At 45.7% G+C, this 57,671-nt stretch carries 48 protein-coding genes (1 of these 48 cut by a window edge); 43 read left to right on the top strand and 5 right to left on the bottom strand.

The features are described from left to right. Positions 1-218: 218 nt before the first annotated feature. The 9 genes from ACTNEN_RS08900 to ACTNEN_RS08860 all read left to right on the top strand — a co-directional run bounded on the left by ACTNEN_RS08900 (position 219) and on the right by ACTNEN_RS08860 (position 11,825). Complete coding sequence (locus ACTNEN_RS08900; RefSeq protein WP_441205943.1) at positions 219-1,370, top strand: hypothetical protein; 1,152 nt, start codon at positions 219-221, stop codon at positions 1,368-1,370. Positions 1,371-1,458: 88 nt separating this feature from the next. Then, complete coding sequence (locus ACTNEN_RS08895; RefSeq protein ID WP_441205941.1) at positions 1,459-2,619, top strand: BMP family lipoprotein; 1,161 nt, start codon at positions 1,459-1,461, stop codon at positions 2,617-2,619. 359 nt (positions 2,620-2,978) lie between these two features. Then, a complete protein-coding gene (locus ACTNEN_RS08890; protein WP_441205940.1) occupies positions 2,979-4,526 on the top strand; it encodes a YjjI family glycine radical enzyme in 1,548 nt (515 codons plus the stop codon). A gap of 117 nt (positions 4,527-4,643) precedes the next feature. Beyond that, entirely contained in the window at positions 4,644-5,540 is an 897-nt protein-coding gene (locus ACTNEN_RS08885) for a YjjW family glycine radical enzyme activase (RefSeq protein WP_441205938.1), read from the top strand. A 111-nt stretch (positions 5,541-5,651) separates the two neighbouring features. Then, positions 5,652-7,187: an ABC transporter ATP-binding protein gene (locus ACTNEN_RS08880; RefSeq protein ID WP_441205937.1), complete on the top strand. Its 1,536-nt coding sequence runs from the start codon at positions 5,652-5,654 to the stop codon at positions 7,185-7,187. Further along, positions 7,184-8,251, top strand: a complete 1,068-nt coding sequence (locus tag ACTNEN_RS08875) for an ABC transporter permease (RefSeq protein WP_441205935.1) — start codon at positions 7,184-7,186, stop codon at positions 8,249-8,251. The genes ACTNEN_RS08880 and ACTNEN_RS08875 overlap by 4 nt, the downstream gene beginning before the upstream one ends. Next, positions 8,251-9,180 (top strand): ABC transporter permease, encoded by a 930-nt coding sequence (locus ACTNEN_RS08870; protein WP_441205934.1) that lies wholly within the window; start codon positions 8,251-8,253, stop codon positions 9,178-9,180. Before ACTNEN_RS08875 ends, ACTNEN_RS08870 begins: the two co-directional genes overlap by 1 nt. 233 nt (positions 9,181-9,413) lie before the next feature. Further along, positions 9,414-11,051 (top strand): ABC-F family ATP-binding cassette domain-containing protein, encoded by a 1,638-nt coding sequence (locus ACTNEN_RS08865; protein WP_441205932.1) that lies wholly within the window; start codon positions 9,414-9,416, stop codon positions 11,049-11,051. A gap of 153 nt (positions 11,052-11,204) precedes the next feature. Beyond that, positions 11,205-11,825 (top strand): hypothetical protein, encoded by a 621-nt coding sequence (locus tag ACTNEN_RS08860; protein ID WP_441205931.1) that lies wholly within the window; start codon positions 11,205-11,207, stop codon positions 11,823-11,825. Positions 11,826-11,941: 116 nt separating this feature from the next. On the opposite strand, the gene ACTNEN_RS08855 is transcribed toward ACTNEN_RS08860, so the two are convergent. Continuing rightward, positions 11,942-12,826 carry a LysR family transcriptional regulator gene (locus tag ACTNEN_RS08855; RefSeq protein WP_441205930.1) on the bottom strand — a complete coding sequence of 295 codons (885 nt, stop codon included), beginning with the start codon at positions 12,824-12,826 and terminating at the stop codon, positions 11,942-11,944. 195 nt (positions 12,827-13,021) lie between these two features. Between ACTNEN_RS08855 and sdaAB the strand changes: the two genes are divergently transcribed. Both sdaAB and sdaAA read left to right on the top strand, forming a co-directional pair. Then, complete coding sequence (gene sdaAB / locus ACTNEN_RS08850; RefSeq protein WP_441205929.1) at positions 13,022-13,690, top strand: L-serine ammonia-lyase, iron-sulfur-dependent subunit beta; 669 nt, start codon at positions 13,022-13,024, stop codon at positions 13,688-13,690. 12 nt (positions 13,691-13,702) lie between these two features. Then, positions 13,703-14,590 (top strand): L-serine ammonia-lyase, iron-sulfur-dependent, subunit alpha, encoded by an 888-nt coding sequence (gene sdaAA / locus ACTNEN_RS08845; protein ID WP_441205928.1) that lies wholly within the window; start codon positions 13,703-13,705, stop codon positions 14,588-14,590. Here sdaAA and ACTNEN_RS08840 read toward each other — a convergent pair. Continuing rightward, the gene (locus ACTNEN_RS08840) at positions 14,576-15,271 is read right to left on the bottom strand and encodes an NAD(P)-binding protein (RefSeq protein WP_441205927.1); all 696 of its coding nucleotides are present in this window, start codon (positions 15,269-15,271) and stop codon (positions 14,576-14,578) included. The two genes, sdaAA and ACTNEN_RS08840, sit on opposite strands and share 15 nt — an antisense overlap. A gap of 353 nt (positions 15,272-15,624) precedes the next feature. Between ACTNEN_RS08840 and ACTNEN_RS08835 the strand changes: the two genes are divergently transcribed. The 15 genes from ACTNEN_RS08835 (at position 15,625) to fsa (ending at position 31,331) form a co-directional block, all read left to right on the top strand. Beyond that, positions 15,625-16,464: a sugar phosphate isomerase/epimerase family protein gene (locus tag ACTNEN_RS08835; RefSeq protein ID WP_441205926.1), complete on the top strand. Its 840-nt coding sequence runs from the start codon at positions 15,625-15,627 to the stop codon at positions 16,462-16,464. Beyond that, positions 16,461-17,123, top strand: a complete 663-nt coding sequence (locus tag ACTNEN_RS08830; protein WP_441205925.1) for an aspartate/glutamate racemase family protein — start codon at positions 16,461-16,463, stop codon at positions 17,121-17,123. Before ACTNEN_RS08835 ends, ACTNEN_RS08830 begins: the two co-directional genes overlap by 4 nt. A gap of 97 nt (positions 17,124-17,220) precedes the next feature. After that, the gene (locus tag ACTNEN_RS08825) at positions 17,221-18,048 is read left to right on the top strand and encodes a transketolase (RefSeq protein ID WP_441205923.1); all 828 of its coding nucleotides are present in this window, start codon (positions 17,221-17,223) and stop codon (positions 18,046-18,048) included. After that, a complete protein-coding gene (locus ACTNEN_RS08820) occupies positions 18,048-18,983 on the top strand; it encodes a transketolase family protein (protein WP_441205922.1) in 936 nt (311 codons plus the stop codon). Before ACTNEN_RS08825 ends, ACTNEN_RS08820 begins: the two co-directional genes overlap by 1 nt. A gap of 76 nt (positions 18,984-19,059) precedes the next feature. Then, entirely contained in the window at positions 19,060-19,971 is a 912-nt protein-coding gene (locus tag ACTNEN_RS08815; protein WP_441205920.1) for a TIM barrel protein, read from the top strand. Positions 19,972-20,046: 75 nt separating this feature from the next. Next, a complete protein-coding gene (locus ACTNEN_RS08810; protein ID WP_441205919.1) occupies positions 20,047-20,955 on the top strand; it encodes a sugar phosphate isomerase/epimerase family protein in 909 nt (302 codons plus the stop codon). A gap of 41 nt (positions 20,956-20,996) precedes the next feature. Further along, positions 20,997-21,962 (top strand): D-2-hydroxyacid dehydrogenase, encoded by a 966-nt coding sequence (locus tag ACTNEN_RS08805; RefSeq protein ID WP_441205918.1) that lies wholly within the window; start codon positions 20,997-20,999, stop codon positions 21,960-21,962. 176 nt (positions 21,963-22,138) lie between these two features. Continuing rightward, on the top strand, positions 22,139-24,007 hold the full coding sequence (locus ACTNEN_RS08800; protein WP_441205917.1) for a sigma 54-interacting transcriptional regulator: 1,869 nt from the start codon (positions 22,139-22,141) through the stop codon (positions 24,005-24,007). Beyond that, on the top strand, positions 24,004-25,329 hold the full coding sequence (rpoN, locus tag ACTNEN_RS08795; RefSeq protein WP_441205915.1) for an RNA polymerase factor sigma-54: 1,326 nt from the start codon (positions 24,004-24,006) through the stop codon (positions 25,327-25,329). Before ACTNEN_RS08800 ends, rpoN begins: the two co-directional genes overlap by 4 nt. A 434-nt stretch (positions 25,330-25,763) precedes the next feature. Further along, positions 25,764-26,774, top strand: a complete 1,011-nt coding sequence (locus tag ACTNEN_RS08790) for a 4-hydroxythreonine-4-phosphate dehydrogenase PdxA (protein WP_441205914.1) — start codon at positions 25,764-25,766, stop codon at positions 26,772-26,774. A 28-nt stretch (positions 26,775-26,802) separates the two neighbouring features. Next, complete coding sequence (locus ACTNEN_RS08785) at positions 26,803-28,086, top strand: TRAP transporter large permease (RefSeq protein ID WP_441205913.1); 1,284 nt, start codon at positions 26,803-26,805, stop codon at positions 28,084-28,086. Between the two features lie 61 nt (positions 28,087-28,147). Next, positions 28,148-29,290: a DctP family TRAP transporter solute-binding subunit gene (locus ACTNEN_RS08780; protein WP_441205911.1), complete on the top strand. Its 1,143-nt coding sequence runs from the start codon at positions 28,148-28,150 to the stop codon at positions 29,288-29,290. A gap of 105 nt (positions 29,291-29,395) precedes the next feature. Beyond that, positions 29,396-30,076: a cyclase family protein gene (locus ACTNEN_RS08775; RefSeq protein ID WP_441205910.1), complete on the top strand. Its 681-nt coding sequence runs from the start codon at positions 29,396-29,398 to the stop codon at positions 30,074-30,076. A 29-nt stretch (positions 30,077-30,105) separates the two neighbouring features. Further along, the gene (locus ACTNEN_RS08770; protein WP_441205909.1) at positions 30,106-30,600 is read left to right on the top strand and encodes a TRAP transporter small permease; all 495 of its coding nucleotides are present in this window, start codon (positions 30,106-30,108) and stop codon (positions 30,598-30,600) included. Between the two features lie 74 nt (positions 30,601-30,674). After that, positions 30,675-31,331 (top strand): fructose-6-phosphate aldolase, encoded by a 657-nt coding sequence (gene fsa / locus ACTNEN_RS08765; protein ID WP_441205907.1) that lies wholly within the window; start codon positions 30,675-30,677, stop codon positions 31,329-31,331. A gap of 117 nt (positions 31,332-31,448) precedes the next feature. On the opposite strand, the gene ACTNEN_RS08760 is transcribed toward fsa, so the two are convergent. Together ACTNEN_RS08760 and otnK are read right to left on the bottom strand one after the other, a co-directional pair. Continuing rightward, complete coding sequence (locus ACTNEN_RS08760) at positions 31,449-32,042, bottom strand: class II aldolase/adducin family protein (protein WP_441205905.1); 594 nt, start codon at positions 32,040-32,042, stop codon at positions 31,449-31,451. Positions 32,043-32,087: 45 nt separating this feature from the next. Beyond that, positions 32,088-33,335 carry a 3-oxo-tetronate kinase gene (gene otnK / locus ACTNEN_RS08755; RefSeq protein ID WP_441205903.1) on the bottom strand — a complete coding sequence of 416 codons (1,248 nt, stop codon included), beginning with the start codon at positions 33,333-33,335 and terminating at the stop codon, positions 32,088-32,090. Between the two features lie 141 nt (positions 33,336-33,476). Here otnK and ACTNEN_RS08750 point away from each other — a divergent pair, with 141 nt between their 5' ends. From ACTNEN_RS08750 to rpiB, 12 genes are all read left to right on the top strand, one after another. Continuing rightward, positions 33,477-35,417, top strand: coding sequence for a sigma 54-interacting transcriptional regulator (locus tag ACTNEN_RS08750; protein ID WP_441205902.1), 1,941 nt, complete (start codon positions 33,477-33,479; stop codon positions 35,415-35,417). A gap of 257 nt (positions 35,418-35,674) precedes the next feature. After that, positions 35,675-37,000, top strand: a complete 1,326-nt coding sequence (locus tag ACTNEN_RS08745; RefSeq protein ID WP_441205900.1) for a GntP family permease — start codon at positions 35,675-35,677, stop codon at positions 36,998-37,000. 74 nt (positions 37,001-37,074) lie between these two features. Beyond that, complete coding sequence (locus tag ACTNEN_RS08740; RefSeq protein WP_441205899.1) at positions 37,075-38,064, top strand: zinc-dependent alcohol dehydrogenase; 990 nt, start codon at positions 37,075-37,077, stop codon at positions 38,062-38,064. A 30-nt stretch (positions 38,065-38,094) separates the two neighbouring features. Further along, complete coding sequence (locus ACTNEN_RS08735; protein ID WP_441205897.1) at positions 38,095-39,465, top strand: homoserine dehydrogenase; 1,371 nt, start codon at positions 38,095-38,097, stop codon at positions 39,463-39,465. Positions 39,466-39,884: 419 nt separating this feature from the next. After that, positions 39,885-40,349, top strand: a complete 465-nt coding sequence (locus tag ACTNEN_RS08730) for a tripartite tricarboxylate transporter TctB family protein (RefSeq protein ID WP_441205896.1) — start codon at positions 39,885-39,887, stop codon at positions 40,347-40,349. A 16-nt stretch (positions 40,350-40,365) separates the two neighbouring features. Beyond that, a complete protein-coding gene (locus ACTNEN_RS08725; RefSeq protein WP_441205894.1) occupies positions 40,366-41,937 on the top strand; it encodes a tripartite tricarboxylate transporter permease in 1,572 nt (523 codons plus the stop codon). Between the two features lie 53 nt (positions 41,938-41,990). Beyond that, positions 41,991-43,088 (top strand): tripartite tricarboxylate transporter substrate-binding protein, encoded by a 1,098-nt coding sequence (locus tag ACTNEN_RS08720; protein ID WP_441205893.1) that lies wholly within the window; start codon positions 41,991-41,993, stop codon positions 43,086-43,088. Between the two features lie 362 nt (positions 43,089-43,450). Further along, positions 43,451-44,542, top strand: coding sequence for a tripartite tricarboxylate transporter substrate binding protein (locus ACTNEN_RS08715; protein ID WP_441205892.1), 1,092 nt, complete (start codon positions 43,451-43,453; stop codon positions 44,540-44,542). Positions 44,543-44,633: 91 nt separating this feature from the next. Beyond that, the gene (locus tag ACTNEN_RS08710) at positions 44,634-45,095 is read left to right on the top strand and encodes a tripartite tricarboxylate transporter TctB family protein (RefSeq protein WP_441205891.1); all 462 of its coding nucleotides are present in this window, start codon (positions 44,634-44,636) and stop codon (positions 45,093-45,095) included. 12 nt (positions 45,096-45,107) lie between these two features. After that, on the top strand, positions 45,108-46,604 hold the full coding sequence (locus ACTNEN_RS08705; RefSeq protein ID WP_441205890.1) for a tripartite tricarboxylate transporter permease: 1,497 nt from the start codon (positions 45,108-45,110) through the stop codon (positions 46,602-46,604). Positions 46,605-46,610: 6 nt separating this feature from the next. Then, on the top strand, positions 46,611-47,789 hold the full coding sequence (locus ACTNEN_RS08700) for an amidohydrolase family protein (RefSeq protein ID WP_441205889.1): 1,179 nt from the start codon (positions 46,611-46,613) through the stop codon (positions 47,787-47,789). 111 nt (positions 47,790-47,900) lie between these two features. Further along, positions 47,901-48,368: a ribose 5-phosphate isomerase B gene (gene rpiB, locus ACTNEN_RS08695; RefSeq protein WP_441205887.1), complete on the top strand. Its 468-nt coding sequence runs from the start codon at positions 47,901-47,903 to the stop codon at positions 48,366-48,368. Between the two features lie 152 nt (positions 48,369-48,520). On the opposite strand, the gene ACTNEN_RS08690 is transcribed toward rpiB, so the two are convergent. After that, positions 48,521-49,339 (bottom strand): PHP domain-containing protein, encoded by an 819-nt coding sequence (locus ACTNEN_RS08690; protein ID WP_441205886.1) that lies wholly within the window; start codon positions 49,337-49,339, stop codon positions 48,521-48,523. 376 nt (positions 49,340-49,715) lie between these two features. Here ACTNEN_RS08690 and ACTNEN_RS08685 point away from each other — a divergent pair, with 376 nt between their 5' ends. The 5 genes from ACTNEN_RS08685 to malQ form a co-directional block, all read left to right on the top strand. Beyond that, positions 49,716-50,936, top strand: coding sequence for a class I SAM-dependent rRNA methyltransferase (locus ACTNEN_RS08685; RefSeq protein WP_441205884.1), 1,221 nt, complete (start codon positions 49,716-49,718; stop codon positions 50,934-50,936). 157 nt (positions 50,937-51,093) lie between these two features. Continuing rightward, the gene (locus ACTNEN_RS08680) at positions 51,094-51,852 is read left to right on the top strand and encodes an exodeoxyribonuclease III (protein ID WP_441205882.1); all 759 of its coding nucleotides are present in this window, start codon (positions 51,094-51,096) and stop codon (positions 51,850-51,852) included. A gap of 240 nt (positions 51,853-52,092) precedes the next feature. Further along, positions 52,093-53,991, top strand: coding sequence for an alpha-amylase family glycosyl hydrolase (locus ACTNEN_RS08675; RefSeq protein ID WP_441205881.1), 1,899 nt, complete (start codon positions 52,093-52,095; stop codon positions 53,989-53,991). Continuing rightward, positions 53,988-56,531, top strand: a complete 2,544-nt coding sequence (gene glgB, locus ACTNEN_RS08670; RefSeq protein ID WP_441205879.1) for a 1,4-alpha-glucan branching protein GlgB — start codon at positions 53,988-53,990, stop codon at positions 56,529-56,531. The genes ACTNEN_RS08675 and glgB overlap by 4 nt, the downstream gene beginning before the upstream one ends. A 9-nt stretch (positions 56,532-56,540) precedes the next feature. After that, on the top strand, positions 56,541-57,671 hold the 5' portion of the coding sequence (gene malQ, locus ACTNEN_RS08665) for a 4-alpha-glucanotransferase (protein ID WP_441205878.1). 462 nt of this gene lie beyond the right edge of the window; the window shows 1,131 of its 1,593 coding nt (coding positions 1-1,131); the start codon lies at positions 56,541-56,543; its stop codon lies off the right edge, out of view.

The raw sequence follows: 57,671 nt of genomic DNA, 5'->3' as shown, positions 1-57,671 counted from the left end.
GGGGTCCTCTTTTTTTATACTCTTTTTTACGTCATGCCGGAAAGATTGAGAAATCACAGGGGGTATGCTAAGATAAGTGCATAAACATGTGGAATAGTGCACATAATGTGGACAAGAATGTGGATAAGTTGAGAAAATCCTCTGAAAAATTCAGTTTTTCTGATAAAATCAAGGATCTGAATGTGGATAACTCATAGGAAGCAGAGTGATAAAGGAACATGGAAAAGCTCAGTAAGAGGGAAAAGAAAATACGGAAGCTTGAAAAAAAGCTTCAGAAGCTTAAGGATAAAGAATATAAAAAGAACAGCAGTGATGTCATGGAGCTTACCGTTCAGAAGGTAACAATACCCAAGCTCATAGATCTTCCATCCTACAGGAACGATGAGACAGCTCCGGAACCGATGCCAATGCCACCTGAGGAAGCAGCGGGTGCAGCAGAGCCGTCGGAATCGCTATCCATGCCATTTCAGGAGACTACGATGGATGCAGCTGCAAAACCAGAGCCGTTACCTTTGCCACTGAAAGATAAGGAGATGAATGGAGCAGCAGCGCCCAGGGGATCTGATGCTGTGAGTACGCAGGTGCTTGATCATCCTACGACAGACAAAAAGGTAGACGAAAAAGAAGACGAAAAAGAAGAAAAGTCCTCAGAAGCAGGGGCTCAAGATATCAAAACTATGGCAGAAAAGAGCGTATATGAAAAAATCCTGGAGCAGGCGCGGGAGACAGATAAGAGAAGACCTGTGTATACGACAGGGTATTTCCGTAGTATACGCATGATCTTTACAGCTTTTTTTGCGGATCCGCAGGCAACACTTTCCGCACAGCTTACAGATCCGGATCATCGTGCAGCGTGGACCTTTTTTATGACAGGAGTGGCGGCTTTTTTAGCCGGAGGACTGCTTTCCGGAGGTATTGCGTCAGGTCTGCAGGCGGCTGTGCTGTATACCATATATATGATGATCTATCCGTTTCTGGTTGCGATTGTCTCAGGAGCAGGACGAAATGTAGGCATCCGGGATATCCTTTCCGTATTTTGGGTGTCGGGGATTTTTATCGACTGCGTGCATGTTTTTTCGGTGCTCTGCATGCTGATGGGACTTTGGTTTCTTGCGATTGTTGCGGAGATCCTTGCACTTCCGCTTGGCATTGTATTTAATTATATGGCGACCACAGCAGTCTATGGGGGAGACAATAAGAGAGCGATCCGTACGACCATCATTGCCTTGGTTACGTTCATGCTTCTTATGATTGCCGCAGGATTTCTGCTGATTGCCGTCTCGATTATCAACAGCGCGCTCGGACAGATGATGGATGGCGGCTTTAATATACCGGCACTCATTGAGTTTATCCTGCAATATGTAAAGTGATGCTTGCAGACCTATTGCTAAAAACATATAATATCGTTATATGAAATATAATTTGTCATGAACTAATGACGAGGAGGAAAAATTCATTATGAAAAAGAAACTGATCGCAGTTATGGTGGCAGCATCCATGACAGCATCGCTTGCGGCATGTGGTTCCTCGGCTGGCACAACTACAACTACCGGCGCAGCGGAAACTACAGCACAGGCGGCAGAGACAGGCAGTGCGGCAGAAACGAGTGCTGCTTCTGCGGAAACAACCGAGGCAGCTAAGGATGCCAAGGAGACAAGCGGAGAGATGCCGGATGGTACAGGAAAGAAGATTGGTATTATAACCGATACCGGCGGAGTGCATGATGGATCTTTCAACCAGTCTGCCTGGGAAGGACTGCAGAGAGCACAGAAGGATATGGGCATCGAGGCTCAGTATCTTGAGTCCAAGACCGATGCAGACTATATCCCTAATATTGAAGCATTTGTAGATGAAGACTATGATATGATCATCTGCGTTGGATATGCACTTGCGGATGCACTGAAGCAGGAGGCAGAGGCTAATCCGGATGTGCAGTTCGCAATCATTGATGATGCGTCTCTTGCGGATGAGCCAAATGTAACTTCTCTTACTTTTGAGCAGTCACAGGCATCCTATCTTGTCGGCTATGTTGCAGGTAAGACCACCAAGACCAATAAGGTGGGATTTGTACTGGGTATGTCCACAGATATCATGAACCAGTTCGGATATGGCTATGTTGCCGGTGTACTGGATGCTAATCCGGATGCAACGGTGCTTCAGAACAATGCCAACAGCTTTTCAGATACGGCTGCCGGAAAGACTGCGGCAACACAGATGATTACCAATGGCGCAGACGTAATCTTCCATGCAGCCGGCGGTACAGGACTTGGTGTCATTGAAGCCTGCAATGAAGCTGGCATCTGGGCAATCGGTGTTGATTCGGATCAGTCCAGCCTGGCTCCGGAGCATGTCCTTACTTCCGCTATGAAGAGAGTGGACAATGCAGTTTATGATGTTTCCAAGGAAACCGTAGAAGGCAAACTGAGTGGCGGAGTCAAGGTTTACTCTCTTGCTGATGAAGGTGTGGATCTGGCTCCTACGACAAATAATATTGATCCGGCTGTCCTTTCCGAGGTACAGGAGATCAAGCAGCAGATCATCGATGGCAAGATTACCGTACCAAAGACCAAGGAAGAGTTTGAGGCAAAGTACGGCAATGTATATGAGCTGGATGACTAATTCAGAAATTAGAAAGAGCTGAGACTTGCCTGTACATGATGCAGTGGCAAGAGGATGCTTCGTAAAAAAGTATAGAAAGACCGGTTCCTGCGGGATCCGGTCTTTTTGTATGCAGGATGTGAGTATATCTTTTGCCGCTGCCATTTTTGCATTTTGAAAATGATGAAACAAAAGAGACCAGAACTCACCTGCAATGCTGGCTGGACCTCCATGTTTTTCCGGATTTTATTCGTATCAAAAGTACAGTAAAAAATCCTGTGATAAAAATATGATAAAGACTATTGTTTTCTATAGACTTTTATCGTAAAAAGTTGGATACTAGATATCTGAAAAGGTTATGGCTTTTATGAGGTGAAGATATGAGAAATATAAGTATGGAACGCGTGGAGAAGACACGTGAGACAATGCTGGAAACGGTGAAGAGTCCAACACTGACGCACGAGCAGAAGGTCGCGACGATGGCCAATCTTGCGGATTCTCTCCTGGAGGTTATGGATCTGCCGGATGGTCTGGATGAGCTTTTAAATCAGCCGATAGACAAGCAGTGCATCTGTGATTTAAGTGAAGGACATGCACCGCTCCGCCCGAGATATATTATCCCGGATTATGCCAAATTTATGAAGGAAGGATCTGGCTTCCTTAATCTGGAAGCGCCTAAGGATCTATTTGAAGCAATCAATGATCTTCTGATCTTTTATCGTCATGTCCCGTCCGTTACCAATTTCCCGGTATATGTCGGCGCACTGGATAAGCTTCTGGATCCCTTTGTACAGGATATGGATGAGGAGCTTGCGTATAAGCTGATCCGTCTGTTTTTCATTAATATGGACCGTACCATACTGGATTCGTTTTCTCATGGAAATATCGGACCGGAGGACACCAAGGCAGGCAGAATTATATTAAAGGTCATTGCAGACACGAAGGATGCAGTCCCTAATATGACGATGAAGTATGACGAGGATATCACGCCGGATGCATTCGCAATTGAATGCGTACGGGCGGCACTTGCTTCCGCGAAGCCAAGCTTTGGAAATCACAGGATGTTTAAGTCGGAGCTGGGAGAGGACTATGTCATTGCCTCCTGCTACAATGGACTTAAATATGGCGGCGGATCCTATACACTGGTGCGCCTGATCCTTGGAAACATTGCAAAGCGCGCGAAGGATACGGAGGATTTTCTTAAAAACCAGCTCCCATATGTGATGGATATCCAGGCAAGATACATGGACGAGCGGATCCGCTTTATCGTGGAGGAATCCGGATTTTTTGAGAACAATTTTCTTGCCAAGGAGGGATTTATCCATCGGGATAAGTTTACGGCAATGTATGGTCTGGTTGGTCTTGCGGAAGCGGTGGATATCCTGCTTGCGAAGGAAGGACATCCGGAGTGGAGATTTGGTCATAGTGATGAGGCAACCAGATTAGGTATCCGGATTATGGATGCGATCGAGGATTTTAATAATCATCACTATAACAAGTACTGCGAGGCTACGGGAGGACATTTCCTCTTGCATGCACAGGTGGGCATTGCTTCCGATATCGGCGTGACTCCGGGAACCCGGATCCCGATCGGTGAGGAACCGGAAAATCTGGTGGATCAGCTCAATATCCTGAGTCATTTCCATCATTACTTCCCGTCCGGAACCGGTGACATCTTCCCGATTGATATGACAGTGCACAGAAATCCGGAATATGTGCTGGATATTGTCAAGGGCTCCTTCCGTAAAAATCTCCGGTATCTGTCATTCTACGCGGCAGACTCTGATGTCATCCGCATTACCGGATATCTGGTCAAGAAGTCGGAGATCGAGAAGCTGGAGCATGGGCAAAATGTAAAGCATGACACCACAGCGCTTGGTATGGGTGCAAAGCATAACGGGCATATCCTGGAGCGTAAGGTGAGATAAACCAGGGAAACAATATTGGATTTAGAAACACGATTTATTTAGAAATAATATTTGCAGGGAGGCAGTATGATCCGGAAGTCATACTGCCTTTTCTGATAGCTAAAGAAAGAGGGAGTTATGAATCAGGATCCCAGATTTCAGGGGAAGCATTACCCTGTAAACAAGATTATTCCGTTCAGCTCGGTGGACGGACCAGGCAACCGCACGGCGGTATTTGTCCAGGGCTGTAACTTTAACTGCAGATATTGTCATAATCCGGAGACCCGGGAGCTATGCATCAACTGCGGCGAGTGTGTCAAAGCCTGTCCGGCAGGAGCGCTTGGTATGCAGGACGGACTGGTTTTATTTGATCCGGCAAAATGTGTCTCCTGCGATACCTGCATTCACATCTGCAAGCATAATGCAAGTCCCAGGATCCGGTGGATGACGGCAGAGGATGTGCATCGGGAGATCCTTAAAAATGTGCCATTCATCCGTGGAGTGAGTGTATCCGGAGGCGAATGTACGTTTTACCCGGAGCTGCTCCACGATCTCGCGGTGCTGTGTAAGCGCGACGGACTTGGATTTCTGCTGGACTCCAATGGGATGTATGACTTCAGTGAGGATCCGGCGGGGCTTCTGCCGGTGATTGACGGAGTTATGCTGGATGTGAAGGCGTGGAGCGCCGAGGATCATCAGAGGGTGACAGGCTGTGATAATGCACTGGTACGTAAAAATATCAGGGCGCTGGGGGAGCGTGGGAAGCTGTTTGAGGTGAGGACCGTTGTGGTTCCGGAGCTTTTTCATGTGGAGGAAACCATCGTGGAAACGGCAAGAGCCATCCGACCGTATCTTGCGATTGCACGGGCGCAGAAGCATTCGGAGGTGCAGGACATCCGGTACAAGATCATAAAGTACAGACCGATGGGAGTCCGGAAGGAGTATCAGGAAATGTGCCCGCCGGAGGATGCGTATCTTAAGCAGCTTGCGGAGCTTGCCCGGAAAGAAGGTATTAGAGATACCATTATAATTTAAAGCTGTGAGAAGGTTTCATTTTATGTTATGATGGGGATAGAATTTTACAGGAAAAGATATTACCGTGATGCTTCAATATGAATCACAGGGAATTTAAAGGGGAACAGACAAATGAAAAGCAATATGGATGCAGATACCGTTGCGATTCAGATGAAGGATATCGTCAAGAAGTTCGGTAACTTTGTCGCCAATGATCATATCAATCTGACGGTGCACAAGGGTGAGGTTCATGCGATCCTTGGTGAGAATGGCGCGGGTAAGTCAACGCTCATGAATATTTTATACGGCATGTTCCGCCCGACCTCCGGTCAGATTTTTATTAACGGGACGGAGCAGGTGATCGCCAATCCGGAGAAGGCCATAGCGCTGGGAATCGGCATGGTGCATCAGCATTTCATGCTCGTACCGCCGTTTACGGTTACGGAAAACATCATCCTGGGCGCAGAGCCGGTGAAGGGGATGACCGTGGATCTCAAGACGGCACGAAAGAAAATTGTGGAGCTGTCGGAGAAATACAGCCTGAAGGTGGACCCGGATGCCAAGGTAGAGGATATTTCAGTTGGCATGCAGCAGCGTGTCGAGATCCTGAAGGTCCTGTATCGTGGCGCAGACATCCTGATTCTGGATGAGCCGACGGCTTCGCTTACGCCACAGGAGATTGATGAGCTTATGCTGATTATCCAGCATCTTACGGCAGCGGGGAAGTCTGTCATTTTGATTACGCATAAGCTTAAGGAAATCAAGCAGTCTTCCGATTACTGCACGATTATCCGCCGTGGTAAGTACATTGATACAGTCAAGGTGTCCGATGTTTCCGAGGATGATCTTGCCGCGCTGATGGTAGGACGCCGGGTCTCCTCCAAGGTGGATAAAAAGGAGCAGGAGCCTGGCGAAGTCGTGCTGGAGGTAAAGGATCTGCATGCCAGGGATTACCGTGGTGTGGAGGTACTGAAGGGCTTGAATCTTACGGTCCGGGCGGGAGAGATCCTGGGCCTTGCCGGTATCGACGGTAACGGTCAGTCACAGCTTGTGGAAATCCTTACCGGTCTTGGTAAGGCAAGCTCCGGAGAAGTACTGATGCATGGAGAAAATATTGTAAATCATACGCCGAAATATATTTTTGAGAAGGGCGTTTCCTCCATCCCCGAGGACCGGCAGAAGCACGGTCTTGTACTGGATTTTTCTGTGAAGGAAAATCTGATTCTGCAGAATTTTTCCAAGGAGCCGTATGCAAGGCATGGAATCCTTAATCAGAAGGTGATCCGGGAGCATGCCACGGAGCTGATCCGGGATTTTGATATCCGCCCGGTGGGCTGCGAGGACCGTCTGGGTGGAGCACTGTCCGGTGGTAATCAGCAGAAGGTTATCATTGCGCGCGAGGTCACCAATGACAAGGACCTCCTGATTGCCTTTAACCCGACGCGAGGTCTGGATGTCGGCGCGATTGAGTTTGTCCATAAGTATCTTGTCCAGCAGCGGAACAAAGGGAGAGCGATCCTGCTGATCTCCTTTGAGCTCGATGAAATTATGGGACTCTCGGATCGGATTAATGTAATTTTTGACGGTAAAATAGACGGAGCGATGAGCGGCAAGGATGCGGATGAATACAAGCTCGGTCTTTTGATGGCAGGAGGTAAGACAGAATGAAAAAGAAAATATTGGACAGCGCTGCGCTCTATACCATTATATCCATTCTGATCGGATTTCTGGTGGGAGCGGTTCTGCTTCTCTGCATCGGCATCAGTCCTGCCAAGGCATATGCAAAGCTTATCTCAGGTGTTTTCAGTAAACCGAAGTTCATTGTTTACAGTATCGTTTACGCGGCGCCGCTGATTTTTACAGGTCTCTCCGTTGCGTTCTCCTTCCGTACTGGTATCTTTAACATCGGTGCCGAAGGACAGTACGTCGTCGGATCTCTGGCTGCGGTAGTTGTGGGGATCCTGGTGCCGATTCCGGGACCGTTGCATGCGATTGTCTGTATCCTGGCAGCAGCACTGGCAGGTGCCGCCTGGGGTGCTATTGTCGGTGTACTGAAGGTGAAGAAGGGCATCAATGAGGTCCTCTCCTATATCATGTTTAACTGGATTGCCTTTTATCTCTCCAACTATGTAGTAAATATCAAGGCAATTCATACGGATCAGGGTGCTGAGGCAAGCAAAAATATCCTGGACAGCGCTTCCATCAAGATGCCTAAGGCGATTGTGCAGCTGACCGGATGCGGAGATATCCACTGGGGCATCGTGATGGCTGTGGTTGCAGCGGTCCTGATCTGGTTTCTGATGAGCAAGACGACGCTTGGATATGAGCTCAGGGCGGTTGGATTTTCCAAAACCGCATCCGAATATGCCGGCATCAGCGTAAACCGCATTTTCCTTTTGTCCATGTCGATCTCCGGACTTCTGGCAGGTCTTGGCGGTGCCGTGCAGACCCTTGGCATGGCAGGACGTGTATCACAGTTTGCGTCTCAGGAGCAATACGGTTTCCAGGGCATAACGGTTGCACTGGTCGGAGCGACACATCCGATCGGATGCATTTTTTCAGGACTTTTTTACGGAGCAATGAAATACGGCGGAAACAAGCTTACCGTAGTCAATGTGCCGACAGAGGTTGTAAATATCATCATGGGTACCATCATTATCTTTATTTCGATCTCCCATGTATTTAAAGCAATCCTTCAGAAAGCACTGTTAAAGAACGGAGGGAATCAATAATGCTTCTATCTAATCTCGGACTTCTGATTAATGCCATGCTGGTTTCCACACCTCCGCTTTTACTGGCAGGTCTTGGATCCTGCTTTTCCGAGCGGTCCGGTGTCATCAATATCGGTATCGAGGGCATGATGACGATCGGAGCCTTTGTCGGAGCTGTGGTTGCCTACTATACGCATAACGGCTGGATCGGATTTTTTGCCGGCGGTCTCGCCGGGGCAGTGCTTGGTCTGTTGCATTCCGGAGTGTGCATCAGCCTTCATGCCGACCAGACGATCGCCGGAACAGCGATTAACTTTATCGGACCGGGACTTGCGGTATTTCTGTGCAGTGCGATCTTTGACGGCTCGACAGATACACCGGCACTGGATCCGAGTTGGAAGCTGCCGAAGCTTTTTGCAGGTCTGTTTCCGGCAGGCTCCTTTGGATACAATGTATTTGCATCCTATGTGGTGGCATATATTTCCTTTGTGCTTGCGATAGTCTGCTGGTTTATCTTTTTTAAAACCAGATTCGGTATGAGACTCCGGGCAGCAGGTGAGCATCCGGAAGCCTGCGAAACCCTGGGTATCAATGTATATAAGGTGCGCTATATCTGCGTCATCACCTCGGGCTTTTTATCCGGACTTGCAGGCGCCTTTGTGACACTTGCGACCGTATCCCAGTTCCGTCCGTCGGTTATTGTAGGACAGGGATTTATCGCCATTGCAGCAGTCATTTTTGGTAAGTTCACGCCGCAGGGTACGTTCCTCGGCTGTGTGATCTTCGGCTTCTGTAATGGTGTCCGGTCTCTGATCGGAAGCTCCAATATCATTTCGCCAAATCTTTTGTCCATGATCCCGTATATTGTCACGATACTGACGCTGATTCTCTTTGTCGGTGCAGGACATGTACCTGCGGCAAACGGCAAGATATTTGTCCGGAACAAATAAAGGAATGTAAAGAAAAGATGTAATTACAAGGATGTATTGGGAAACCGCTGCGGGTAAGACTCGCAGCGGTTTTTTGCAGACTTTTGCAGGCAGCGTTTACGCTTTTGGGCAGACGCACAGCGGTTTTTACATAACACTTGCCTTTTCCATGGCAATCTTATATAATGCTCAAAGTTAATTACATCAGGGGAGGCAGTCAGCTGCCTCTTTTTTTTCAGTATAAAGGAGAAAGCATGATCGCTGCGAGCAACATCACCTATCGTGTAGGCAAAAAGGCTCTGTTTGAAGATGTCAATATCAAATTTACAGAAGGAAACTGTTACGGTGTGATCGGTGCCAATGGTGCCGGTAAGTCAACGTTTTTAAAGATTCTTTCCGGTGCGCTGGAGCCGACCAGCGGTGAGATCGTGATCACACCCGGACAGCGTCTCTCCGTACTGGAGCAGGATCAGTTTAAGTATGATACTTATACTGTGCTGGATACCGTCATTATGGGTAACAAGCGTCTCTATGAGATCATGAAGGAAAAGGATGCAATCTATGCAAAGCCGGATTTCTCAGATGAGGATGGTATGCGGGCGGCAGAGCTGGAAGCGGAATTTGCTACAATGGATGGCTGGAATGCGGAAGCGGACGCGGAAACCATGCTTAACGGACTGGGCATTGCTACAGACCTCCATTATAAGCAGATGTCCGAGCTCAAGGGATCAGAAAAGGTTAAGGTGCTCCTTGCCAAGGCGCTGTTTGGCAATCCTGATATCCTGCTTCTGGACGAGCCGACCAACCATCTGGATTTAAACTCCATCGAGTGGCTGGAGGATTTCCTGATCAACTTTGAAAATACTGTGATCGTTGTATCCCATGACCGGTATTTCCTCAATAAGGTATGTACCAGCATTGCGGATATCGACTATGGCAAGATCACATTGTTTGCCGGAAACTATGACTTCTGGTTTGAGTCTTCCCAGCTGATTGTGCGTCAGCAGAAGGAAGCAAACCGTAAGAAAGAAGAAAAAATTAAGGAGCTGCAGGAATTTATCCAGAGATTCTCCGCCAATGCTTCCAAATCCAAGCAGGCGACCTCCCGTAAGAGAGCACTGGAAAAAATCGAGCTGGATGATATCAAGCCATCCTCCCGTCAGTATCCGTATATCCGTTTTACGCCGAACCGTGAGATCGGAAATGATGTGCTGGAGGTACGCAACCTCACAAAGACGATCAACGGTGTCAAGGTTCTTGACAATATCAGCTTTAACCTGAACCGCACCGATAAGGTTGCGCTGGTTGGTCCCAACGAGCTTGCCAAGACCACACTGATGCAGATCATCTCCGGTGAGATGGAGCCGGATTCCGGAGACTATAAGTGGGGACTTACGACCACCCAGTCCTATTTCCCAAAGGATAATTCCCGGGAGTTTGCCTCCGAGGATACGATTGTAGAGTGGCTGACGCAGTATTCTCCGGACAAGGATACGCAGTATGTCCGCGGATATCTCGGCAGAATGCTTTTTAAAGGTGATGACGGAGTTAAAAAGGTTAACGTACTCTCCGGTGGAGAGAAGGTCCGCTGTATGCTGTCCAAGCTGATGATCAGCGGTGCCAATGTCATCATCCTGGATGAGCCGACGGATCACCTGGATATGGAGTCCATTTCTGCATTGAATGACGGACTCAAGCAGTTCCCGGGCGTGATTATTTTCGCATCCCGTGATCATCAGGTTGTTGAGACCACGGCAAACCGCATCATGGAAATCATTGACGGACATCTTGTAGATAAGATGACAACCTATGACGAGTATCTTGCATCGGATGAGGAGATCAAAAAGAGATTTACCTTTACGGTTTCTGACGATGATGCAACGGATAACTGATGTATATACAATGATCTAAAATGAACCAATAAAGTATGAAATAGCGTAAAAAGGAAGTTGGAGAGCATTGCTTTCCGGCTTCTTTTTGCTTAAAATCAAAGGTAAACGCTGAACAGTTTTCTGTAAAAGGCGGTTAGAAGAGGGGGACTTGAAATGAAAAAAGAACTTCCTTTTTTTTACGTTGGTGATTCTTATGGGGGCAACCAGGACTGGTGCCTGGATCATATCATGCAGCTTGGGGGCTGTGGTGCGATTACCGCGCTGGACAGCTCTATTTATTTTGCGCTTCGGAGAAACCATAAAAATCTTTATGATGGAGATCTCAAAAAGCTTGATAAGGAAAGCTATATCCAGCAGGCAGAGCGGATGAAGCCGTATCTGCATCCGAGATGGACCGGGATTGACAAGCTGTATCTCTTTACGGAGGGATATGGACAATACCTTGCAGATCATCATGAACATGGCATCGCTATGGAGGAATATGACGGGGACAATGATCTGCATGACACTAAAGAGGTCGTGATGCGCCAGATTGATGCAGGGATGCCCATCCCTTGTCTTATTTTAAATCACCGGAATCCGGAGATGGAGGATTATGTCTGGCATTGGTTTCTCCTGATCGGCTATGAAGCTGATGATGCGGATCCGCTGGGACCGGATTTCAAGGTAGAGACAGTCACGTACTCCGAGGGTCGGTGGATTTCCTTTGAGGATCTCTGGAATACCGGTTATCCTGTAAAGGGTGGGCTGATTCTGTTCCACGAAACAAAGTGATTTATACAAGATGCAGCATAATGAGATGCTTCAGGATCGGAAGCATTCGACTACTATGCAAAGTATTTCGTCTACAGGAGTGGTTTACAGAGTCTGTACATGGGGCGCGTACGGTATTATAAAAGCCCCATACTGGACAGATTCATAAACTCCCTCATTTCATTGGTGACCCATTTGTCTTTATGATAAAAGACCTGCCGGTACATCGTGACGTCAAAGTCCCGGACCTTGAGCTCCCGGAGTTCTCCCCGCCGGATGGAATCCTCGACGGCAAAGTACGGTAGAAAGGACAGAGCCTTGTTTTCACGGATGAGGTGAATGATGACCTCCGTGTCGCCGGTCTCAAAAAAGGGACGGATGCTCATTCGCTCGGCTGCGAGGGTCTGCTCCAGAGCATAGCGGTAGTTGCTGTTTTTTTCCGTGAGAAAGAAGGGCTGATGGACAAGGTCGCTTAGGTGAATGTCGGTCTCGTGCACAATGTCGGCATCCGGTGCCGCAACAAAAACCACGGGTTCCGCCTCCTCCTGCACCTTGATCCAGTTATTGTCATAGATCCGGCGGTCCAGAAAATACGCGATATCCACCTGATTATGATCCATCATGTCGGTGAGCTCCTGCGGAGAACCGGTTTTTACCTCGAGAGAAACCTCGGGGTAATTTTCATAGAAGTACTTGATGATGGCAGGAAATTTATAGGAGAGCAGCGACTCCAGCGTGCCGATGGTCAGTTTATGTTCCTGAAGCTTGGGATTACCCAAGGCGGTATGTACATCGTCTACCTTACGGAGGATTTCATTGGCATAGATGAGAAACTCCTTTCCGGGAGGGGTCAGCTCGACATGCTTCCCTACACGGTCAAAAAACTTAGTGCTGAACTCCTGCTCCAGCTGTCGGATCTGGATTGTGACGGCAGCCTGGGTATAGCCCAGAGCCTCGGCAGCCTTGGAGAAGCTTTGCAGCTCTACAATTTTTACAAATGAGTTTAACTGTCTTATTTCCATAAAATTTCACCCCGGATGTAAGTTTTTAAAGCGCATGCTGATTATAGTACTTTCCCGAGGATCCCTCAAGATGATTCATAAATCCAATTTAACAAAAAAATAAAATGTATAAATTTGAGTAGCAATTTCTGCGATGCTATACTTGCGGCATAGAAAGAAGGCATAAGAAAGAAAACGGACTGCAGGAGGCATATTGTGAATGTTTTTGACATTATCGGTCCGGTGATGATCGGGCCGTCCAGCTCCCATACGGCAGGAGCAGTGCGTCTTGGAAATGTTGCGTATAAGCTGATGGATGCGGAAATCCCGGAGGATGTGGAGATTACACTGTCGGGTTCCTTTGCGCGGACAGGGCAGGGGCATGGCACGGACCGTGCGCTCATGGGCGGAATCATGGGATTTCCTCCGGATGATGCAAGGATCCGGGATGCACTTCAGCTTGCAACGGAAAGAGGTATCCATTACCGCTTCCGGATGGAGGATATCCCCGGTGCACATCCCAATACGGCGCGTATTTCCTATAAGCTTACGGATGGCAGGGAAGGCACCGTGGAAGGCGCGTCCATCGGAGGCGGAAACATTCGCATTGACAATATCAATGGCATGAGTGTGGACTTTACGGGCGAACGTGACACGATCCTGGTACTGCACCGGGACCGTCCGGGTGTGATTGCCAATGTTACAAATCTGATGAGGGAAAAATATCCGGATATCAACATCTGCTCGTTTCAGCTCTCGAGGATGGAGCGTGGCGGGGAGGCATTGATGACCATTGAGACCGACACGGTTCCGGCGGAGAGTCTTACGGTGGAGATCCGGAAGCTGCCGGATGTGCTTAATGCGCTGCTGGTGCATAGAGTTTAAGGGAGGCAGAGCATGCTGAAATATCAGTCGATTGAGGAGCTGGTTAAGGCTGCAGAAGCGGCGAATGTTACAATCAGCGCGCTGGTCCTCGCGGATCAGGCAAAGGAAATGGAGTGCACGGAGCAGGAAATCTACGAGCGGATGGAACGTTCCTTTGATGTCATGGTTAAGTCCGTGCAGACAGGAAATGATGAGAAGCTGCGATCCATGTCCGGGCTTACCGGCGGCGAAGGGTATAGGATGTTCCGCTATGCGTCGGAGGGTGGCGGATTGTCCGGAGGCTTCCTCACGAGAGCCATGGCGCGGGCGCTGGCAGTCTCCAACTGTAATGCATCGATGGGCAGAATTGTCGCAAGTCCGACAGCGGGATCCTGCGGGATTCTGCCGGGGTGTCTTGTATCTTTATATGAGGACAAGGGGATCGCCAAAAAAGATCTCGTGATGTCGATGTTTACGGCGGGTGCTTTTGGTATGGTGATCGCGCAGAGAGCTTCGATTGCCGGTGCGCAGGGCGGATGTCAGGCAGAGTGCGGCAGTGCCGCCGGGATGGCAGCGGCTGCGATGGTCGAGGTCATGGGCGGAAGTCCGGCACAGTCCGCGGATGCACTTGCGATTGCGATCGCGAGTCAGCTTGGACTTGTCTGTGATCCGGTTGCGGGGCTGGTGGAGATCCCCTGCATCAAGCGGAATGCTTCCGGCGTTATGATCGCCGTGTCTTCTGCGGATATGGTGCTTGCCGGGATCCCGGCGTATATTCCTGCGGACGAATGCATCATGGCGATGAAATCCGTGGGCGATCAGCTGCCGGCATCGCTTAAGGAAACGGCCGGCGGGGGACTTGCGGCGACGCCGACAGGGAAGAAGCTAAAGGAGAGGGTATTCGGCTCAGAAAAGCAGTAATTCTGCTGCATTTCTGCCAGCGGCAGCGCCTTCAATGCAGGCATCATCCGGGAGAATCTTATCTCCGGCGACATCGCCTGCAATAAAAAAATATTGGGATTTGGAAGCAGAAATTGAGAGAGCAAGTGAAAGAGGATCCGGGACGATGCGTCCGGGGTCCTTTTTTGCTATAAAGGAAGCCGCAACCGGGGAATCTGCGTTGGGAAGTTCTGTGTTAAGATCCGTGCTATCTGGAGCGCTGGTATGCGTATCCGTTCCGGTGGTGTCGGGAGTTCTGCCGTTTGTATTGGCGCTGCCGGTAGCGAGGATGAGAGCTCGAGTCAGGAGACAGCCGGAGTCCTGCGAGACATCAGAGAGTGTGACGGTAAAATATGCGTTGGCATCGGAGTAAGTGATGGAATTTACAGAAACTCCGAGCTTTAGCGGAACTTCGTAGGTTTTAAGCAGATCACGGAACTGTTTCAGGACGTAGGCGGACCCGGCTGCCTTATGATAGAGCCGGCTGCCCGCAGCAGACTCCATGCGGCAACGTAGCCGTCCGCCGATTTCCGATGCTTTATCCAAAAGAAGCACATCCCGGACGCCGCGATCCAGGGCAGCAGCAGCTGCAGACATGCCGGCAGGACCGGCACCGATGACAATAAGGTCGTAGATGTGGGGTGAGGTAGTTTTTATAAGCATGATGGAGATTCCTTTCTTTGGTTCTTTTTATATTATAAAGAAATTGAGCGGTAAAAGAAACAACGGATACATCGGACAACAAATTGTTGCACAACCTGAAATTTGAAACAAAATTGAAACAAATAGAAGTCATGCTATGCATGGTATTTTGAGAAACCTCAAGCAGCCTACGGAGCGATCCTTCAGAGATATCCAGGGAGGGGAGACAAACAATTCGCAATACTTCACAAATGTGCAGGATTTCCGCCATATCAAACAGCTTGGCACAAAGATTGCTTTATTCTCAAGTGGCGAGAAAAATATCTAAAACGGAAGATAAAGTTAAAGATAAAGGAAATTCACGAGGAGGTAGTATGAGACTTTGCTATCAGGTTGCAACGCCGGATGTTGCGATTGCAGATTCTGTTACAGCGTACCAGGGACCGATTGAAAAGAGTCTCCGGGAGCTTGCAGCAGACGGTTTTACCGGAGTGGAATTTATGACCTTACATCCGGATGAGCTGGATCTTCCGGCAATCAAAAAACTGACAGAGGAGCTTTCGCTTAAGGTCGTGCTGGTCTGCACAGGCGAGATTTACGGACAGCTAGGGCTTAGCTTTACCGATCCGGATCCGGCGCGACGGGCAGAGGCTATCCGCAGGAGTAAGGAAATTATCGACATGGCAGCCTTTTTTGGTGCGAATGTAAATTTCGGCAGAATCCGCGGGCAGTATATAAGCGGAGTAAGCCATGAGGAAACGGAAAAGCTCGCGGTGGAAGCATTCAGAGAGCTGTCAGACTATGCAGCCCCCAAAGGCGTGATGCTGGCACTGGAACCGATCACGATTATGCAGACCAATTTCATCAACACGACGGAGGAAGGGGCACGCATGGTGGATCGTGTGGATCGACCTAACTTTAAGCTGATGCTGGATGTATTTCATATGAACCTGGAGGAGAAAGACATCTGTGAAACCATACGGCAATACAGCAAGGACTATAACATCCATGTGCATCTTGCGGATAATAACCGCCGCTTCCCTGGTAACTGCGGACTTGATTTTAAAAAGATTATTAGAACTTTTAAAGACTGCGGCTATGATGGAGCATTCACAACAGAAATCTATCAGATCCCGGATCAGGAAGAGGCTGCTAAGGGCTCAATCAGGTATCTGAAACCTATCTTTACGGAAATCTATGGAGGTCTTAAGTGAAAAAAATTTGTCTGATTCATACGGTAAAACCGGTGGCAGTCTCTTTTGATCAGCAGCTTAGGGACTTCCTTAAGGAAGATGTGGAAATCTACAATCTTTGGGATAGTTTCCTTGCGGATAACCCCAATGAGATCGGAAGCTTTACCATTAATAACCGGAACCGACTGTACAATGACATCAAGTCTGCAGAGATGACCGACTGCGATGTTATTGTGGTTACCTGCTCTACACTGACACCCACGGTACGTCTGATCCGACCGTTTATCGAGAAGCCGCTTATTGCCATTGACGACGCTATGGGTAGAGAAGCCGTGCGGCGGGGCAGCAGAATCCTTGCATATGCATCTGCGGCATCTACGGAGGGGCCAATGCGGGAGAAGCTTCAGGAGGAGGCTGACAAACTCGGTAAGGAAATCCACATTGACTTCCGATCCAATCATGAAGCATTTCTCGCGATGAAGGCGATGGATATGGAAACGCATGATCGGCTCCTGCTGGAGGGTGCCAGGGAGATCACAGGCTATGATGTGATTGTACTTACGCAGGCCTCCATGGCGCATCTTGAGACTAAGATCCAGGAAATCACCGGCATCCCGACACTGTCGAGTCCAAAGAGATGCATGCAGGAGATTAAAGACACGCTGGACAGGATATTGTAATGAAGCTTCTGTATCGGCGGGGACGCAATCCTGCAGTGCAGAAATTTAAACATATATGACGTAAATCTATGGTCGTACCATAAGGAGGTAGCACCACATGGAAAAAGAAAAAAAGGAATATCTGGACTCTCTTTGCCTTGAGTTCAGAAAGACCCTGATCAGGACCTTACATGCCATTCAGACCGGACATCCGGGTGGATCACTCTCGGTCTGTGAGATTCTGACAGACCTGTATTTTAATGATGCTAACATCTCGCCGGAAAATATGAATGACCGTTCCCGCGATAAGATCATCCTCTGCAAGGGACATGCTGCACCAATGCTGTATATCAATCTTGCCAAAAAGGGATTTTTCCCTATGGAGGAGTTAAAAACGCTGCGGCAGATTAACAGTCGTCTGCAGGGACATCCATGTACAAAGGAAACGCCCGGCGTTGAAGCATCTACAGGACCGCTGGGAGCCGGATATCCGCTTGCGCTAGGCGTTGCGCTTGCGGACATGCATGACGGCATCGATGCCTATACCTATGCAATTCTTGGAGACGGAGAAATCAATGAGGGCGTTGTATGGGAGACTGCGATGAATGCAAGCAAGTTCCACGCAAATCGTCTTATCACAATTTTAGACTGGAATGGGGTACAGCTGGATGGCACCAATGAGGAAATCATGCCCATGGGAGACGTAGCACTCAAGTTTAAAGCATTCGGCTATAATACGATTGAGGTGGACGGACATGATGTATCCGCCATTAGTGCCGCGATTGAGGTTGCCAAGACCTGTAAGGATAGACCGACAATCATCCTTGCACATACTGTTAAGGGCAAGGGCATTTCCTTTATGGAAGGAGATCACAGCTGGCATGGCAAGGCAATCGATGATGCGCATTACGAGCAGGCAATGAAGGAATTGGGAGGTGAAGCATAATGAGCAAGCAGATCCGTGAAGTATATGGAGAGGCACTGGTAAAGCTTGGTGCAGAGCATCAGGATGTAGTAGTTCTGGATGCGGATGTTTCCGGTTCCACGAAATCCGGGATGTTTGGCAAGGCCTATCCGGATCGTTTTTATAACTGTGGTATTTCCGAATATGCTATGATGGGTATGGCTGCAGGCATGGCAAAAAGCGGCAAGATTCCGTTTGTCAATACCTTTGCGGTATTTGAGACGACGCTTGGACTGCTTGCGGCAAGAACCTTTATGTCGTATTCCGGTCTTCCGGTTAAGATGATGGGAGCGTACGGAGGACTGTCCGATGCGTATGATGGAGCAACCCATCATTCACTTGAAGACATAGCGGTTATGCGTACCTTACCCGGAGTACGGGTTATGGTTGCATCCGATGCGGCAACAGCAGAGTGGATGGTTAAGGCTGCGATTGAGACACCGGAGCCAATGTATATCCGTTTATCGAGAGATGCAGCACCGGACTGCCATCCTGCAGGTGCCAAGTTCACGCTTGGTAAAGGTATGATGGTAAAGGACGGCACGGATGTAACGATTATTGCCTGTGGACTGATGGTAAGTACAGCAATGGATGCGGCACAGGAGCTTCAATCCAAAGGCATCAGCGTAAGAGTGGTGGATATGTATAATATCAAACCAATCGATGCAGAACTTATTATAAAGTGTGCGCAGGAGACGGGTGCGATTGTAACAGCGGAGGAACACAGTGTGATCGGCGGCCTGGGCGGAGCTGTTTCCGAGGTTCTGGCTAAAGCGGGGGCGCTGGTACCGGTGGAAATGATCGGCATGCAGGATACGCATGGAGAGTCCGGACCGTATAAGGAGCTGCTCCGGAAATATGGTCTCGATGCAGCTGCCATTGGCAAGGCATGTGAAAAAGTGATTTCAAGAAAATAAGAGATTGTCGGAGAAATCACAGTATATTCTCGCAATTAAAGTATATTAAAGTACATTATTACATAGGAGAACTGATATGGAGAAATCCATGCATCGATTTATGAAGCCCGGCACCATCCTCGGAGTTTCCTATAAGGAGCTCGGGCAGGGGAGCGGTCCCATCCTTGAGACGCTGAAAAAACTCGTGACGGATCCTTACTTTGAGTGTATCGAACTCTCTCATATGCAGGATCCTGAGGTTTTCCGCCAGGCGGCAGAGATGATTCATACTGCCAACATGGTGACGGCAATCGGAGGACAGGGGAGACTTCTTGGCCCTGGGCTTAATATCAATGATCTCGATGAGGATCGCCGCAGACAGGCTGTTGAGACTCTCAAGGATGGCATTGATGAAGCGTATATTGCAGGCGCGGTGGACTTTCAGTTTCTTGCAGGACGATATGAAACGGATACAATGGAAGCATCTATGCAGGCATTGTTCCGGTCTACGGAAGAGCTTTGTGCGTATGCTGCATCCAAAGGAGATCTTAAGATCGTCTGCGAGGTGTTTGACTATGATGTCGCTAAAAAATCACTGATTGGTCCGGTTGACCGGGTAAAACGCTATGCAGAAACCATTGGCAGGAAGTATGATAACTTTGGTATCCAGGTAGATCTCTCACACATTCCGATTTTACGGGAGAGCATCGAGGAGAGCATCCTGCCGATTGCAAAGTATATAAAGCATGCACACATTGGTAATGCTGTTGTTGCGGATCCGTCCTATCCGGCTTATGGAGATGAGCATCCGAGATTCGGATTTCCTCACAGTGAGGTCGGAATACCGGAAATTGTTAAATTTTTAAGGACACTTCTCGAAATCGGATTTTTAAATGAAGATGATCCTCCAATCGTGAGCTTTGAAGTAAAGCCCTTTGGAGCCGAGGATCCGGATGTGGTACTTGCCAATGCCAAACGGACGCTGGACCGCGCCTGGGAGCTGGTTTGATTTTATAGAATAATGCATAGTGTATGAAAACGCATTTCTTAAAATGCATTTTTAACAACAGTAAAGGAGCAGAAAATGAAGGAGTCAATTCACAAGTATTTTAAAGTAGGCACAATTCACTGGATGAGCTATCCGCGCATGGACGGAATGCAGTCCCTGAGAGAAATCTGCAGTGATGATTTTTTTGATGCGATTGAGGTGAATATTAACAAGCTCGGCGATATCAATACCGATACGGCTAAGGCAGCCAAGGCTATGCTGGAGCAGTCGCACCTCAAGGTCTGCTATGGTGCGCAGCCATCACTGCTCGGACCAAAGCTTAATCCAAATGATACAGATGAGGAAGGCCGCAAAAAGGCAGAGGAAGCTCTTATCAAATCTGTTGACCGTGCGGAGTACTTCGGGGCTAAGGGAATTGCTTTTCTTGCCGGTAAATGGGCAGAGGAAACCAAGGATTTCCAGTATCAGCAGCTGTTAAAGACTACAGGTAATGTCTGTGACTATGCAGCTCAAAAGGGCATGAGTGTAGAGCTCGAGGTGTTTGACTATGATGTAGACAAGGCTTCTCTCATCGGACCTGCTCCGTTGGCGGCGCAGTTTGCAGCGGATATGCGGCTTAAGCACCATAACTTCGGACTGCTGGTGGATTTGTCTCATTTCCCAATCTGCCACGAGGACTCCAAGCAGGTAATCCGTACCTGCAGACCATACATTACACACCTGCATTTTGGTAATGCAGTTGCAGATCCTGAAGCAGAGGGCTATGGAGATCTGCATCAGAGACTCGGCTATCCTAACAGTGCCAATGATATCAAGGAGCTGACAGAGTTCCTGCAGATTGTCAAGGACGAGGGATTTTTTAATGCAGAGGATCCAATGGTTCTTTCCATGGAGGTTATGCCTACCAAGGTTGAAGACGAGGAAATTGTGCTTGCCAATACCAAGAGATGCCTTAATCGCGCATGGGCAATGGTTAAGGATTAAGCAGCGGTAACAGACCTTAAAGCAGTAAAGGAGAAATTAAAATGAAAATCATTGTACTTGATGGATACACCGAAAATCCGGGCGATCTTAGTTGGGATCCGATAAAGCAGTTTGGCGAGGTTACCGTATATGATCGAACCTCTTATGTGGAATCTCCACTGATCGCAGAGCGCATCGGAGACGCCGAGGTTGCGGTAATTAATAAAACTCCGATCAGCAAGGCAACCATTGATGCCTGCCCTAATTTAAAGTGTATTGCAGTACTTGCAACAGGCTATAATGTTGTGGATTATAACTATGCCAAGGAAAAAGGTATTGTTGTACTCAATGTACCAACCTATGGCACCCAGATTGTCGGACAGTATGCTGTCGGACTATTGCTTGAGATCTGCTCTCATTATGCGGCACATGATGCTGCAGTTAAGGCAGGCCGCTGGGAGCACAATGATGACTGGTGCTTCTGGGATTATCCGATGATCGAGCTGTATGGTAAAACCGCAGGAATCATAGGCCTTGGAAGAATCGGACAGTCTACTGCCAGGATCCTTAAGGCTATGGATATGCGGGTGCTTGCAAATGATAAGCATGAGAGTGAAGCTGGTAAGCAGCTTGCAGAATATGTTGACCGGGACACTCTTTTTGCAGAGTCAGATGTAATCTTCCTTCACTGCCCGCTGTTCCCGGATACGGAGGGACTCATCAATAAAGAAAATATTGCCAAGATGAAGGATGGTGTGATCATCATTAATAACAGCCGTGGGCAGCTCGTAGTGGAGCAGGACCTTGCAGATGCTCTTAACAGCGGCAAGGTATATGCTGCCGGTCTTGATGTAGTGTCCACGGAGCCGATCAAGGGAGACAACCCGCTGCTTAAGGCAAAGAACTGCCTGATTACACCACATATTTCCTGGGCAGCACAGGCAGCGCGTCAGAGAATCATGGACATTACGGCGGATAATATCAAGTCCTTTGTTGAGGGTCATCCGCAGAATGTCGTAAACAAGTAAGGGAAGCTTCTGACAGCAAATACACTTTTTCCTGCAATGATAGAACAAGCTTAATAACCGGAGAGGATGTGTGTCCTCTCCGGTTCGGCGTTTTATCAGGCAGTTCTTACGTTGCTAAAATATGACAGTAATGTTAAAATTTATGAAGTGCTCTGCGGGAAAGAATGGAGGATGAAATGGTTAAGATACGGATTTTTCTGCCGCATCTGGAAATTAAGGATCTTTTTGAGGAAGTTATCCGGAATTTGCCGGTGTATGAAGATATCCGGATTGAGACCTGTTATGTTTTTGGCACTCCGGATTTTCTCAGCAGAAACTGGGATGATGATATCATGATTGCCCGGGGAATGACATACTTAAAACTTAAAGACAGCTTCCCGACAAAGCATATAGTAGAGCTTAAGTTCAACAGTTTTGATATACTGGACGCCTTACTTGCATGCCGGAAACGAGGCTATCACAGAATTGCATTGTTTCTAACCAATGTAGTGCTGCATGATCTTCCGATACTGGAGAATGTGTGCAATGCCATTATAACACCGTATGACGTGACCGATGAGGAGGACTCTATGTTGAAAGTCCGGCAGGCGCTCAAGGATGGTGCGGAAATTATGGTGGGAGCAGGCACGGTCTGCGGAATATGTGATCGACTCGGAATATCCCGCATTCACATTAAAATCAAGAAAAATGCCATTGAGGAGGCGCTGAAGGAGGCTATCAGCACAGCTGTTACCATGAACCGGGAGCGCGAACGCTCCAGTATTATTCAAAGTGTATTTAATAACTCCGAGGATGGACTGATTGCCACGGATGACAGAGGCATGGTGCAGTATGTCAACAACTGGATATACCAGAGCTTCAAGCTTTCAGCCTTTGATCAGATCAGCGGGAGAGCGGCAGGTGATTTGCATGCATCCGAGCCGTGGAAAAAGCTGGTTTCGGATGTGCATCATGAGCAAGAAGCGGTTATGAAGCTGGAGGGGCAGAATGTCTATGTGCATGTGAAGCCGTACCGGGAAAATGATGTCACTTCCGGAGCTCTCATTCGCCTTAGAAACACCAATCAGATTATCCAGGAGGAGGGAAAAATCCGTCAGCAGCTGGCGAAGGAAGGGCTGATGGCCAAGTATCACTTTAAGGATATCCTCGGCAGCAGCAAGGCGATCCGTGAAAATATTGAGATGGCAGAGCGATACAGCAAAGTAAATTCCAATATTCTGATTCTTGGCGAGACAGGTACGGGCAAGGAGCTTTTTGCAGACAGTATCCACAATGCGAGTCTGAGGGCAGATAAGCCATTTGTTGCGATAAACTGTGCAGCGCTGCCAGAGAATCTTCTGGAGAGCGAGCTCTTTGGCTACGAACCGGGGGCGTTTTCCGGGGCATCTCGTCAGGGGAAAATCGGACTGTTTGAGCTTGCGGATAAGGGTACACTCTTTTTGGACGAGATTGGAGAAATGCCGATCGCGCTTCAGGCAAAGCTGCTTCGCGTACTACAGGAGAAGGAAGTGCGCAGGATTGGGTCTACGAATGTGCATTCGGTGGATGTGCGCGTCATATCCGCCACCAATATTGATATTGAGCGAGAGGTGGAGGAAGGAAAGTTCCGTCCGGATCTTTACTATCGTCTTGATCTCCTCGACATCCGTATACCGCCACTCCGGGAAAGAAAAGAAGACATCGAAGAGCTTTTCAGTTCCTTTGTGGCTAAAATTGCCTCAGAGATGGGACGCAAGGTACCGCATCTCACGGACGATGCCGCGGAAATGCTTAAGAATTACAGATGGAAAGGAAATGTCCGGGAACTTCGTAATATCTGCGAGCGTCTTGTAGTATTAAACGACAGTGATATTGTGGATGCAGATACGATGAGGCTGCTCAATATTTTCCGGGATCGGCCGAAGTCCCAAAAAGAAGCAGTTCAGACGAGGACCTATACCACGAGTAAAAAGGTGAACCAGACAGAAATCGCCCGAGAGCTTGGGATCAGCCGCACCACACTATGGAGACGAAACCGGAAAAAAGAAGGAGGCACAACAGCATGAATCTGGACAATGGATTATATCTTGAGCAGAGTCTGGCTCTCTCAATGTATCAGATCCAGTCTCTTGAAATTCTGGCAATGGATACACAGGAGCTGCGCAATCTTTTAAAGGATGAATATCTGGAAAATCCGATGTTTGACTATCATGGAGAGAGTGGAGCCCGGCCCCGGGAGATGATGACCTACCAGAAGAACTATCAGGATGCCATGGATGATAAGGATAAGTTTCTATCCAACATCCCGATGCCGGAGGAAGGGAAGATACGCAGATATCTGTTGGGACAGCTGCCGCAGCATATCAGCAGACAGGATGAGGAACTCGCCGAGTACATGATTGACTGTCTGGATGATGAGGGATTTCTTACTATATCGATGGAAGAGATTGCCAGAGGAGTTGAAAGATCTGTGGAGGACGTGAAACGGATGCTTGCCATCCTTACAGAGATGGAACCGCACGGCATTTTTCAACCAGATCGTCAGCATTGCCTTATGAAGCAGATGGAGCTTGCCGGTAAAGCTGACTCCAAAGCATACAGCATCCTGCAGGATTACTATACAGAGCTTTTGAATGGAAAAATCAGCGTGATTACGCGAGGCATGAAGGTTACCACCGCAGAGGTGCGGAAATGCATTGAAGAAATTGCAGAGCTTAACCCACATCCATTGCAAGGTTTTGATACCGGAGAAAATCGCTATATTGAGCCGGATATTATCGCAGAGAGTGAGCATGGCGTCTGGACGATCCGTTTAAACGACGACTGGGTCGAGGACTACGGAATCAGTGATTACTATGTTTCTATGATGAAGACAACAAAAGATCCGGAGCTTCTGGAGTATTTTGAAAAGAAGCTTGAGAGAGCAAGACTTCTGATCGGCAATATTGCACAGCGGAGAAAAACCATTGAGAGAGTGGTCAGTCAGATCCTCAAGAATCAGGCGGAATTTTTTAATGGACATGGTCCGCTGCTTCCTATGACCATGAGCGGGCTTGCAGAGGAGCTGGAGATCAGCCCTTCTACTGTAAGCAGGGCGTTGAGAGGGAAATATCTGCAGTATCCGGGAGGGACTGTTCTGTTAAAGGATTTGTTTTCCACAAGTGTATCCAGAGTACAGGGAACAGAGGGAGAGGTGAATGTATCTGCAGCAATGATTCAGCAGAGGATGAAGGAACTGATTCAGGCAGAGGATCGGTCCCATCCGCTCAGTGATCAGGCGATTGCGGAGCTTCTTAAGGCGGAAGGCATCCGGATTTCTCGTCGCGCGGTTGCCAAATACCGGGAGGAGCTTGGAATCAGAAGCAGTTTTGACAGAAAAGCTAAATAACGAGGAATGTAACTTATAGCAGGCAAAATTATCATGCAGTGCATTTATGCAAAAATCCCAATGCAGTGAAATAATATCAAATTAATTAAATTGAAACGTTCAGTGCAGGCAAAACCTGCAATGAAACAAATTGGGTGAAACAAAGTAAAACAGTGTGGATGAATGAAACAAAAGCAGTGTCTGAAACAAAAGTGTTTCAGACACTGCTTTTTTAGTGAAACGGAAACTCCGGGAGGAAGCATTGGAGCAGGATGATATGCGCACATCCTAGATCAAAATTATATACAAAAATTGCATAAAAAATTAGGTTAAATAACCAATAATCCAGCTTCAAGGGAAGAAATAAATATACTGGCATAAGCGTTGCTTTATAAATAAGCAGCAAGATCAATTAGATCGCATATCAAGAAAGACAAAATGTAGGAGGAACTAAGATGACGGAGAGACCGGTACTTGGAATTTTACTGGGAGATGCGGCTGGCTGTGGACCGGAAATTGTAGCCAAGATGGCAGCTGCAAAAACCTTTGATACATACTGCAGACCTATCCTGATTGGAGATGTAAGAGTACTTGAGCGGGCAATGGATGTGTGCAAGGTGAGAGATCAGATCAGACTGCAGGTTATTGATAAGGCAGAAGATGCAGACTGGAGCAAGGGACTGCCGATTCTGGATCAGAAGGATGTAGATCCGGCGGAGGTTCCGTTTGGAGTTAAAACCATTGTCAGCGGCAAGGCAATGCTGCATATGCTGGATCTGGGAGTACAGCTCTATCAGGAGGGCAAGATCGAGGGATTCTGTTTTGTACCGCTTAACAAAGCAGCACTTCATGATGCGGGATGTCCATTTGAGAGTGAGCATCACTACCTGGCGCATCTGCTTGGACATACAGAACCGTTTGGAGAGATTAACTATACAGACGGTCTTATGACAACAAGAACTACAAGCCATATACCGATCAAGGATGTGAGTAAAAATCTTACCTTTGAGAGTATCAGCCGGGCGATCCGACTGATTGACACAACACTTCGGAACTCCGGACTTGAAAATCCAAGAATCGCAGTAGCGGCATTAAATCCACATGGAGGAGAGAATGGAAACATCGGTACGGAGGAGATTGACGTGATCCGTCCAACTGTGGAAAAGATGCAGGCTAAAGGATACAACGTTTCCGGACCATACCCGAGTGACACATTGTTTATCAAGGCTTTTGCTGGTGATTTTGATGGTGTCGTAACCATGTTCCATGATCAGGGGCAGATTGCTTTAAAGCTTAAGGATTTTGGCAGCGGTATCACAATTGCTGGTGGTTTTAAGATCCCGATCGTAACTTGCGGACATGGAACCGCCTATGACATTGCCGGCAAGGGTCTTGTGAGAACATCATCCTTTGAGGAAGCAGTCAAGATGTGCTCCAAGATGGCTGTGGCTAATGAGACAAAGTAAAAGAAGTTTTACAAGGAGGGAGTAAATCATGGAAATAGGTATTGTATTACTTGTTTTCTTTGTGCTTTTGTTTCTTGGGCTTCCAATTGCCTATGATCTTATCTGCGCATCTTTTCTGTATATTATTTTCTTTTCTAAAATACCCATTATCATTGTGGCACAACAGATGCTTCAAGGAGTGGATTCATTTACATTGCTTGCGGTTCCGTTTTTTGTCATTGCTGGAGTATTGATGCAGGAAGGAGGCATTTCAGATAAGATCGTCGACTTTGCTAAAAAACTTGTCGGACACTTACCTGGTGGAATGGCAATCGTCACGACCCTTTCCAGTATGATTTTTGCCGCAATGACCGGTGCGGGAGCTGCCACCACCGCAGCTGTTGGCGGCATTATGATTCCGGAGATGAAAAAAGAAGGCTATGGAGATGGATTTGCCTGTGCTTTACAGGCAGTTGGCGGAGTATTTGGACCAATTATTCCTCCAAGCATACTGATGGTGTTGTATGCGGTAGCTTCCGGGGCATCGGTTGGAGATATGCTGATGGCAGGAGTGATTCCTGGTATTGTATTGGGAGCCATTTTGATAACAGTGGAAGTAATTATCTGCATCCGAAAGGGCTATAAAGGCTCCTCTAAAAAAGCCAGTGGCAAGGAAATAGCAGATAGTTTCATCAAATCTATTTGGGCAATGTTTGCTCCACTTCTGATTCTTGGCGGAATCTACTCGGGCATCTTCACTCCGACAGAAGCATCTGCCGTGTGCTGCTTCTATTGTCTGATTATTGGAGCATTTGTTTATAAAGGATTCAAACTGAAAGAAGTTCCGCACATCGTATATAAGGGATGCAAGAGTGCAGCGGGTATCATGCTGATTGTAGCAGCAACGCAGATCTTCGGATGGGTATTGACAAGAGCACAGATACCACAGAAGGTTGCAAATTTCTTTGTAAGTAATGTCCACAGTCCTTTGGTGTTTATGATTTCAGTGATTCTGATTCTTTTAGTAGCTGGATGCTTCATTGATGCCGTTCCAAATATGCTGATTTTTGCTCCGATTTTTGTACCTGCAGCGCAGGCTTATGGAATCAATTTAGTATATTTCGGCGTCATCATGGTTGTTGCTCTTTGTGTAGGCCTTGTAACACCACCTGTTGGGATCAACTTGTTTGTTGCAAGTAATGTTGGAGATACACCGGTTCACCGTATTATTCCGCATATTTGGGGATTGCTGCTGACTTGTGTTGCAGGACTTGTTGTACTTATGTTATGTCCTGGATTCTCGACATGGTTACCATCAGTTCTTCATTCGTAATTGTATTCATAATTTATTTAAACTATACGTGCAGGAAGCACATAAATAAAGGAGAAATTATATGAAAAAATCAATGAAAGTGTTGGCAGTTGTGATGGCAGGAGCAATGACTGCGTTGACAGGATGCGGATCCATTGGATCTGCTCCATCTGCTTCGGCAACTACAGCGGCAGCAGAATCAGGAACATCTGCTGAAACGCAGGCTGCAGGTGATGAAAGTAAAAGTGCAGAAAGTCAGTCGGCTTCAGGTGTAGATGAATCTATCCCTAAGACATCGCTGAATGTAGAGGGAGATGAAGTAGAACTGTCGCTTTTTGCTGGATCTATTCCGCAGAACACAGCGACAGGAGAAGCACTTGGTTTAATGACGAAGTATATTAATGAAAACTCCAATGGAACGATAAAAGCAACAGATTTCTATGATACAGCACTTGGAAATGCAACATCCATGGTACAGGGACTGCAGCAGGGAACGATCAACATTGGTGTGTCAGGAACAGCATACTTCTCAGGACTGGTTCCAGATGTAGATGTTTATCAGCTTCCATTCCTTTTCTCTGATCTTGCAACTGCACGAGCTGCGACGGCAAGTGACAGTAAATCATGCCAAGCAATCTTTGAAAAGCTTGAATCAAAAGGACTTGTAGGACTTTCCTTCTGGGAGAATGGTTTCCGTGAACTTACCAATAATGTAAGAGAGGTATCTAAGCCAGAAGATTTAAAGGGTATTAAGATGCGTACACTGCCGAATGATGTGCAGAAGGCGACGTGGGAAGCAATGGGAGCTATTACATCCCAGATTGATGCATCAGAACTTTATACTGCATTACAGCAGGGAACAGTGCAGGCGCAGGATAATCCTCTGCATGAAATTGTAGCTCGGAAATTCTATGAGGTTCAGCCATATGTAACTCTTACTGATGCTGTCTATACTCCATTCCTCATGGCAATGAGCAAAACAACTTATGACAGTATGTCAGAATCACAGCAGCAGCTTATTAAGGAAGCTGCGGACTGGGCAAGAGAAAAACAGATTGAAATTACAGACAAAAATCAGGCTACCGCACTTCAGACATTAAAAGATAATGGATGTAAGGTTCAGGAAAATCCAGATAAAGATGCGTTTAAGGAGATTGCCAAGACAACATGGCATATATACACAGATGCTAACGGTACTGAAATTCTGGATATGATTGAACAATAATGATAGGCAGTAACACTTTGTAAATGAATATGACTGGGATTCTGTTGCATAAAAATATATCATAGGACCAACAGAATCCTGGGATTATATTAATGTGAGGATAGTATGAGACGAATTATTGATTTAACCAATCCGATTGAAGAGCATTGGAGATATGGCATAAAGTTTGAGGAGGTAGAATCCTTTGAAAAAGGAGACCAGTGGCAATCAACAGCGTATAACTTGAGATCTCATTGGTTTACTCATATGGATTTTCCAGTTCACTTTCAGGATCATGGCAAGGATTCTAATGATTATCCTCTTGACTACTATGCGATTACTAATTGCTTGGTGCTGGATCTAAGCTATGTAGGCGACAATGAAGGAATTACGGCAGAGATGCTGGAAAAAGCCAATGAACCCTTTAAAGATCAGCACTTTGATTCGATTTTGATTCGTAGTGACCGGCCCAAAAAGGTAAGCTGGAAGACAACAGAATTTTGGGATAATTCCTGCTATGTTACGGAAGACGGCGCAATCTGGATCCGAGATTATGCTCCTCGTGCTGTGGGTTATGATTTTGCTCAGGACTATGAGATACGGCTTATCCGTAACAGAAAACCGGGGCAGATTATTACACAACCAGTGCATCAGCATGTATTGGTAGAGGGACAGATTCTGCAGTTTGAGTACATTACTAATCTTTGGAATATCAAACATCCGACCTGTACACTGATTTGTCTGCCTTTAAATACGCAACATGCTAATGGCACGCAGATTCGGTTGGTTGCAGTTGTTGATGAATAGTCAGAGATTGCGAAAGGAAGCATGATATCATGAAAATGATTAAAAAAATTCTGGCAACCATTTTTGGATTGGTTGGCACAGCAATGATTCTGATTGTGACATATGCAGTATTCTCAAGAGATGTTCTTAAAATTTCAGTTGCATGGTCCGACGAAATGCTAAAGCTGTTAGATATTTGGATGATTTTTGTTGTATCTTCAGTGGTTTTTTATGATGAAGAAACCATTGCGCTGACGTTGCTTGAAGATTCCAATAAGATTCGGAGCGATGGACCTAAATATCATATTATAAAAATCATTCAATATTTAATTACCGGTGCTGTGAGTATAGAGCTGATTAGAGAATTGGTAACGATTATTCAGACACAGATGACCACTTGGGAGGTTACCACGGTAATCAAGTATCCATTATGGATCTTAAACTTAGGGATGCTGATCGGATCGGTTTTGACTGCCATATTTGCAGTAATCAAGATAGCAGATGCAGGAAAGCATTTCCATGAAGCACCGGGTATTCTTGAGTAAACAGATTTAATCTGTGAATCAAAGTAAAGAGTAATGAATAATTTCCGTCAGTTAATAGTGTGGAGGATAAATTGATGAAATTCTTTATTGATACTGCAAATGTTGATGAGATCAGAGAAGCAAATGATATGGGCATTATTGCCGGTGTTACCACCAATCCATCGCTGATTGCCAAAGAGGGGCGAGATTATATGGAGACTCTCAAGGAAATCACAGAGATTGTAGATGGACCTATTTCCGGAGAAGTAAAAGCAAGTACCACAACTGCAGAGGGAATGATTGCAGAAGGACGAGAGATCGCAAAACTTCATAAAAACATGGTTGTTAAGATTCCGATGACCAAGGAAGGGTTAAAAGCAGTGAAGGTTCTTGCAAGCGAAGGAATCCACACAAATGTAACGCTTGTATTCAGCGCAAATCAGGCACTGCTTGCTGCGAGAGCGGGCGCTACATATGTATCTCCTTTCCTTGGAAGACTTGATGATATTTCAACCGATGGTATTAGCCTGATTCAGGATATTGAAGATATTTTCCAGATGTATCCGGATATTGATACACAGGTGATTTGCGCATCCGTTCGTCATCCAATGCATATTATAGAGTGTGCCAAGACAGGTGCAGACATTGCGACTGTTCCATTTAAAGTACTGATGCAGATGACTCAGCATCCGCTGACGGATATCGGCATTGCAAAGTTTGTTAAGGACTATGAAGCTGTTTTTGGGAAATAATAAATAAGGCAGATTAATGAAACAGACAGAACATTTCTGAGAAAGTAACATTTTCAGGAATGTTCTGTCTGTTTTTAAGCAGAGTGCATCTGGCAACGCGCTTTTAAAAATATAGACTTAAATAGCAATGCCGGCTCTGTTGAGCTCCCAGGCAATATGAGCGCTCTCTTCTAATTCCTCCAGACAATAAAATGCATCTAATATATCTTTTCCTGGGACAACCGGACCGTGCTTTTTTAAAATAAATCCATCACTATCATGAATCCGACTTCGGAAGGCTTGAAACAGAGCTTCGGAGCCTGGCGCAGCATAAGGTACAAAACCAACTGAGCCGAGTTTCATCCGCAGATAAGGTGTATGATCAGGAATCACATCTGTTTCGTCAGCAGCAGGAATAAAGCTCCATAATACGGAGTAAGTACTGTGTGTATGAATTACAGCACCAATGCTTTCTGATTTTTGATAGAGGGCAATATGCAAAGGCCATTCTTTACTTGGCTTCTGATCGGACAGAGCTTGTCCATCCAGGGAAAGAGGTACAAAATCATCTGCTGAAATTGTTCCTAGACAAGTTCCGCTGGCACTGATATAGATTGTATTGTTGTGGCGGAAGCTGATATTAGCCGAAGAACCGGATGTTTTGTTACGTGCAAAGAGACTATGCGAAACCCAAACTGCATTTTCGGCCTTTAATTGTAATGTATTATCCATAAAAAAGACTCCTTTTCCAATTGATGTATTTATAAAGTTGAAAGGTTATATGTTTTGAGTCATCTTGACAGCTCTGACAAAAAAGTCAGTTTGTCCAAAGTTGCCGCTCTTTAAAATAAGACGAATGTCAGGACGTTCTACTGGAACCATTATAGGTACTCCCGGAGCGACACTTTGACCGATATAGTAAGATGAGAATTTCAGAGCTTTTGTCACTGCTCCAGAGGTTTCTCCACCTGCTGATATAATCCTAGTATATCCAGCTTCAACAGCACGTTTTGCAAGCTCCGCTGTTGTATATTCAAGTAAAGCTGCTATTTTTTCAGCACCATGCAGTTGATATTCTTTGACTTTTTCTGGAGTGTCTGAACTGTAAGCCAGTACAAAAGTATTATCAGTAGTATGTGCTGAGATATAGGACCAGATTGTATCTACCGTTTGTTTTCTGTCCAATAGTAGGACGGGATCAATTTTGATGGTTGGTAAACCTTGAGATTGGTAAAATGCAATCTGGTCAAGAGTTGCTTTAGAACAGCTTCCAGCAAGCAGAACAGCACGTCCTGGTGTGCTGCTTTGCGGAATTTGATTATCTGCAGGTACTTTATTTGTCCAAAGCTTGGCAAGTGGCTGTAATATTCCACTGCCTCCTGTCAGTAGTTTTAAATGGAAAAATGTCTTTGCAATTTGTGCACAGTCTTCTTCAGTCTTACATTCAGGAATTAAATAGTATGGAGCTGCAGATGCTGTAGAAATTGCAGTTTGATTTAAAGATAAGTTTATTGGATAGGAGACATATTTGCTTTGTGGTTTCATTAATCGTTCAATGCTTGAATCCCACATTGGAGTAAGCGGGTGATTTTTCATCGGGCTTTGATCCAAAGGCACACCATTTACCATAAGCTGTCCATTTTCTACGGTCCGTCCATTGACAGGAAGTGCGGGACACAGAATGGAATATGAAGAATGCGTCAGATCCATCAGAGCATCAGCCACCGGACCAATATTGCCTTTGGGAGTAGAATCAAAGGTTGAACAGTATTTAAAATAAATTTGCTGGACACCTTGAGACAGTAAATATTTTGCTGCTTTCAGGCTTTCAGATATAGCAATATTAGTTTCTGCTGTTCGCGATTTTAAAGCAATTACAATTGCATGAGTCTCATTTGAGTCGGAAATCACAGAATCAGTCGGAATACCATTAAATAGCCTGACGCTAAGCCCGCCTTTAACCAGGAATGAAGCGGCGTCACTAGCACCAGTAAAATCATCAGCAATACATCCTAAAACAGCCATAAACCCTCCTTTAAAACATTAGCTATAATAGGTAGAAGCAAACTACATGCCAAAGGTATGCTGGATGATCGTTAAAGTAAGGCATGAATGCAGCATGCTTATATATCAAAAAACAACTGAGACAGATTAAGGAGTCAAGCCATGATGAGAATTTTATTTATTGTTCCCTATCCAGAACTCAAAGACATTATTGCAACCGTTTTAAAACATTTCCGTGACAATGAGAAAATATCGGTTGATATTGATGTCAAGAGAGTTGAGGAGGTTGAGAAACAGCAGCTTAAAAATTTGGAGCAGTATGATGCCATCATTGCGAGAGGATATTCGGCACTTCTTACTACAGAACGATATAAGAATATCCCGACAATCCGACTTAATATTTCAAGCTTTGATATTCTGCAATCGGTGAAAATCTGTGTGGAACGCTATCATGCATCAAATATTGCGCTGATTGTTACGGATCGTAAATTATATGGAATTAAGAACTTTGAAAATTTATTTAATGCAAGGATCGTAGTATTTGATTCCATACGACACGAAGAATTACCAGAAATTATTTCTAGGGCGAGGAAGGAATATTGTGATGCAGTGATTGGAGGTTATTCTGCATCAATTGCAGCTGAGCATGCCGGCATCAGATCTGTTGTAATTCAGACTGGAGAAGACGCAGTTCTTCAAGCTCTTGAGGAAGCAGTACAGACAATCCGTCAGATCCGTGCGGAGCAGACTCGAGCTGAGATGTATAAGGCAATTGTGTATTCATCCAATGATGGAATTTTGTTTGTTGATGCAGATGGAATCATCAGAGTAAGGAATCATGTAATACGCAAAATGAACGGAAATGTCAGCTTAATGCATAAGCTGTTGAAAGAACAGGTGCCGTGGCTTTATGACATTTATCAAAAATCCATAGAGCGGATGGAACCATTAAATGTACAGGTTTTGCAGATTCCACATACTAAAATAAAGGTTTCTGTAATAGCTCAACCGGTTATTGTTAAGCATGAAATCAGCGGGGTGCTGCTAAATATTTCAGATATTACGCGTATTCAGGAACTAGAAGGACAAATTCGTAAAAAGCTTGGTGAACGGGGATTATGTGCTAAATATCAATTCAAAGATATTATTCATGAAAGCCCGATTATGGATGAAGTAATACATAAAGCTCAGCGATTTGCAGCATCAGATGCCAATGTCATTATTGTTGGTGAAACCGGAACAGGCAAGGAGCTGTTTGCCCAAAGTATTCATCTTGAAAGCCAGAGAAAAAATGGGCCATTTGTAGTAATAAATTGTGCGGCAGTGCCTGATAACTTACTGGAAAGCGAATTGTTTGGCTACTCTGAAGGTGCTTTTACCGGTGCTAGTAAGGGTGGTAAGATGGGGCTTTTTGAACAGGCGCATCATGGAACACTTTTTCTTGATGAAATAGGGGAGATTCCTATGGCTACACAGACCAAGCTTTTGAGAGTTTTGCAGGAGCATCAGGTACGTAGGATCGGGGACGATAAGGTTATAAATGTTGATGTAAGAATAATTGCAGCGACTAATAAAAATCTGAGAAAACTATGTGATGCCGGAAAATTTAGAAGAGATTTAATGTATCGACTGGATGTGCTTAGATTGTTTGTGCCCCCGCTTAGAGAACGGGACAATGATGTTAAAGTGATTTTTGATTATCTTATGCAAAGTATCTGTAAAGAACATCAGCACCCAAGCATACGTTTAGAAGAAGAAGCGTTGCCTTTGCTCAAGGAATATCCATTTGTGGGGAATATACGAGAGCTGAGTAATATTGTTGAGAGGTTGTACGCGATGAGCTCAGGGACAAGTATTTCTCGACAGGCATTATATGAAGCTCTTTACCCGGAAGAGTTGAATGACTCGGATTTTTATTTGCTGGAGGGAGAAGATAAAGGCGCAGTGGACAGTATACATGATCATACTGATGAAGAGGATGAAAAAAAGAAATTTTTGGAGATTTTAACAGAATGCGGATGGAATCGCTCTAAAGCAGCTGAACGATTAAATTTGAATCGTTCAACAATCTGGAGAAAAATGAAAAAATACGGATTGTTGTGAATATTGAGAACGAACAATAAAAAATGGAGACATATGTTGCAATAATTTGATGCATACTGCAACAATTCAACGCATCATACAACATTTGGCAGAATCTCTCTATTTTTGTTTTTACATGTGAAAATTGACATTTAGGCTATTAAGAGGGAATAAAAGTTAGCTTGAGGGGAGAGAAATGACTGAAAAAATATATTAATGAGACTTGGCACTACTCTTGCTGAATATATTGTCAAAATAATTCAAAGGGGGTTGGTGTTATGTCAACAGCGTATGTACTCATTGTTTTTGCATTTGCGATAGTGCTTATGATCATTCTTATTTCTAAATTCCATTTAAATGCTGGAATTGGAATATTGCTTGCGGCCATTGGACTTGCGATTGCATTAGGAACTCCGTGGGAAGAAATTGAAGATACCATCAATAAAGGCTTTTCCGGCACCATAAAATCAGTTGCAATAGTGATTTTCCTTGGATGTACTATGGGAACAGTCCTCGAAAGGACAGGTGCTGCGATAACCATTACAAAATGGATTATCGGACTTGTTGGAGAAAAGAATATAATATGGGCGATCGCATTTTCATCATTTATTCTCGGTATCCCAATATGGGCTGATACTTGTGTCATATTACTGATTCCGATTGTATCTTCTCTGGCATTAAAAACAGGGAATTCAATGATGAGTTTTGGTACGACACTGTATCTAGGAGCCTTGGTTACAGCTTCGTTGGTTCCACCGACACCTGGACCGGTATCCGCAGCAGCTTTGCTTCAGGTGCCACTTGGTCAAGCGATTTTATGGGGGTTAATAGTTGCCGTTCCAAGTGTTATTGCCGCAACATTATACTGCATGACTCTTAAGGAACCGGTAGCACCGTTGAAAGAACATCTTGTGGCGGCACAGGAAGCGGAGGGAAAGAGTCTACCCGGTTTAGGAATCTCATTATTACCGATTCTGTTACCGCTAGTGTTAATTCTATGTAATACAGCAACGGCAGTCGTATTGCCTGATACCGGAATTGCTCATTTTATGGCATTTATAGGAAGCCCATTAGCTGCTCTTTTGGCAGGATGCTTTGCTTCGCTATTTTTAACTGGAGACAAATGGAAAACACCGGAAGTGTTGGATAAATGGGTGGATGATGGCATGAAGGCAGCGGCAATGCCGATCATTGTGACCGGCATGGGTGGAGCACTTGCAACTTTTGTAAAAAATGCGGGTGTTGCTGATAAAATTGCAGAACTTATTTTGCAATCAGGATTTCCACCGATTCTTATTCCAATCATAATGGCAGCAATTATTCATGTGGTTACGGGTTCAAATGCGCTGGGAGTAATGACATCTGCTGCGCTGGTTCAACCTATGTTGGCACAATTGGGAATTTCACCAGTCGCTGCATTTCTTGCATGTGGTACAGGTGCATTAATGTTTAAACACGCCAATTCCTCAGGATTCTGGGTGACGGTCTCAATGTCAAATATGAATGTAAGTCAGGGAATCAAGGCTGTTGGTGGGGCATCTACAGTAGCTGGCTTTACCGGCGCAGTACTAACATGCATTCTCGCAGCAATGCATATTATCTAATTCATTGATGCAATGCATATTTCTATAGTGTGGCTGAATGATAAAAGCTGATAATAGGAGAAATAATATTATATATGAAGAAGTTTATTACGAGAGCAGCAAGATTAAATGGACCGTATGATATCGAACTCATTGAAAGAGAATTGGATTGTGGAGAAAATGACATTATAGTAAAAAATCATGCAATTGGTATTTGCGGATCGGATAAAAATTTCTATCGTGGATTTATGCCACCACAGACGTCGGAATTTCGTCAAGATCCAAAATTTCCATTCTTGCTTGGCCATGAGAGCGGTGGGACAGTCGTTGCAGTTGGTGACAGAGTTTCTGAGTATAAGGTTGGAGATGAAGTAGTATCATTTGGTTGGAACAATAATTATGCAGACTATTTTAAAGCACCAGCATTTATGCTTCAACCTTCTTTACCTGGGTTAGACCCGGATGTGCAGGCTCTAGGAGAACCAACAGCATGCGCGATGTTCTGTGGTTTAAATACAGGAGTTCAGCTTGGAGACACAGTTGTTGTTATGGGAGCCGGGTATGCCGGACAAATTGTTTCACAGTGCTCTAAACTCAAAGGGGCGCATACTGTGATAGTAGTAGATGTGCTTGAGGGAAAACTGGATCTCGCGAAATCATTAGGCGCTGATATTGTCATTAATTCTAAAGAAGAGGATCCTGTTGCCAAAGTCATGGAGCTGACAGGAGGTTGTGGATGCGATGTTGTGGTGGAGTGCGCAGGTACCGCAGAATCTTTTAATCAGTGCAGTGCAATGATTAAGCATAATGGAAAGTTTGTCTTCTATAGTTGGGTGACAACACCAGTCACCTTGAATATTAGCAGATGGCATGATGATGGACTACAGTTTATCAATGCATGTCTTGTACATCATACATGGAGAAAAAGGTATGATTGGTTTCCAGAATGTATGAGACCGATTATTCAGGGAACAGTGAAGATAAAGCCACTTATTACCAATGAATTTCCACTGGCAGACTTAAAGAAGGGCTTTGACTTTGCAGATAAAGATGACTCTGCAATCAAGATACTTTTTAGACCTTAGTGAGATCATGCAGAATGGAGAGAATAGAATATGGATTACACAAAGTTACTGAATGACAAAAGCGGGCGTATTTCAAAGGTAGGTATTATTGGAGCAACTAAAGGTTATGGTTACACATTGCTTGCACAGATTCCAACAGTGGCTCATATGCAGCTTAGAGCAATCTGCTCAAGACATACGGATGATTGCTTTAGAGTATTAAAGGAAATAGGTTATGACGAAAGTAAAATGGTGCTATGTGAAACGGAAGATGATATCAAACGAGCACCTGAAGATGCAATTATTATCACTTCCGATTATCATCTGGTGATGGAAACTGGAATTACAGCTATGGTGGAAAGCACAGGCAATACCAGCGTAAGTACGGATGCCGCAATTACTGCTATAAAAAAACATATAAATGTATACATGGTTTCTAAGGAAACGGACAGTGTATGTGGACCGTATCTTAATCAGCTCGCCGAGAAACATGGTGTTGTATATTGCCTTGTTAATGGAGATCAGCCACGTAATCTACTGGATTTGATTTCATGGGCAAGACTGCTCGGCTTGGATATTATTTGTGCTGGAAAATCTTCTGAATATGACTTTATTTGGAATCGTGATACCGGAGAATTTCTATATAACGACGGAAATCATGAACCTGAATTGCTGCCAGATATGCAACAGTATTGGCACTATCAGGGAGTTGAGACATTAAAGGGCAGGGATAAGTTGCTGGAAAAATACAGAGAGGTCATTTCGGCAGATTTATGTGAGATGAATCTTGTTTCTAATATCAGTGGATTTACACCTGCCACGCCATTTATGCATTATCCTATTTGCAAACCGAGCGAACTTGCCAATATCTTTATACCTAAAGAGGATGGAGGTATCTTGGAACATACAGGCGTTGTTGATGTATTTTACAATTTAAGAGATATTGATGAAGCAAGTTTTTGCGGAGGAGAGTTTATCATCATACGTGCTAAGGATGAGAAAATGTGGAAAATTTTAGCAGGTAAGGGACATGTAATGAGTAGCAATGGGAAGTATTGCTGCATTTATTATCCGTACCATTTTATGGGATTAGAAACACCTGGTACAATTTTACTTGGTGATTTGATGGGAATAGGAACACATCCAGAGTGTCGCCAAGTCAGTATTCTTGCCGGGGTGGCTAATGTGAATTTGTGTGCCGGTACAGAACTCATTGTCCATGGACACCATCACGAGATTGATGGATTAACGCCAAAACTTCTTGAATCTGCATCGGCCGGAAATGCAGCACCTTTCTATCTACTGAATGGAGCAATTTTGAAAAAGGATGTTACCAAAGGTAATCCAATTACTCAAGAAGATGTAGATTTGACGAGTAGCCCGGTTTATCAGATCTTTAAAGAGGGATTTGTAATGAAGTAAAGATATTTCGCAGACGTACTGCTGCATCGTGAAAATTAATAGGATTTACATACAAATAATAATCATAGTAAAAACAGCGGTCATCAGGGATGGGTTCCTGGTGGCCGCTGTTTTCACTATAGCCGAAACATGAACTGCAACATAATATGAAACAAAATTGTTTCATAAAGATGAGTGAATGATTGGAATAGTGCAAAATGACTTTTATATGCGGATATTTTAAACTAAAAATAGGAATAAATATATTGAACTGATGATTGACTGATTATATAAATAATAGAACTGCTAAAAAATAACAAATAATACGATGCTATTTAAACAAAATATATAATCATGGCACAGAACTTGCTTGATATATAAATATAGCGCAAGAACAGATCGTATTTTAATGATTTAACAAGGAGGCAGGACAGAAATTTATGAATCAGCAAAAGCAGTCTGTAAAAATAACAACACGGATTTTTATACCGATATGTATGTTTCTGATTGGAATAGTATTTTCAGTTCTTGGATTTAAACAGTATGGTTTCTGGGATCATGAACCGAAGCCCGGATTTTTTCCTGCGATTTTTGGCATTGTACTGATGGTTTCCAGTGTGCTCGCTTTTATGCAGGTAATCCATGAGACAGAGAAGGTAGAATATCATCTTTGTGAACTTGAAGTGATTATTGGCGCGGCAATGCTTATCATAGGCTCCATGATTATTGGTATGATTCCGATGATTTTTATTTATCTTTTTGGATGGCTTAAGATCATGGAAAAGACGCCGCTGAAGACTTGCATCATTATTATGGCAATTGTTGGAGCAATTGTAATTGGCGTTTTTGTCATGTGGCTGCAGGTGCAATTCCCATGGGGACTGCTGGAAAATATCATAGGCTGAAAGGAGAAATCAAAACATGGATAATTTTAGACTTCTGGGACAAGGGTTTCTCGTTGCACTGACTCCGCAAAACATTGGAGCCGCACTGCTGGGAGCGGTACTCGGGTTGATTGTTGGTGCAATGCCAGGTATTGGATCACTGGCAGGTGTTGCGCTTCTTTTGCCGCTTACGTATAAATTTAATCCGGCAACTGCGATTATTATGCTTGGCGCGTTATATTATTCCAATATGTATGGAGGATCCTTCAGTGCGATTCTTTTAAACATTCCAGGAGATTCTCCTGCAGTTACGACAACCTTGGATGGTTATCCTATGGCAACAAAGAGGAAGCGCCCGGGGCAGGCATTGATGACTGCTAATATGGCTTCTTTTATCGGAGGAACCATCGGGATTTTAATTCTAACCTTTACCGGGCCTGGGCTTGCCAAGCTTGGAATCAAATTTGGACCATCTGAAATGACAGCAGTGCTGCTTATTGCAATGACTTCTATTTCCTGGTTGGTTGGAGAAAATCCGATCAAGGGACTTGTCATTACAGCATTTGGAATTTTAGCTGCATGCATTGGTATGGATACGCTGTCCGGAGCGCCAAGATATGATTTTGGAAGTATGCACCTTTTGGGAGGTATCCCTTTTACGCCATTTGTCATAGGTACGGTTGGATTTGCGCAGGTTATTAAACTTGCCAACGACCGTCAAAAGGATGATAAGGAGCGCTCGGAAAATGCAGTCAGGACGAAGCTTTCCATCAGAGGAGCGCTGTTGACGGCACATGATTTTAAAAGGCTTCTGCCACCGGCTATAAGATCCGGACTTATGGGTACGTTTGTAGGCGTCCTTCCGGGAGCCGGAGCTACTACAGGATCCTTTATGGGATATGCAATGCAGAAGAAGTTTAAGAGTGAAGAACCAATGGGAACCGGGGCAATTGAAGGTATTGCAGCATCGGAAGCTGCCAATAACGCAGCGGCTGCCGGAGCATTTGCGCCTCTTCTGGCACTGGGAATCCCGGGATCTGGTACAGGCGCAGTGCTGCTTGGTGGTCTGATGATGTGGGGACTTCAACCGGGACCGCTGCTATTCCAAAATGATCCTGATTTTTGCTGGGGCTTAATTGCATCATTATTCTTATCGAATTTGCTGACGCTTGCAATTGCAGTTGCTGTTATTCCATTTCTGCTTAAGATCTTGAGTGTTCCAACCAAATACATGATCCCGATTATTACGGTTGTATGTGTGGTTGGAGCGTATAGTACATCAAACTCCATGTATGGAGTAGTTGTAATGTTTTTGTCTGGAATCTTCGGATATCTTCTGGATAAAAATGGATTTCCATCAGCACCTATGCTTCTTGCGTTTGTACTTTCGCCGCTGCTTGAAAATAACATGCGGAAGGCATTTATCCTTTCTAGCGGTTCGGTAAGCATCTTTTTTACAAGACCGATTACACTAGTACTGATGGTGATATTTTTTGGATTGATTATTGCATCTCTTATCAAACAAATGCCATCTAAAAGGTTGACAGCGAGCGCCAAAAAAGGAATTGCAGGGGATGATGCAGCATCTGTGAAGCCAAGTCAGCAATAATAATTTTTATGAACTTAAATTTTAAATCATTTCTTACTTAATGGGAGGAAAACATGAAAAGAAAAGTATTATCGGCACTATTGATTGGAGCGATGACCGCGGCAGTATTGGTAGGATGCGGTTCATCTAAAGCTGGAAGCGGTTCAACTACAGCAGCTGGCAGTTCCCAGGCAGAAAAAACAGAGACAAGCGCCGCTGCAGGAACAAGCGCGGAAGCTTCTTCTGACACCGGAACAGAAGCGGCAGGTTCAGAATCAGCCTGGAAACCGGAGAAAACGATCAACTGGATGGTTACTTCGTCTGCAGGTGGCGGTTCTGACCTGTTTACCAGAACGATTGGTGACATCATGACCAAGGAAAATCTAGTAAATGGACAGACGATTGTAGTGACCAATAAAACAGATGGTGCCGGCGAGATCGGACGAAATGAAGTAGCGACCACAAAGAATAACGCAGATTATCAGCTGCTTACCTTTAATAGTGGAGATTTGATGCCGATGGTTACGAATACAAAGAATCGTGCGTCTAACTTCCGTATACTCGCTGTTATGGCAGTTGATAAGCAGCTGCTTCTCTCTGATTCAGCTACTCCGTATAAGGATTTTGCGGAAGCTATTGAAAAGGCTAAGAGTGGCACGGTTGTTCATGTTGGTGGATCCAAGGGCGATGACATTGCGACGTTTAAAAAACTTCTTGAGGAAATTGGAGTTACCGAAGATCAGATGACATATACAACCTATAATTCAACCGGTGATGCCATTACAGCAGCGTTAGGTGGACATGTTGACTATGTTATGGCAAAGCCTGCTGCATGCACAGAGTATGTTACTTCTGGAGATCTTAAGCCTGTACTTGCACTCTCGACAGAAAGATTTGGCGGAAATCTTGCAGATGCACCAAAGCTTAGCGAAATTGGTGATTATAAAGACGTAGAAGTGCCAGTTTGGCGTGGAGTTGCTGCTCCTCAAGCTATGAGCGATGAAGCTGCACAGTACTGGTCAGACACATTAAAAGCTGTATCAGAGACTGGAGATTGGAAGGAAAATTATATTTCAAAAAATATGCTGATTGCGGATTTCATGGATACCAAGACAGCAACGGACTATGTCACCAAATTTGAGTCTGATTACCTGGCAACGCTAAGCAAGTGATTGTGTCTACTATGCAGAATAATTTCTTCTTTCTTTGGGAGGGAGCCGTAAGAAAATGCTACGGCACCCTCTTTTTCTGTCTTTGGAGATGAATGCAATTTTTTGAAACATATTTGAAACAGAATAGTGAGCGTTTCACTGAATGTACAAAAATCCATAGATTTAGACGCTCGATTTTAAAAAAGAATAGATATATAATCTGATTTTAATGCAGATAAATTGAAAAAATTGAGCTAATTGCTCGTTAAAAAATAATAAATATATTATATAGTAGTGAAAATATATAATTTGGCATCTGAATTGCTTTGAATATATATAAAATATAACGACCGAACAAGTTTCAATTTATCAGGAGGATTAATATGAAAAAAAGATTAATGTCACTAACAGCATTATTAATGTCTATTTGCCTTGCCGGATGCGGGGGTGTAACAGTAGGAGGCGGTTCGACATCATCTGCATCATCCACTACAAAAGCAGTGGAAAGCAGTGAAGCTAGCTCGGAAACATCTGAACAAAACACCGATACTTCTGCTGAAGCGCAAACAGAAACCTCAGCGGATGGATTTTATAAGGGAAAAACTGTACAGATGATTGTGCCATGGGGCGCTGGCGGAGGAGCCGATGTTGCAGTGCGTTTGGTCAGCAAATATATCGAAAAGAATTTAGGATGCACAATTGTTGTAAATAATGTTACTGGAGGAGGTGGCTCTATTGGATTAAACCAGATGCTTAGCTCTAATGCAGATGGTTTGACATTGGCGTATGTTGCTAATACAGATTCCAATGGAAACATCATGCTGGATGGTGTTTCATATGGCATTGATAGTTTTGCACCTATTGCTCAATTTGCAGCAGATCCCCATGTGTTGGCGGCTTCCAAAGCATCTGGTATTACGGATCTTAAGGGATTAATAGAGGCTGGTAAAGATGGAACTACGCTTTGGGGCATTGGCGGTGCCTGGACCAACTGGGATTTTCTGAAGTTGGAATTTGAGAAAGCTACAGGAACAAAGTATAAGAGAATGGCATACGATGGTGGAGCTGCAGTTATAACTGATTTAATGAATGGAGACTGTATGGTGGGGACACCATTGGTATCAGAAGCGCTGACTGCCATAGATGCAAAAGAGATCGTACCCATTGCGGTGAGCAGTGCTAAGAGAGTTGAGTCGCTTCCGGATGTGCCGACAATTGCAGAACAGGGGTATGATGGATTTGAATCTGTAATGTGGAGAGGTTTTGCAGCTCCTGCAGGAACAGATGAAGCAGTTTTAAAGCAGTTTGCAGAAGGAGTCGGAAAAGCCTGTGAGGATAGCGATTTCCAGGCAGAAGCTGCCAAGGCTGGCGTTACAGTATCATATAAAAATTATGATGATTTCCAGAAATTCTTCAAGGAAAATCACGAAAACGTAAAGCAGCTGTATGAGGCTAATAAGGATGCTGCAAAGTAATCTTTTAATCTAAGCTCCACTTGTATATGGGATAAAAGACACGGCTGGCTCTTGATTTGCCAGTCGTGTCTTTCATTAAGAGGTAAAGAAAATGAAATATATGAAAAAAAGTACTCCGGATATTATTATTAGCATTATCCTGTTTATTTTCTTTGGCACATTGCTGCTTCAGGTTCCGGAGATCCCAAAGGTTTCCAGAGGATATCCATTTGCTCTTATCATAATTTCAATGATTATGACAGCGATATTATTGATTCGTGCTATCCTGCGACTTAAGAAAGAAGGTAGGCAGGAAACACAGATTGTTACACAAGCAAAAACCATAATTCCGTATATCGTATTAATTATTGCATATTTATTACTGCTTCCGAGAATCGGCTATGTATTGGCTACCGTTTTGTTTATGATATTATCTTTTATCTATCTTAGATTTAAGAGCAAAATTGGAATGGTAGTTATTTCAGTGGTGACTACAGTGCTGCTGTATTTTGTTTTTACCAATTTCCTGGAAGTTATCCTGCCATTTGGAAAATGGATCAATATTGCATTATAAAAGGAGCTGGTTATGCAGGATATTCTCATTGGATTTTCAAACGTTTTACAACCTATTAATATTTTGATTTGTCTTGGCGGATTGGCAGTGGGAGTCTTATTTGGTGCACTGCCGGGCTTTTCCGCGACAATGGCTGTTGCTATTTTTGTACCGTTTACATACGGAATGGAACCTGGAGCAGCACTTCTATTACTTAGTGCACTATTCTGTGGTGGAGTATATGGAGGTTCTATTCCAGCGGTACTGGTAGGTATTCCAGGAACTCCGGCATCTGTGCCAACAGCTATGGAGGGCAAATCGCTGGTAAAAAAAGGAGAAGGTGGCAGAGCGCTGCACCTTGTTACATTAGCTTCTTGTTTTGGTGGCTTTATGAGTGCTTTAGCACTTCTTATTTTTGCACCGCTGCTTGCTCAGGTTGCAAAGATGGTGGGTCAGCCGGAACAGATGATGGTGGCGATTTTTGGACTTTCTGTAGTGGCTATGCTTGCAGAAAACAATTTGTTTAAAGGTGTCATGGTTGCGGTAATCGCTTTAATTCTGGCAACCTTTGGACAAGATCCAGTACAGGGATTTCCTAGATTTACATATGGTTTTTCTCAATTAACCGGAGGATTTTCAGTTGTTCCTGTTCTGATCGGCTTATTTTCTCTGCCTGAAGTATTTAAGATGCTGGAAGATCCTTATGGAAAAATGGCAGAGACGGGAACAGTTGGATCCATGAAGCTCAAGAAAGAGGACTTTTTCAAAAATATAGGAAACTTGTTTCGCTCGGCGATTATAGGAATTGGAGTAGGCATTATTCCGGCAGCAGGACCTGATATTGCAGCCTTCCTTGCGTATAATGAAGCGAGAAAGGCATCCAAGCACCCGGAGGATTTTGGACATGGATGTGCTGAAGGAATTATATCCGCAGAATCAGGAAATAATGGTGCCACAGGTGGATCCCTCATCCCACTTCTCACCTTGGGTATTCCTGGATCTGCACCTGCAGCTTTGTTTCTTGGAGCAATGATCATCCATGGGGTGCGCCCAGGTCCTACGCTTTTTTCGCAACATGCGGATACGGTTTATACGATGATTGTAGGATTTGCTGTTATTAATTTGCTGATGTATCTTGTGGGTATGATATATTGCAAATTTGGCAGTACAATCTTATTGATTCCGAAGTCTGTACTGGCAACGATTATAGTAGTTCTAGCTGTTTGCGGAACCTATGCCACCAACAAAAATATGTTTGATGTATGGGTTATGTTCGGAGCTGGTGTGCTTGGGTATCTCATGGAGAGAAATCAATTCCCAACTTCACCTGTTGCATTAGCGCTTTTACTGGGTAGTACGATGGAAAAAGCAATGTCTCTCACAAAAACGATGTATGAAGGACGCATGCTGAGTGTGTTTACAAGACCCTTGTTTGTGATTTTATTTGCGTTGACAGTATTCTCGTTTGTATTCCCGTTGGCAAGACAATATCGAGATCGTCACAAAAGACACAATGCTGCACAGGAGTAAAACGTTATGAATAAATTAAAGGCTATCATTACTAAAGCTGCACTGGTTGGAGAAAATCTGGAATATAAGGAACACACATGTTTACTAGTGAAAGATGATCGCATTGAGGATTTTGTCACAGAATCAGAGATGGAACACTTATCTGAAGATTGGCAACGAGTTGATCTTAGAGATGCTGTAGTTCTTCCCGGAATGTTTGACTGCCACAATCATCTGGCGTTGGATGCAAGGATTCCAGGACATCTTGGAATGATGGAGCAGAGTGAATGTGAGCATACTGTTCTCGCCTTAAGAGGCATGAAAGATGATTTGATGTCTGGCGTTACAACTTCAAGATATATGGGGGATAGACACTATATAGATGTTAAGCTTAAGAAACTTGTGCAAGAGGGTAAGGTTATTGGGCCAGATCTACTGGTATGTGGAATTGGCATGCGAGCAGCACATGGACACGGATTTGTAGGGATGCCTCATTCAGGTGTAGAAGATTTTCGACGTACATGCAGAGAAAACCTTTCAATGGGTGTTGATCATTTAAAAATATTTATTACTCCGGGCACTCCAGTAGCTTCCCCTGAAGAGTTTATTCCTTGCTATTTAACGATGCAAGAAGTTCGTACAGTAGTAGAAGAAGCGGCTTCTGTTAATGTTAAAACAACAGCCCATTGTATCGGTGGCAAAGGACTGGATTACTGCATAGATGCAGGAGTAGATGTTATTGACCATTTATATAGTGTGACACCGATGCAGATAAAAAGGCTCGAGGAAGATTTTGACGGTTGGGTAGACATGACATCAGGCATAGTTTTGGATGAATCAAGAGAGGCATTTACGCCGGAAGCGCAAAATATCAAAATGCGTAGAGCGAGAGAGTATTCAAGAAAATGTATTAATCAGGTTTATCAGAGCGGAAAGATCCGCTTTACACTTGGCACAGATGCATACCACGGATATTTATATCGAGAAGTTGGCTATGCCGTAGAGGGTGGAGCAACTAGTATGGACGCAGTGAAGGCAGTTACTGTTAATGCTGCTAAAATGACTGGTACAGATCAGATTAAAGGACAACTTGCAAAGGGTTATATTGCGGATATCATTGCTGTTCCGGGGAATCCAATTGAGGACGTAAGCTTGCTCGGACAGGTTTCTTTTGTAATGAAGCATGGCAAAATATATAAGCAATAAATGACAGTGCCACAAAATGTACCTGAAATTCGTTCTGTCCACTAGCATATGCGGAGCGTATCGGGTAAGATAGCTATGACTTTATGGTTGCTGAAGGAAGGAGTCTTGTATATGAAGCTTGCCATTGGAAATGATCATGCAGCAGTTGAGATGAAAAAGGAAATCCAGAAGTATCTGGAGGAGCAGGGTGTGGAAGTTGTAAATGTTGGTACGGATTCCACAGAGAGCTTTGATTATCCGGTTGCGGGATATAGGGTAGGAAAACTGGTCAGCGAGGGAAAGGTGGATGGAGGCATTGCCATCTGCGGAACCGGAATCGGTATTTCACTTGCGGCAAATAAGGTAAAGGGCGTCAGAGCGTGTGCCTGCAGCGAGCCATATTCGGCGGAGATGTCCAAACGGCATAATAATGCCAATGTCATTTGCTTCGGTGCTCGTGTGATCGGTATTGAAACAGCAAAGCAGATTGTGGATGCCTGGAAAAATGCAAAATTTGAGGGGGGCCGTCATGAGAGGCGTGTTGCCATGATCACTGAGATTGAGGAAACCGGAAAGCTTAAGGCTGCAGAAGAACAGTAAGAGATGAAAAAACAAGGCACGATAAAATAAAAATGTGCCTTGTTTTTTTATTTCACAGATCGCTTAGGTTGTAAACAACCTTTGTAGGTAAGGATACGTATATTCTTGCTTTACAGGATTTGCTGAGGATATTTATTTGAGCATTACTTATTTTATATCAGTGCAGTGAGATCGGTAATGCCGGACTGCTTCAGCGCGGTGAGGAAGTGAGCTTTGTCGCGGCTCATGATCAGTTCTTCCGGAAAGTGGATTTCTGACAGGAATGCAGGCAGGCGTGTAAATTTCCCGATTTTGCAGGAAATGTGGGCGTCCGTAGCAACGGAGATCGGCACATCCAGCTCTGCGCAGCGTATGGCAATGGCACGGCAGCGGCGGATCGCTCCCTCATCTGTATCCATGGTATGCTCATTGATTTCGATAAGCTTATGCATGGACTTTGCTTTTAAAAGGATTTCATCCACATCGACATCGAGACCGGAGCGTCCGATATGACCGAGGATAAATACCTTGTGGTGATCAAGCGCACCGAGATATGCCTTGGTACACTGTACCCGGTCTGCACCGTCAGCAAAGCGCTTGCCGTGGACACTTGCAATTACATAATCCATCTTTTTTGTGACATGATGAAGCAGAGTTTCTGGTCCGTATTTAAAATCATCGCCGGTGATGGTTTTGGACACTTCAATGTCCCAGCCAAAAAGATGCCCCGTGAGATCGACGATATCCGCTTCACAACCCTCAAGTAAGGTGACTCCCATCCATTCACGAGGCCATTCATGGGCGGTAGAAAGATACTGGTAGTTACGGCTGTCTGAAAAATCATGATACAGCATGGATGAGTAATGATCGGTGGAAGCAAGCAGCTCCAACCCCTGTGCTTTAGCGGCGCGGACGTTTTCCTCAATGGTTGAGTATGCATGACGGGAAAAGAGTGTATGCGTATGTGTGTCGCAGCGTATTGTATAATCCAAACCGAACCTCCTTTTACAATGAAATTATTATAGGGAAAAATTCAGGGTGACGTAAGCAAACATTCCCTTACATCCAAGTGAAGTTCAAGGGAAGTGTGAGCGGCAGGATGAATTTCCAAAACAATTCAAATCAACTGACCGCAATCATAGCACAGATATTCCTTTTTCAAAAGGTGGATGCTATAATTTTGATCATCAGCTGCCGTACACTCGTGACTTCTGTCGTGGGAAATGTGGGGCTTTACGCTATATAAGGCATGAATTAATTTATATTTAATACACTAAATGACAATAAATAACAATATACAAAATATCAGAGAAAGCTTCCTGTATACTTTAAAAGCAGGCTGTAATTGACAAAAGAAAGGCGGAGGACATGTCAGAATCTCTTGTTTCCAATGGAAAAGCAATACTAAAAAAAGGAGAGGGACGCCTTTTAAAATCCGGCGGTGCCTGGATCTTTGATAATGAAATCGAGTCTGTGTCCGGAGAGTTTGTAAATGGCGATGTGATCCGGGTAGAGGATTTTGATGGATTCTTTATGGGCTACGGTTTTTATAATGAAAACTCAAAAATCCGGATCCGGATGCTGAGCCGCTGGCGGAAGGAACCAATTGACCGCGCCTTTCTGTATCAGCGAGTGAAGGATGCCTGGGAGTACCGTAAAAATGTAGTGGATACCTCCTCCTGCCGGGTTATCTTTGGCGAGGCGGACTGGCTGCCGGGACTGATCGTGGATAAATATGAGGATGTGCTGGTGGTTGAGTCTTTGGCGCTTGGGATTGACCGCCTTAAGCCCATGATTCTTGATGCATTAAAGGAGATCCTGGCTAAAGATGGCATTCGCATCCGGGGTATCTATGAGCGGTCGGACGCACCGGTCCGCACAAAGGAAGGGCTGCAGCCGTACAAGGGCTTTATCGGGCCGGAGTTTGATACCAACGTCCTGATCACCGAGAACGGCATCAAGTATCTGGTTGATGTCGTCAATGGTCAGAAAACCGGCTTTTTCCTCGATCAGAAATACAACCGCCTTGCGATTCAGAAGCTCTGCAAGGGGAAGAGAGTGCTGGACTGCTTTACCCATATGGGGACATTTGCGCTGAATGCAGGCATCGCGGGGGCAAGCGAGGTTACAGGTCTTGATATCTCCGAACTTGCAGTGGAGCAGGCGAGAGCCAATACTGATCGAAACGGCCTATCAGACCGGGTGCATTTCCGAGTGGCGGATGTGCTGGACGAGTTACCTAAGCTCAATGCTTCCGGCGAGCAGTACGACGTGGTCATCCTCGATCCGCCCGCATTCACCAAATCCCGGACGGCAACGAAGCAGGCCATCAAGGGCTACCGGGAGATCAACATGCAGGGACTTAAGCTTGTAAAGGATGGAGGATTTCTTGCGACCTGCTCCTGCTCGCATTTTATGACGCCGGAGCTTTTTACAAAAACCATTGGGGAGGCGGCGAGGTCGGTGCATCGGAGACTCCGGCAGGTGGAGTACCGGACCCAGTGTGCGGATCATCCGATCCTCTGGAGTGGAGATGAAAACTCCTATTATCTTAAATTTTACATCTTTCAAGTGTGCATTGATAAGTAAACCGACTGCTTTTATAGCGTAATGTATGGAGATCGGCGTTTGTGTACACAGGATCATAAAGCTTCGGTTTGTCAGCTCAGCCGATCATTAAAAGACTAAGATTCAGAACTGGCAGTTTAAACTATAAATGCCTGAAATTATATAAAGGATTAAATTTATGAAAAAACTGATTTCATGGAATGTCAACGGTCTCCGGGCGGTGCTCGGAAAAAACTTCATGGAGGATTTCCGGAAACTGGACGCAGATGTGTTCTGTCTCCAGGAAACGAAGCTCCAGGAGGGACAGGTGGAGCTGGATCTCCCGGGATACCATCAGTACTGGAACTATGCGGATAAAAAAGGATATTCCGGGACGGCGCTTTTTACTAAGGAGGAGCCGCTCAGCGTAAGCTATGGCATCGGAGTGGATGCGCACGACCATGAGGGACGGGTCATTACGGCAGAGTTCCCGGAGTATTATTTGCTGACGGTCTATGTGCCAAACTCGCAGGGGGAGCTTAAGCGGCTTCCGTACCGGATGGAGTGGGAGGATGCCTGGAGAGAGTATATCCTCAAGCTGGAAGCAAAAAAGCCGGTGGTGTACTGTGGTGATCTTAATGTTGCGCATGAGGAAATCGATCTAAAAAATCCCGCAACCAATCATATGAATGCAGGCTTTACCGATGGGGAACGCGCCAAGTTCTCGAGGCTTCTCGACAGCGGCTATGTGGATTCTTTCCGTTATCTGCATCCGGATGCCGCGGATGAGTACAGCTGGTGGTCGTATCGTACTAAGGCCCGTGACCGGAACGTAGGGTGGAGAATCGACTATTTTGTAGTCTCTGAAAAGATCAAGGATCGTATCCGGGCGGCGTCGATTCATCAGGAAGTCATGGGCTCGGATCATTGCCCGATTGAGCTGGATCTGGATTTCTGAGATAGCTTATAGATTTGCCTTATAAATTCTACCTGAGCGGCAGCTTATCGGCATCGTATCGGTGATGGCAGGCAGATGAAATAAGCCCTGAAGGCACTACAAAAAGGATCCATAAAAGAGAATATAAAAGAGGAAAATTTTTGCGATTTTAAACTCCGGGAATCGGCTTTCATGATATACTTTAATCATCTATAAGCATTGAGACAACAGATCATCCATGACAGTTATAAGGAAGGCAGAATGTTGGGACTAAAGAAACAGGATGGAATGTATATTTTTACCGCTGCGGTTAAGACGGAGAGGTTATTTCTCAATCTGTATGAGGATAAGAGGAGAGTGAAGCAGATCCCGTTTGACCCGGAGCTAAGAATCGGCAATGTCTGGCGGCTGGAAATTTCGGAGGATATCGGAAAGTACAGCTATGCGTATGAGGCGGATGGCAGAGTCTTTTCCGACCCCAATGGAACGGTATTTACCGGCCGCAAAAAATTTGGTGTATTAAAGGATGGAACCCGGATTTTAAAGACACCGATCGGGGAGGCAGTGGCGGTTCCGGAGGAGTCGGAGGCGTGGAAAAAGGACCGTCCGCTGGGGACGCCGTATCATGAGAGCGTGATTTACCGGCTGCATGTCCGGGGCTTTACGGAGAGTCCTACCTCCGGGCTGGATGCGGAGGTCCGGGGTACCTTTCAGGGCATTATCGACAAGATCCCGTATCTTAAGGAGCTTGGGATTACGGCAGTGGAGCTGATGCCGCCGTATGAGTTTAACGAGGTGATGCTTCCGGTTATGGCTTCCGGAAATCCCAGGAGAGAGGAATTAAAGCCGACCGGTAAAATCAACTACTGGGGCTTTACCAGAGATGCGCTGGAGATGGCACCCAAGGCTTCGTTTACATCAGACCATAAAAATCCCAAAAATGAATTCCGGAAGATGGTGCTTGCGCTGCATGCCGCCGGGATTGAAGTGATTGTGGATCTGTATTTTACCGATGCGGAGTCACCCAATTATCTCAGCGATGTTATGCGGCAGTGGCGGATTACGTACCATGTCGACGGCATTCACATCATCGGTACAGCGCCGTTTCAGGTCATTGCGCGAGACGCATATCTTGCTAACTTCAAGATCTGGGCGGACAGCTGGGGCGATCTCAGGTCGGAGATGGACGGACATGGTAATCCGGCAGCAGGAGGTGTGTCACGGAAGTATCTTGCGGACTATAATGATGGATTTCAGAACGATATGCGGAGAGCCTTAAAGGGCGATGAAAATATGCTTTCGGCGCTTATGTACCGGATCCGGGAAAATCCGGGAGACCGGGCGGTGATCCATTATATTGCCAATGTTTCGGGATTTACGCTTGCCGACATGGTGAGCTATGACCGGAAGCATAACGAGGAGAATCACGAGCGCAACATGGACGGCACCGACAACAACTACTCGTGGAACTGTGGAGAGGAGGGCCGGAGCAGAAAAAAGAGCGTGAATCTCTTAAGGAAGAAGATGCTCCGCAATGCCTTTGTGCTGCTGCTGCTCTCGCAGGGAACGCCGTTGATTCAAGCCGGGGATGAGTTTGGCAGGACCAAGGACGGCAACAATAATTCCTACTGCCAGGACAACAAGATGACCTGGATTGACTGGAAGCTTAAGGAAAAAAACAGGGATTTATATGAGTTTGCCAAATACATGATTCATTTCCGTATGCGGCACGGGGTGTTCCATCAGGCAGCGGAGCTCCGAAATATAGATTATAGAAATACTGGCATTCCGGATATCAGCTTCCATGGAGAGAATGCATGGCAGCCGGCGATGGAAAATTACCGTAGAGAGCTTGGTGTCATGTATTCAGGCGCCTACGGACAGGATGATACCTTTATGGTGCTTTACAATTTCCACTGGGAGGTCCACACATTTGGGCTTCCGCATCCGCCGGAGGGCATGAAATGGGCGATTGCCATTGATACAGCAGCGGAGGCAGTCAACGGCATCTATGCCGAGGGTGAGGAAGCAGAGATCCCGGAGAGGGAAGCCCGGGTACAGCCGAGATCCATCCAGGTGTTGCGGGCGGTTCAGGATAAGGATTACAAACCTAAGAAAAAACGAAGCAGACATGTTAAATCAGGAGGGACGGAGTCATGACAGAGGAGCTTTATAATACTATGAACTGGGCCGATGTTGAGGAAATCACATATTCAGAGTCCACACAGCCAAAAAGAATCCTCGGACCACATCTTTTGGAGGAGGGGCTCCTTATCCAGGCATTTCTGCCGACAGCTAAGGATATCGAGGTCAAGATCCAGGGAGACCGGGTCTATCAGATGGAGCTTGCGGATGAGCAGGGATTTTTTGCCGTGCTGATCCCGGAAAAGGAGGAGTGGCATGGAGAGATACCGAAATACTCCTTCCTGATTACCTTTGATAATGACACCACAGAGGAAACCGAGGATCCCTATAGCTTTGCATCTATCTATACCGATGAGGATCTGAAACGCTTTAACGCCGGCATTCATTATGAGGTCTACAATAAGATGGGTGCGCATCCGGTAGTGATTGACGGGGTCGAGGGCGTGGAGTTCTCTGTCTGGGCGCCCAATGCGCAGAGAGTTTCCGTTGTCGGAGATTTCAATCTCTGGGATGGCAGGAGAAATATGATGCAGAAGCTGGGAGACAGCGGTGTATTTGAGCTGTTTATCCCGCGACTTAAGCCCGGCACGCTTTATAAATATGAGATCAAGCAGCTGCACAAGGACCCGTTTTTAAAGATTGATCCCTATGCCTTTGGATTTGAGCTGCGCCCCAATACGGCATCCATTGTCAGGGATATCGAGGACTTTACCTGGACGGATCAGGAGTGGCAGGAAAAAAAGCTTACGGCAAAGCCTAAGGAAGAGCCGATGTCTGTTTACGAGGTGCACCTTGGATCCTTTATCCGGAAGCAGCCGTTGATTAACGAGGATGGTACGGCGGTGAATGGATCGGAGTTCTACAATTACCGCGAAATCGCCAAAAAGCTTGCCGAGTATGTCCATAAGATGGGTTATACCCATATCGAGATCATGCCGGTGATGGAGCATCCACTGGATGAATCCTGGGGATATCAGGTCAGCGGCTACTATGCACCAACCGCTCGTTATGGTACTGCCGAGGATTTTATGTATTTCATGAACTACATGCATGAGCAGGGCATCGGAGTGATTTTGGACTGGGTACCGGCGCATTTTCCACGGGATAGCTGGGGACTTGCGCAGTATGACGGAACCGCGCTGTACGAGAGTGCGGATCCGGAGAGAGCTTCGCACCCGCACTGGGGCACGCTGATCTTTAATTATGCAAGATACGAGGCTTCCAACTTCCTGATTGCCAATGCCATGTTCTGGGCGGATAAGTACCATGCCGATGGGATCCGTATGGATGCAGTTGCGTCGATGCTGTATCTGGATTACGGCAGACAGGGCGGCAATGCACCGCGCAATATGTATGGCGGCAACGAAAATCTGGATGCGGTGGAGTTCCTTAAGCATCTAAACAGCCAGTTCCATAAAAAGTTCCCGGGCACGCTGCTGATCGCAGAGGAGTCTACGGCATGGCCCAATATCACAGGATCCGTAGAGGACGGAGGTCTGGGCTTTGACCTAAAGTGGAACATGGGCTGGATGAATGATTTCCTCTCCTACATGCAGTGCGATCCGTTTTTCCGTAAAAACAATTACAATCAGCTGACCTTCTCGATGATCTATAATTACTCCGAGGATTTCCAGCTGGTGTTCTCCCATGATGAGGTGGTACATGGCAAACGTTCCATGCTTGGCAAGATGCCGGGCAAGACGTTTGAGGAGAAGGCGCGGAATCTCCGGGCAGCCTATGGATATTTCTGGACGCACCCTGGCAAGAAGCTTCTGTTTATGGCACAGGATTTTGCGCAGTATGACGAGTGGTCCGAGTCGCAGGAAATCGAGTGGAATCTCCTGGAGTATCCGGTACATAAGGATACGCAGAGCTTTGTCAAGGATTTGAATGAAGTCTACCGGAGTCATCCGGCACTCTGGAAGCTTGATTATTACCCTGATGGATTTGAGTGGATCAACTGCAGCTACCGGGATCTGAGCCTTGTCATGTTTGTCCGTAAGACGGATAAACCGGAGGAAACCATCCTGGTGGTATCCAACTTTGACAATATTGCGCATCCGAAATTCCGGGTCGGCGTACCGTTCTGCTGCACTGCCAAGGCATTGATTTCGTCCGACGACAAGAAGTACGGTGGATTTGGCATGGTGCATAAGGTGGCACATAAAGCAGAGAAGATGGAGTGGGATGACCGGGAGTATTCGGTGGAGATTGACATTCCGTCGATGTCTACCACCATCTACCAGCTGACCCCGGCAACGCCGGAGCCTGAGCGGAAGAAAAAGGCTGCGCAGAAATCCGAGGCTGTAAAAGCAGAGGATACTGTAGTGGAAGGTCCAACAGGAGAAGATACAGCTGCAAAAGTAAAAAAGCCGGCGGCTAGGAAATCTACGGCGAAGCGATCTATTGCCGGGAAATCCACGTCAAAGGCATCCGCTAAGGAGAAGGCTTCTGCAGCTAAAACCCGCAGCGCGTCCTCACAGACCATAGGCAAAACGGCTAAGGCAAAAACGACCAAAAAGGCAGCAGCAGTAACAAAACGGCGGAAGGGATAAAATTCAGATATGAAAAAGGCAGGATTGCTTCTTCCGGTATTTTCACTTCCGGGGAAGTATGGCATTGGTTCTTTAGGTAAGGAGGCGATGGATTTCATCGACCTCCTTGCAGATACGGGTAATAAAATCTGGCAGGTTCTACCGATGGGACCGACAGGCTTCGGAGACTCACCCTATCAGGCATTCTCCGCTTTTGCAGGGAATCCATATTTTGTAAACCTGGAAAAGCTTACCGAGGAAGGACTCCTTACCGAGGAGTTTCTTGCAGATCTCGATTTTGGAGAGGATCCCGGGAGAGTCGATTATGGAAAGCAGTATGTTTCACGGAATCTCGCGCTGAGAGAGGCTTACCGGAACTTTAAAAAGCTGGAAGGCAGCTCTGTTTCCGAGCTTCTTAAGGAAACACCGGAGGAGACCCTGGAATACTGCAGATTTATGGCTATCAAGCAGGCAGAACAGGGAGAGCACTGGAATCGCTGGCCGGAGAAATTAAGAGACCATGATAAGGCAGCGGTGGAAGCATTCACCGGAGAGCATGAGGACGAGATCGGATTTCATGCGTTTGTGCAGATGGAGTTCCGGAAGCAGTGGCAGGAGGTTCATGACTACGCTAGAGTCCGGGGTATAGAGATCCTGGGAGATATCCCGATTTACTGTGCGGCGGATTCCTCGGATGTGTGGGCACACCGGGAGCTGTTTCAGTATGATAAGGATGGAGATCCGACCGGCGTTGCAGGCGTGCCGCCAGATGCATTCAGCGCGACAGGGCAGCTGTGGGGAAATCCGCTGTATGATTGGCAGCAGCATGCTGTAACAGGCTTCCAATGGTGGATTGACCGGATCGGCTACTGCTTCGACCTGTACGACGCGCTCAGGGTGGATCATTTCCGGGGATTTGAAGCTTATTATTCTATACCGTATGGTGATGAGACGGCTGAGAACGGCAAGTGGGTCAAGGGCCCGGGCATGGCGCTGTTCCGTGCGTTGTATGAGCACTTTGGGACGAAGAAGCTGCCGATTGTCGCGGAGGATCTGGGTGTCATTACCGATGAAGTACGTGAACTTATGGAGGAGACCGGGTTCCCCGGCATGAAGGTGCTGCAGTTTGCGTGGGATGCCGGTGCAGGGAATACATATCTT

It is taken from the genome of Oribacterium sp. HCP28S3_H8 (genome assembly GCF_052064775.1).
In the GTDB taxonomy this organism is placed as follows: Bacteria; Bacillota; Clostridia; order Lachnospirales; family Lachnospiraceae; genus Oribacterium.
Note: the sequence above shows the minus strand (reverse complement) of the source record. Positions and strands in the feature narration are given on the sequence as shown.

Excerpts from the sequence above, each read along its gene's own strand:
- ACTNEN_RS08900 (WP_441205943.1), top strand. The coding sequence starts at position 219 with ATGGAAAAGCTCAGTAAGAGGGAAAAGAAAATACGGAAGCTTGAAAAA.
- ACTNEN_RS08895 (WP_441205941.1), top strand. The coding sequence starts at position 1,459 with ATGAAAAAGAAACTGATCGCAGTTATGGTGGCAGCATCCATGACAGCA.
- ACTNEN_RS08890 (WP_441205940.1), top strand. The coding sequence starts at position 2,979 with ATGAGAAATATAAGTATGGAACGCGTGGAGAAGACACGTGAGACAATG.
- ACTNEN_RS08885 (WP_441205938.1), top strand. The coding sequence starts at position 4,644 with ATGAATCAGGATCCCAGATTTCAGGGGAAGCATTACCCTGTAAACAAG.
- ACTNEN_RS08880 (WP_441205937.1), top strand. The coding sequence starts at position 5,652 with ATGAAAAGCAATATGGATGCAGATACCGTTGCGATTCAGATGAAGGAT.
- ACTNEN_RS08875 (WP_441205935.1), top strand. The coding sequence starts at position 7,184 with ATGAAAAAGAAAATATTGGACAGCGCTGCGCTCTATACCATTATATCC.
- ACTNEN_RS08870 (WP_441205934.1), top strand. The coding sequence starts at position 8,251 with ATGCTTCTATCTAATCTCGGACTTCTGATTAATGCCATGCTGGTTTCC.
- ACTNEN_RS08865 (WP_441205932.1), top strand. The coding sequence starts at position 9,414 with ATGATCGCTGCGAGCAACATCACCTATCGTGTAGGCAAAAAGGCTCTG.
- ACTNEN_RS08860 (WP_441205931.1), top strand. The coding sequence starts at position 11,205 with ATGAAAAAAGAACTTCCTTTTTTTTACGTTGGTGATTCTTATGGGGGC.
- ACTNEN_RS08855 (WP_441205930.1), bottom strand. The coding sequence starts at position 12,826 with ATGGAAATAAGACAGTTAAACTCATTTGTAAAAATTGTAGAGCTGCAA.
- sdaAA (WP_441205928.1), top strand. The coding sequence starts at position 13,703 with ATGCTGAAATATCAGTCGATTGAGGAGCTGGTTAAGGCTGCAGAAGCG.
- ACTNEN_RS08840 (WP_441205927.1), bottom strand. The coding sequence starts at position 15,271 with ATGCTTATAAAAACTACCTCACCCCACATCTACGACCTTATTGTCATC.
- ACTNEN_RS08835 (WP_441205926.1), top strand. The coding sequence starts at position 15,625 with ATGAGACTTTGCTATCAGGTTGCAACGCCGGATGTTGCGATTGCAGAT.
- ACTNEN_RS08825 (WP_441205923.1), top strand. The coding sequence starts at position 17,221 with ATGGAAAAAGAAAAAAAGGAATATCTGGACTCTCTTTGCCTTGAGTTC.
- ACTNEN_RS08820 (WP_441205922.1), top strand. The coding sequence starts at position 18,048 with ATGAGCAAGCAGATCCGTGAAGTATATGGAGAGGCACTGGTAAAGCTT.
- ACTNEN_RS08815 (WP_441205920.1), top strand. The coding sequence starts at position 19,060 with ATGGAGAAATCCATGCATCGATTTATGAAGCCCGGCACCATCCTCGGA.
- ACTNEN_RS08810 (WP_441205919.1), top strand. The coding sequence starts at position 20,047 with ATGAAGGAGTCAATTCACAAGTATTTTAAAGTAGGCACAATTCACTGG.
- ACTNEN_RS08805 (WP_441205918.1), top strand. The coding sequence starts at position 20,997 with ATGAAAATCATTGTACTTGATGGATACACCGAAAATCCGGGCGATCTT.
- ACTNEN_RS08800 (WP_441205917.1), top strand. The coding sequence starts at position 22,139 with ATGGTTAAGATACGGATTTTTCTGCCGCATCTGGAAATTAAGGATCTT.
- rpoN (WP_441205915.1), top strand. The coding sequence starts at position 24,004 with ATGAATCTGGACAATGGATTATATCTTGAGCAGAGTCTGGCTCTCTCA.
- ACTNEN_RS08790 (WP_441205914.1), top strand. The coding sequence starts at position 25,764 with ATGACGGAGAGACCGGTACTTGGAATTTTACTGGGAGATGCGGCTGGC.
- ACTNEN_RS08785 (WP_441205913.1), top strand. The coding sequence starts at position 26,803 with ATGGAAATAGGTATTGTATTACTTGTTTTCTTTGTGCTTTTGTTTCTT.
- ACTNEN_RS08780 (WP_441205911.1), top strand. The coding sequence starts at position 28,148 with ATGAAAAAATCAATGAAAGTGTTGGCAGTTGTGATGGCAGGAGCAATG.
- ACTNEN_RS08775 (WP_441205910.1), top strand. The coding sequence starts at position 29,396 with ATGAGACGAATTATTGATTTAACCAATCCGATTGAAGAGCATTGGAGA.
- ACTNEN_RS08770 (WP_441205909.1), top strand. The coding sequence starts at position 30,106 with ATGAAAATGATTAAAAAAATTCTGGCAACCATTTTTGGATTGGTTGGC.
- fsa (WP_441205907.1), top strand. The coding sequence starts at position 30,675 with ATGAAATTCTTTATTGATACTGCAAATGTTGATGAGATCAGAGAAGCA.
- ACTNEN_RS08760 (WP_441205905.1), bottom strand. The coding sequence starts at position 32,042 with ATGGATAATACATTACAATTAAAGGCCGAAAATGCAGTTTGGGTTTCG.
- otnK (WP_441205903.1), bottom strand. The coding sequence starts at position 33,335 with ATGGCTGTTTTAGGATGTATTGCTGATGATTTTACTGGTGCTAGTGAC.
- ACTNEN_RS08750 (WP_441205902.1), top strand. The coding sequence starts at position 33,477 with ATGATGAGAATTTTATTTATTGTTCCCTATCCAGAACTCAAAGACATT.
- ACTNEN_RS08745 (WP_441205900.1), top strand. The coding sequence starts at position 35,675 with ATGTCAACAGCGTATGTACTCATTGTTTTTGCATTTGCGATAGTGCTT.
- ACTNEN_RS08740 (WP_441205899.1), top strand. The coding sequence starts at position 37,075 with ATGAAGAAGTTTATTACGAGAGCAGCAAGATTAAATGGACCGTATGAT.
- ACTNEN_RS08735 (WP_441205897.1), top strand. The coding sequence starts at position 38,095 with ATGGATTACACAAAGTTACTGAATGACAAAAGCGGGCGTATTTCAAAG.
- ACTNEN_RS08730 (WP_441205896.1), top strand. The coding sequence starts at position 39,885 with ATGAATCAGCAAAAGCAGTCTGTAAAAATAACAACACGGATTTTTATA.
- ACTNEN_RS08725 (WP_441205894.1), top strand. The coding sequence starts at position 40,366 with ATGGATAATTTTAGACTTCTGGGACAAGGGTTTCTCGTTGCACTGACT.
- ACTNEN_RS08720 (WP_441205893.1), top strand. The coding sequence starts at position 41,991 with ATGAAAAGAAAAGTATTATCGGCACTATTGATTGGAGCGATGACCGCG.
- ACTNEN_RS08715 (WP_441205892.1), top strand. The coding sequence starts at position 43,451 with ATGAAAAAAAGATTAATGTCACTAACAGCATTATTAATGTCTATTTGC.
- ACTNEN_RS08710 (WP_441205891.1), top strand. The coding sequence starts at position 44,634 with ATGAAATATATGAAAAAAAGTACTCCGGATATTATTATTAGCATTATC.
- ACTNEN_RS08705 (WP_441205890.1), top strand. The coding sequence starts at position 45,108 with ATGCAGGATATTCTCATTGGATTTTCAAACGTTTTACAACCTATTAAT.
- ACTNEN_RS08700 (WP_441205889.1), top strand. The coding sequence starts at position 46,611 with ATGAATAAATTAAAGGCTATCATTACTAAAGCTGCACTGGTTGGAGAA.
- rpiB (WP_441205887.1), top strand. The coding sequence starts at position 47,901 with ATGAAGCTTGCCATTGGAAATGATCATGCAGCAGTTGAGATGAAAAAG.
- ACTNEN_RS08685 (WP_441205884.1), top strand. The coding sequence starts at position 49,716 with ATGTCAGAATCTCTTGTTTCCAATGGAAAAGCAATACTAAAAAAAGGA.
- ACTNEN_RS08680 (WP_441205882.1), top strand. The coding sequence starts at position 51,094 with ATGAAAAAACTGATTTCATGGAATGTCAACGGTCTCCGGGCGGTGCTC.
- ACTNEN_RS08675 (WP_441205881.1), top strand. The coding sequence starts at position 52,093 with ATGTTGGGACTAAAGAAACAGGATGGAATGTATATTTTTACCGCTGCG.
- glgB (WP_441205879.1), top strand. The coding sequence starts at position 53,988 with ATGACAGAGGAGCTTTATAATACTATGAACTGGGCCGATGTTGAGGAA.